This window comes from Cyanobium sp. WAJ14-Wanaka, from assembly GCF_024345375.1.
GTDB lineage: Bacteria > Cyanobacteriota > Cyanobacteriia > PCC-6307 > Cyanobiaceae > Cyanobium_A.
Genome location: NZ_JAGQAZ010000001.1, coordinates 160,972 through 215,273, shown reverse-complemented (window position 1 = coordinate 215,273; position 54,302 = coordinate 160,972). Strand labels below are relative to the sequence as shown.

Here is a 54,302-nt window from a genome sequence, read left to right as displayed (position 1 = left end):
AAGATCCAAAACCCCCTCCTTCCAGCTGTGAATCGAGCGGGAGCGGTAACGGTCCTGGTCCAAAAGCCTTACGTGCTCAAGGATGTCGTATCCCCCATAGCGGGTCTCAAAGATCTGCTCATGCTCATCCACTTGGCGGATCTGGCTCGTATTTGAGGTGCAGTCGAGATAGCCGCTGCTGCGCTGCAACTGATGGCCGCAGAGGTAGGCCTCCATGCTGCCGTTGGGCACGAAGCGGGGCTTTTTATCAAAGAACTCCAAATCCTGCTCGGGCCACCAGCTGAATCGGTAGGCGGCATCGCCTTCCACGGGCTCGCTGAAGATCTCCACCCGCAGCATCATGTCGACGCGCAGGTCCTCGCCATCGGCAAAGAAATACAGCCGACGGGAACGCCAAAGGCCGAGGCTGCGGGCAAACCAGCGCTTCAAATTGGAATCCAACTGGATCCGGCTGCGTGGAGCGGCGGCCCCAACTACAGATGGGCCTCCAGCCGGGGCTCCAGAAGGAGGCTTGCGGTGGAAAAGATCGGTGGAAACTTCTTGGTTCGGGCCCATGGCATTGGCGCCCTTGGGCGATTTAGGTCAGTTCCCTTCTGTCATAGCGGGGCCAGGGAAAACCGCCCGAAATCCCATAAGGTGTCGAGGTGATCGCAAACACCACATCTGGCCCCGTAGGTCTTCCCGATCCAGAGCAGGAAGGGGAGCGCCAGGAGCTGCGTCTACTGCTGGTGGCCACCAGATATCACCTGGCCAGCCCAGATGTGCGCAACCTGCTCCACTTCCTCAAAACAGGCGATTGCGGTTTCACGGTCTCCCTGGAGATCGCCGATCCGGCCCAGCAACCGGAGTTACTCGAACTGCACCGGCTCGTGGCCACCCCGGCCCTGGTGAAGCTCGAGCCCCAGCCCAAACATGTGTTTGCGGGCAATGCCCTCACCCAAAAATTGCGCAGCTGGCTGCCGCGCTGGCAACAGGTTGAGGCCGTAACGGGCCTGGGCATGAGCCTGAGGCCCCCTGAAATCGATGGCAGCCGCACCCAAAGGGAGGTTCAACTGGAAGATCAGCTGCTGGTGCTCCGCCAGGAGAACGAAACCCTGATCGAGCGGCTAGGGGGCCAGGAAAGGCTGCTGCGGATGGTGGCCCACGAACTGCGCACGCCGCTCACCGCCGCAAAGTTGGCCCTGCAAAGCCACCAACTGGGCCAAATCGATGCGGCCCGCTTCAGCGATGTAGTCAACCGGCGCTTCGACGACATGGAGGCCCTCTCCAAGGATTTATTGGAGGTGGGCACCACCCGCTGGGAAACCCTCTTCAACCCCCAAAGGCTGCACCTGGGCAGGGTGGCGGCTGAGGCAATCCTCGAGATTGAAAAGCTCTGGGTGGGCCGCGATCTGGCCATGGTCACGGACATCCCAGCCGATCTCCCGGATGTGTTTGGGGACCAACGCCGCCTGCGCCAGGTACTACTCAACCTGCTTGAGAACGCCCTCAAATTCACCCCGGAGGGGGGGCAGGTGAAGTTGACGATGCTGCACCGCACCGATCAATGGGTCCAGGTGAGCATTTGCGACACGGGGCCTGGCATCCCCAAAAACGAACACGACAGGATTTTCCTAGACCGGGTTCGGCTGCCGCAAACCTCAAGCACCACCTCGGGATTTGGGGTGGGGCTGTCGGTTTGCCGCCGCATTGCCAAGGTCCACGGTGGCCGCATTTGGGTCGACTCGGAAATGGGCAAGGGAGCCTGTTTCCACTTCACCGTGCCGGTTTGGAATGGCCAGGTATCGCCCAGTCCGGAGGGGCGCGCCTTGACGAAGGGTGCCGCGGACCCGTAGCGTTCAACACATCAACGCCCGTGAGAGCCAGGCCAAAAGCCCGGTACCCACTTGGTTGTTGTGGCCTCGCCCCCATCGTCTAGAGGCCTAGGACACCTCCCTTTCACGGAGGCGACAGGGGTTCGAATCCCCTTGGGGGTATTGATTTGAGCTGGTCCAGTTTCTCGAAACTGGCTATCGAGCCTTGAGGGCCCGACGCTGGGCTTCCTTTTGAACGGCCCGCAGGTTGCTGGCCAGGTCTTCGCGCAGTTGTTGCTCAATGATGCCGATCGGCATGCCAGGACGGCCCTGCACCGTCAGTTCATAAACCAGGCTGCTGAGCTGGCTGTCCCCCTGGGGTAGGGCACTGATCTGCCAACTGCCTTCGAAACGGCGAAAATCACCCTGGCGCATGCTGAAACGCAGCAGACCAGCCTCCCGATCCTCCTCAAGCTCCAGCTCCACCTTGGCGCTGAAGCGCAGGCCACAAAATTTCTGGGTGCCCACCTGCTCCAGGCCCACCCTGTTGCCGCGGCGCCAAAGCTGGCGAGAGGAGGCCAGGTTGGGGATGTAACGGCTCAAATTGGCGTAATCGGTCAGCACCCCCCAGATCCATTTGGGATCGAGGGCCAAGCGCAACTGAACGGCCAGGCGACGAGTGCCCTGGGGCAGGCGCTCCATCTCCTGCTGGATGGTGTCGCAACCACAGGCAGCCAGATCCGAAGCCTCAGCTGCCGCCAGGGGGATTTCAGGTTGGCTCAACAGTTGTACCAGTGGAAATCACCCTGGGTGATCTGCATCACAAACTTAGCCGGGGTGGCCTGGAAACCGCCCATAAAACTGGTTCCCTATGATCAACCGGCTTTTTAAGGTCTGATCCAGCATGCGCGTAACCACGGGTCGAGCCACTCAACTGGACAGCCGCATGTTCACTGTGGTGGTTGAAGCCTTCGGCCTAGGCACGCAGCGCCGGGCTGAGCGCCGCCTCAGCGTGGCCTTCGCCCAACTGCAGAGCACGATGCAAGCCGTTGCCCAGCGGGGTGGGCGCATTACCGCTGTCTATGCCGCTGGGGCCGAGCTGCCACCTGCCCCAGCCACTGCCACTGCCCCAGCTATTGCCCCAGCCAATAGCCCAGCAGAAACCTCCACCGTTCCTCCGAAACCAGCCGCCGTGTCCCACGCCAACGTTCCTGTCAATCTCTACAAGCCAAAGGATCCCTTCCTAGGCACCGTGACCGAGAACTACAGCCTGCTGGCGGAAGGGGCCATTGGCCGGGTCAATCACATCACTTTTGACCTCAGCGGTGGCGACCCCCAGCTGCACTACCTGGAGGGCCAATCAATCGGCATCATTCCCGATGGCGAAGACGCCAACGGCAAGCCCAACAAGCTGCGTCTCTACTCAATCGCCAGCACAAGGCATGGCGACAACATGGCCGGCCACACGGTTTCCCTCTGCGTGCGCCAGCTGCAATACGAGAAGGACGGCGAAACCGTAAATGGCGTTTGCTCCACCTTCCTCTGCGACATCGAACCGGGTTCCAAGGTAAAAATCACCGGTCCGGTGGGCAAGGAAATGCTCCTTCCCGACGACGAGGAGGCCAACGTGATCATGTTTGCCACGGGCACCGGCATTGCGCCGATGCGCACCTATCTGCGCCGGATGTTCGAATCCACCGAGCGGGAGAAAAACGGCTGGAAATTCCGCGGCAAGGCCTGGCTGTTCATGGGCTCACCCACCACGGCAAACCTCCTCTACGACGACGACTTCAACCAATACGTCGAGGAGTATCCCGACAATTTCCGCTACACCAAGGCCATCAGCCGTGAGCAGCAAAACACCAGTGGCGGCCGGATGTACATCCAGGACCGGGTCAGCGAAAACGCCGATGAAATCTTCGCCTTAATCGAAGATCCCAAAACCCACGCCTACATGTGTGGACTGAGGGGCATGGAGCCCGGCATCGACGAGGCGATGACCACCGCCGCCGCCGCCAAGGGCCTGAACTGGGCAGAACTGCGGCCAGCCCTTAAAAAAGCCGACCGCTGGCACGTGGAAACCTATTGATTTAGCGAGGCTTTTCAGCCCAGCAAATCCCCGGCCCGCCCCCAAGGCGGGCTTTTTTGTTGGCAATTGCCTACACAGCCCCAAAGAAACCTGGGAAACCGTCACAAACATGGACGAACCAGGTAGTTGGGGCCAGCCTCCACATATCAGTAGGCAATAGCCGCAGAACCACCCATGTCGGCGGTCTTGACCAATCCACTCCGGATCGGCCTTCGGCAGGAGCGGGTGATTTCACCCCAGTGCCTGGTGATTTTTGGCGCCAGTGGTGACCTGACCCACCGCAAGCTGATCCCCGCCCTGTTTGAACTGTTTCGACAGCGGCGCCTGCCCAGTGAATTTGCGGTGTTGGGCTGTGCCCGCCGGCCCTGGAGCGACGAGGAATTTCGCAGTCGCATGGGCGAAGCCCTCGCCGCCGAGGTGGCCGAGCACCCCGTGGCCTGGGAACAATTCGCCGCAGGGCTGTTTTACGAACCGGTGGACCTGGAGGATCCGCCCTCGGTGGTGCGCCTAGGTCAACGGCTCGAAGTGATCGATCGGCAGCGGGCCACCAGGGGCAACCGCACTTTTTACCTTTCGGTATCGCCGAATTTCTACGGCAGCGGCTGCCGTTCCCTCGCCGCCGCCGGGCTCCTGAGCGACCCGAGCCGCAGCCGGGTGGTGATCGAAAAACCCTTCGGCCGCGACTACGGCAGCGCCCAGGAGCTCAACCGGGTGGTGCAGGCCAGCGCCCAGGAAAACCAGATCTTCCGGATCGACCATTACCTCGGCAAGGAAACGGTCCAGAACATCCTGGTGATGCGTTTTGCCAACACCATTTTTGAGCCGATCTGGAATCGCAACTACATCTCCAGCGTGCAGATCACTGCCGCCGAAACGGTGGGGGTGGAGGAGCGGGCCGGCTACTACGAATCCAGTGGCGCCCTGCGGGACATGGTCCAAAACCACCTCACCCAGATGTTGGCCCTGATCACGATGGAGGCCCCCGGCCGCTTTGATCCCGAATCAATGCGCAACGAGAAGGCCAAGGTGCTGCAGGCGGCCCGGCTGGCCAATGAGGCTGAACCCTGGAAATGTTGCGTGCGCGGCCAGTACGGCCCCGGTGGCTCCAAGAGCCAACCAATCGCCGGCTACCGCCAGGAACCCGGCGTCAATCCGGAGAGCACCACCGAGACCTACCTGGCGATGAAGCTGTTCATCAACAATTGGCGCTGGCAGGGGGTGCCCTTCTACCTGCGCACCGGAAAAATGCTGCCAAAACGGCTCAGTGAGGTGGTGCTCACCTTCCGGGAGGCGCCGGTCCACCTGTTTGATGCCGCCGGTGGAGCCCCCATCTCCAACCAGTTGATCCTGAGGATCCAGCCCGATGAGGGCGCGGAGTTCAAATTTGAGGTGAAGGCCCCCGGCTCGGGCATGCGCAGCCGGCCGGTGGACATGTCCTTCTCCTACGACGAGAGCTTTGGCGAGCCCTCGGATGAGGGCTATGTGCGCCTACTGGCCGACGCCATGTTGGGCGATCCCACCCTCTACACCCGCAACGACGAGGTGGAAGCCGCTTGGCGGCTCTATACGCCCCTGCTGGAGCTAATCGAAGACTCGCCAGCCCAGCTGCCCGTTTACCCCTACGAAGCCCGCACCTGGGGACCCGCCGCCGCCGACAACCTGCTGGCCGAAGACGGCCTGGCCTGGCGACGTCCCTAGGTCTCCCTAATTCAGTCCCAATTCCGTCCTAGCCAGCATGTCGACCCAGCTAACCCTCCAGCCCCCCCTGGCCCTGCCCCCGGCCGAGGTCTCCAGCTACCTGGAGAGCCTTTGGAGCAAGGACCTGGACAGTTCCCCAGGCGCCGCCACCTTCACCCTGGTGGTGTGGGAGGGGGCTTGGCTGGAGCAGCAGCTGGTGCGCTGCGGACGCCTGGATGGGCCGATCACAGGACTGCTCAACGAACCGGTACTGGAGGCTGCCCGGGCGGCGGCGGGCGCCTGCAACCTGCCCCTCAGCACCGCGCCTATGGATCCCCAGCTGGCCTGGGCGATCGGCAACCTCGCTGGCAATCACCGCGCAGAGGATCTGCGGGGTCAGTTTGTGGAGGGAGCCATCAGCGCCCAAATGCCCCGGCGGTTAATCACCCTGGCCCCCACCCTGGATGGCAACAAGCCCCTAGAAACCCTGGTGGCGGCCTATTGCCCGCTCCCCGATGAGGGCTCGGGCGGGTCCGCCTGCGGCGATGTGGTGGTGCTGCGGGGCGGCAGCGGCACCCTCAGCCAAAGCCTGGATCTAGTGCAACCCCTAATCGCTGCAGACCTGCCCTGCTGGGTGTGGTGGAACAGCAGCCTCGACGAGGCCCCCGAGGTGATGGCAGCCCTGGCTACGGGCCAGCGGCGCCTGGTGGTGGATTCCTCCCTAGGTGATCCGCGGAGCTGCCTCGACCTGCTGGTGGCCCGGATCAATGCGGGCCAGCCGATCAACGACCTCAACTGGCTCCGGCTGCGCAGTTGGCGGGAATCGCTGGCGATGGTGTTTGACCCACCCTCCAGGCGTGACGCCCTCAACCATGTGGTGCAGCTCGACCTAGACGTGGAGGGCACCAACCCCGTCAAGGGGCTGCTGCTGGCGGCCTGGCTAGCCGACCGACTGGGTTGGCACCTGGTGTCGAGCTACGAAGTGGATTGCGATGGCCCAGGCCAGGGCATCGGCGCCGAATTTGAACGCAGCGACGGCCAGACCGTGCGCTTCCGCCAAATGACTGTGCCCGTAGGCGTGCCCAAAACCCATCCGGGGGCCATGGTGGGCCTGCGGCTGATCTGCCAGAGCAGCCAGGGTTCCCCCCTCTGCGTGATCCTCTGTTCCGAATCGGGCGGCTGCATGCGCCTGGAATCGGGGGGCATGGCCAGCATGCAATTGGCGGAGGAAGTAGTGCCCCTGCCCAACGAGAGCGAGGAAATGGAAATGGCCAGGCTGCTCTCAGGCAGCCACGACTCCACCAGCCCATTGCTGGCGGCAGCAGCTCCCCTAGCCGCCAAGCTGCTGCCCCACTGAGCAGCCCATGGCCTGCCTGATCGCCGCTCCCAGCAGTGGTAGCGGCAAAACCCTATTGAGCCTGAGCCTGGCGGCCCTCTGCCGGAAAAGGGGCTTGGGGCTGCAAACATTCAAGGTGGGTCCCGACTATCTCGACCCCCAGCTCCTCAGCCAGGTCAGCGGTCGGCCCTGCCGCAATCTCGACACCCTGCTGTGTCCCGAGGAATGGGTGCAACGCAGCTTCCACTGGCACAGCAGCCAGGCCGACCTCACCCTGGTTGAAGGGGTAATGGGTCTGTTTGATGGCCGCGGCCCCAGCAGTGAGGGCAGTTCTGCGGCGATTGCCGACCTACTGCAACTGCCCGTGGTGCTGGTGGTGGAGGCCTCCAGGCAAGCGGGCTCCCTGGCCGCCCTGGTGCGGGGCTTTCGGGACCATGGTCCGCCCCAGGTGGCCCTGGCCGGCGTGGTGCTCAATCGGGTCGGCAGCGAGCGCCACCAGGCCCTGCTCAGCGAAGCGCTCCAAGCCATTGAAGTGCCCCTGTTGGGGGTCTTGCCCCACCACCTGTCCCTGGCCCTGCCATCGCGCCACCTGGGCCTGCTGCCACCGGGGGAGTTGGCCGATCTGGCCGAGCGCCAGGAGCAATGGGCCTCGTTGGCGGAACAACATCTCGATTTAGAAGCCCTGCTGCCCCTAATGGCGCCAGCCGCCGCCCGGCATCCAGAGCACCCAATTAGCTGGTGCCTTTCGGGCCTCCAACCGGACCCAACCCTGTCCACGGGATCGCCCACGCAATCGACCCTGGCGATTGCCAGCGATTCGGCCTTCCATTTTCGCTATCCAGAAGCTGGCGAATTGTTGGAAGCCCTGGGGGTCGAGCCCATTGCCTGGAGCCCCTTGGCCGATGAACCCCTGCCCCCTGGCTGCCAGGGGGTGCTGCTGCCAGGGGGCTACCCCGAACTCCACGCCCCCCAGCTGGCGGCCAGCCGGCGCAGCCTCAAGGATCTGGCAAGGGCCGTCCGCATGGGCCTGCCGGTGCTTGCCGAATGCGGGGGCTTACTACTGCTGGGCCAGGGCCTGGAAGATCCCGACGGAACTCTTCACCCGATGGCAGGGGTGCTGCCCTTTCAGGCAAAAAAGGGGGCCCTGAGCCTGGGCTATCGGCAGGCCAGCGCCGATGCCGATGGCCTAGTGGTGCGCCGCGGCGAGCAATTTGTGGGCCATGAATTTCACCGCTGGCAGCTAGCCCCTGTAGCCAAACCTATCGATGCCGTGGCCAATTTTGAAGAGCTATGGCAGCTTGAAGGATGGGGATGCTCGCCAAGGAGGGAAGGATGGACAGCGCCGAACGTGCACGCCAGCTGGCTGCATCTCCACTGGGCTGGATGCCCGGTGATTCCGTCGAGGCTGGCCGCCGCCTCAAGGCGCTGCGCGACGCTGCCAACGAACGGCGCTTCCTAGCCCCCCACCAAAGCAAGCCAATCGTTGTCAAAGAGCGCTGGCGGCTACTCGTGCAGGGGCAGGTGCAGGGGGTCGGCTATCGGGCCTGCTGCCTAACCCGCAGCAAGGACCTGGGCCTGAGCGGCTGGGTGAAAAACTTGGCCGATGGCTCGGTGGAAGTGGAAGCAGAAGGGTTGGTTCAAGACCTCACCGAACTGCGTATCTGGTGCGAAACCGGTCCGGCCGCAGCGGTTGTTAGCGGTGTTTCTGTCAGCCAGATCAGTCCCTCCGGCTCCGATTGGTTTGAGGTGCGCTCTTGAACACAAGTCTTGAGCTGTGGTTAGTGCGCCATGGCGCCACGGCCTGGGCCCTGAACGGTCGCCATACCGGCCGCACCGATTTGCCCTTGCTACCCGAAGGAGAGGAGGAGGCCAGGCGCCTGGCCCCCGTCCTTGCCAAGCAGCGCTTCGCCGCGGTGTTGGTCAGTCCACTGCAACGGGCCCAGCGCACCGCTGAGCTGGCTGGCCTGGGCCCGCTCGCCCAGGTCTGCCCGGATCTCCAGGAATGGGACTACGGAACCTATGAAGGCATAACCACCGCAACCATCCGCCAATCAGTGCCTGATTGGACAATCTGGAGCCACGGCTGCCCCGGGGGAGAAACCATGGCAGCCGTTGCGGAGCGCTGCCAGCGGGTAATTGACCTGGCCCAAGCCATCGCCAATGCCGACGCCAACGCAGCAGGGGCTGCAGACCAGGCAAGCCACCAGCCCACCAAGGTGGCCCTAGTGGCCCACGGCCATATCCTGCGCAGCCTGGCCGGCACCTGGCTGGGCCTGGGGGTGCCAGGTGGTGCCCTGCTCACCCTGGCCACCGCCACCCTGAGTGTGGTGGGATATGAGCGGCAACAGCCGGCGATTCTTCGCTGGAATGCACCGATTCAGTCAAGTATCTAATGGGAGATCCACAAACCGCCGCCAGCGGGCTTGCCGCCCTGCTGGCTGAGCTTTCGGCCTTCGGCGTTGCCATTGGCTTTTCCCCCATTCACATCGGCGTGTTGCTGCTGCTGCTGCTGGGCCCCAAGCCCCTGCAACGGGGGGGCTGGTTTGTGCTGGGTTGGCTAGCCACCGCTGTCCTGGCCGTGACCCTGCTGCTCAGCCTTGGCCATGGCCTGCTGCTCACCATGGATAAGGGCAGCAGCCACCGCACCGGCCTGGATCTTCTTGCGGCAGGCGCCCTGTTGGGGCTAGGCCTTAAGGAGCTGCTCAACACCAAGGAGGAAACGGGCCCGCCGGGATGGACCAGCAAGCTCGAAAAATTTTGTGCCATGCCCCTGCCGCTGTTAATCGGCCTCAGCGGCCTGCTGGAGGTGGCCAGCCCAGACGACCTATTCCTATTTGCAAAAAGTGCCGGCAGCCTGCTCTCGGCCAACCTCGGCAAGGGCCAGGAACTGCTGGCCACTGGCCTTTTCAGCCTGGTGAGCGGTTCGCTCCTGATCACCCCCCTACTGGTACTGGTGGTGCTTGGCAAGGACCGCTGCCAGCCCCTACTTGAGAAGGCCAAAAGCTGGCTGTTTGCCAAGGGGGATCTGCTGGTGGGGCTGGTCAGTGTGGCCCTGGCCGGCTACCTGGGCTGGCAGGGCATAGGGGGGTTACAGATCTAGGTATCAACCCGCATCCACTCCTGCCAAATTTGGCGATCGGCCGGGGCCCCAGCCGCCATCAGGGTCACGGCCTGGCTGGCACGGCTCACCGCCACGTAGACCAATTGGCGACGCAGCACCAAATCGGCGGGCCAAAACACATCGCCATCCACAAACACTTCGCCAAAGGTGCTGCCCTGGCTTCGATGCACGGTGAGCACCGCCGCCGGCCCGAGCGAGGCAAAGGCATCACGCACCAGGAAAAAGCGGCGCCAGATGGGCTTGCCATCCTGTTTGCCCGCCTCCTTGGCCAGCTGGCGTAGGCGGGCCAACACCGCATCCAGGGCCTGGCGGGCCTGGGAGCCCAATGGGGGAAGCAGGCGCAGGGTGAGCTGGGCATCGCCAGCCTCCACCGAGACGTTGAGCGTCTCGATAACGGGCACCCCAATCCCGGGCAAGGCGGCCAAGCCAAAGTCGGCCAGATCGCAGCTCTCGGGCGCCACATCCCTGACCACCAGCTCCCGGTTGGAGCCCAACAACATGTCTGGTTCTTCGCCGGCATCCTCCCCCTCACGGCAAGCGGGCGCCATCACGGCCGTGCGGGTAATCAATACTTCCCCGGGCAACACGGCCAACTGATCGGCCATTTCGCCGTGCAGGGCCCGCCGGGCAATCGGCACGAGCTGGTCCAGGGAACGGTTGGTGTAGCAAAGAATGCGCACCAGATCAGGGTTGTCGGTCTCGGCGCTGCGGCGCAGGGCCGCCTGGGCCGCCGATAGCCAGGCGGAGCGATCAAGCAGGGCCACCATCCCCTCCCCGGTGCTAACCGGCGCCATGGTCGGGGGACGGCGGCAGGGCAGGGCCCCCTGCCTAAGCCCCGTGGCCAACCGCAACACCGGGCCCTGGTGACGCACCACCTGGGTGAGCTGGACCTGCTGGGCACGGCCGAGGCCAAACACCGGGCTATGGGGTTCCCCCACGGGCGGCAATTGGGCCGGATCCCCCACAAAAACCAGCCGGGCCCGAAAGAAGTGGGCACAGCGCAGCACAATCTCCAACAGGGCGCTATCGACCATCGAGGCCTCATCAATCAGCACCAGCCCCAGGTGCTCAAGGGCCATGGCCGTTTGCTCGGTTTCCTCGCAGCGCTCCAGATCGCCCTGGCGTTTGAGCTTGAGCCGCAGCAGCCGATGGATGGTGGAGGGAAACCAGGTGGCCTTGAGCCCCGCCATGGACAGGTGTTGGCGCAGCACCCCCACGGCCTTATGGGTGGGGGCCACCACGGTCCAACAGAGTCCGGCAGCCTCCACCTGGGCCAAGAAGCGCATCGACAGGAAGGTTTTTCCCGTGCCGGCATAGCCGCTCAGCACAAAGGGCATGCCATCAGGCGGCAGGGCCAACCAGGCCTGAAAAGCTTGAACGGCCGCCTCCTGATCGGTGGTGAGCTGGGGGTCGCTCCCGATCACGCCACCGGGGCAAACAGGGCCCGGACCAAATGCAGGGGCGAGCCAAGCAATACCAAGCCCGGCAGGGCCACCAGGGGGCCGATCAGGCTGCCCACCAGCACTTCCAGGCGGGTGTGGCCAAGGTTTTCCTTGAGGGGCTTCTCCTCTGGCTCCCCAGGCGGATTCGCCTCGCCACCACTGCCGCCATCCCCGCGCAAATTGGCCTGCAGCAAATTGACCCGAGCTGCGGTAAGGCCTGCTGCCCGGCGCACGCCGCTGGCGTCGTAGAGCACCACAAAACACATGGTGGCCGCCAGGGCAAAAAGGGGATCGTCGAAACCCACCTGCCAGCCCAAACCCGCGGCGGTGCCCGTAAGCAGGGCCGAGTGGCTCGAGGGCATGCCACCGGTTTCCACCAGCACCTCCGGTCGCCAGCGCCGATGCACCACCAACTCAATCAACAATTTGGAGAACTGAGCCAGGCCGCAGGCCGCCAAACCCCAGGCCAGCACACCATTGTCTAAAACCGCAACCAAACCATGGCCATCCACTGAAACGCTCATCGATCGCGACTCGTTATGTAGTCAGCTAGGGCTAGCAGGGGTGCTGCTGTCTCCCGCCATGGCTCCAGGGCCGCCTTGGCCCCAGCGACTAAATCATCGGCCCGCTGGCGGGAAGCCTCCAGGCCCAACAGCTTGGGATAGGTGGTTTTATCGGCGGTGAGATCCTTGCCGGCGGTTTTCCCGAGCACATCACTGCTGGCGGTGACATCCAAAATGTCGTCGATGATCTGGAAGGCGAGCCCAATCCCCTTGGCGTAGGTGCCCAGGGCAGCCAGCAGCTCCTCGGAAGCGCCCGCAATGATCGCCCCGCAAAGCACGCAGGCCCTCAATAGGGCACCTGTTTTGTGGAGGTGGATGTATTCCAGGGTCTCGAGGTCGACCTCCTTACCCTCCGATTCCAAATCCACCACCTGGCCGCCCACCAGGCCAGGGGCGCCGGAGGCGAGGCTCAACTCGCCAACCACCGCCAGTAACCGTTCGCTGGGCACGCCGGGGCTGCGCAGGGCCACCATCTCAAAGGCCCGGGTCAGCAGGGCATCACCGGCCAAAATGGCATTGGCCTCGCCGAAAACCTTGTGGTTGGTGGGCATCCCCCGGCGTAGATCGTCGTTGTCCATGGCCGGCAGATCGTCGTGGATCAGCGACATCGTGTGGACCATCTCCAGGGCCAGCGCCGTGGGAAGGGCCTGCTCCCTGCTGCCACCCGCCAGCTCACAGGCCGCCAGGCAAAGAATTGGCCGCAACCTCTTGCCGCCCGCCAGCAGGGAATAACGCATTGATTCCCGCAGGCTCTCGGGCCGCTCCGGCCCGAGGGATGCGTCCAGGGCCGCCTCCACCTGGAGCCGCGCCGCCTCGAGGTAGGCGGCGAAATCGAACGGGGTAGTCACCGCCGCGGTCATGGGAGCCGGAGATCTGGCGCGATTCTCTCAGGCGCTAGCCCCATCAAGGCAATAGGTCTGCCAAAGGGTTATCCAGGCCGTTGTGGGCACACCAGCTGGCAAAGGTATTCACGAGCAACATCGTCACGGTCATCGGGCCCACACCTCCGGGCACCGGGGTGATGCCGCTGGCGATCGGCTCCACCTCCGTAAAACGCACATCCCCGCAGAGGCCCGCTGCGGTGCGGTGAATGCCCACATCCACCACCGCAGCCCCTGGCTTGACATGCTCGGCTCCCACCATCTGGGGCCGGCCGGCCGCCACCACCAGCACATCCGCCTGACGGGTAAGACCCGCCAAATCGGTGGTGCGGGAATGGGCCACGCTGACTGTGGCCCCAGCGGCTTGCAGCATTAGGGCCATGGGTTGGCCCACCAAAATGCTGCGCCCCACCACCACGGCCCGCTTGCCAGCCAGCCCAATTCCGTAGCGGGCCAAAAGGGCCATTACGCCTGCGGGGGTGCAGCTGCGCGGACCCGGTTCCCCCTTGAGCAGGTGGCCCAAATTCAAGGTGTGGAGACCATCTGCATCCTTGGCTGGATCGATGGCGGCCAACAGGGGGCCCTGGTCGAGGCCCGCGGGCAGGGGCAACTGCAACAAAATCCCGTCGACCAAGGGGTCCAGGTTGAGCCTCTCAACCGTGGCCAACAGCTCGGCCGCCGGTGTGGAGGCGGGCAGATGGGCGCCATGGTTGGTGATACCAATGCGCAGGCAAGCCTTCTCCTTATTCGCCACATAGACCCCGCTGGCCGGATCGTCCCCCACCCGCAAAACCGCCAGACCTGGCGGTCTGCCTGCCTGGCCGAGGCGTTTGGCGATGGCGAGCTGGAGGCGGCCTTCAATTTCGGCAGCCAGCTGGCGGCCGTCAAATCGGATGGCCATGGCGATGGGGCGTATCTATCTCTCTGCCAGCTTGCCGCCCCGGGCCAGCTAGCGTTTAGCCATGCGCGTGCGGCCACTCCAAACCCTGTGGCGCCAACTGCTCCGGCTAGAGCGACCCAGGCAAACCCCTGGCCTCTGGCGTAGCCGAGAAATTGCGGCGGTGGTGCTGGCTTGCGCCCTGGTGGCCCTGCTGGCCAGCTGGCCCTGGCTGGTGGAGCCCAGCCTGCAGGCAGGCATGGCAGCCCCATTTACGGCAAGGGCCCCCAAGGATGCCCGGGTTATCGACAGCACGGCCCTGGAGGAGCGCCGGGACCAAATGCTGCATCGCACCACTGTCCAAGTGGTGGATCAGGAGGCCAGCAGTGCCCTAATGCGCCAACTCCAGGCCAAGTTGCAGTTAGTGGAGCGCCAGGCCAATAGCCAGGGGGCCGAGGTCCAGGCAATTGCCCTGAGCCCCCAGGAACAACAGTGGCTGGAGAAGCTCAATGGCGCCCAGCTGGGGCAATGGCAAAGGGATGTGTTGCAGGCCCAATTGCGGATGTTGAGCCAGGGGCTTTCAGCCAGCGTGGCCGAAGGCCAGCTACTCGAGGCCGCCAATCTGCAGCTCGAGAGCCAATCGCCCCCGGGCCGCTCCCTGGGGGCCCGGCTGCTGGTGAGTTCCCTGGCGGGCCATGCAAACCTCCGCAACGACCCAACCCTGAGCCAGCGGCGGATCGAGGCGTTGATCACCCAACAGGGCATCCCCACCATTGCGGTGAAAGCGGGTGACCTAATCACCCGCCAAGGCCAGCCGATCACAGCCCAGGCCTTTGACGTGCTCGATTACTTCGGCCTGGTGAACCGGCGCCCCCGGCCCCTGATCTGGCTTGCCCATTTCGGCGAATCGCTGGCCGTTTGTGGGGTAATGCTGCTGGCGATGAGGCGCTGGCGCCCCTCCCTCGAGCCGCGGCAGGCCCTGCTGGGCCTGGTGGGTCTGTTGGTGGTGGTGGGCTTCAGCCTCTGGCTCGGGCCCCTGGCTAGCCCCCTGGTGCTCTTGGTGCCGCCCACCCTGCTGCTGGCCCAGGGACTGGGCACCAGCTGCGGGCTGGCCTGGCTGGCGGCCGCCAGCCTGCTTTGGCCCGTGCCCCTGGCTGGGGTGGTGGGCACCAGGTTGCTGGTGGCCTCAGGATTCGCTGCACTGGCTGCACTTGCAGCAGGCCGCCAGCGCAACCGGGCCGAGCTGCTGCAGCTGGCGGTGCTACTGCCCAGTGGTGCCCTGCTGGTGCAGTGGCTATTACTCACCCGCAGCCCCGTGGCCCAGGTCGACCTGCCCAGCGAAGCCCTGCTGTTGGGGGCACTGCTGATGGGAGGTCTATTGATCGCGCCACTGGTGGAGACATTTTTTGGCCTGCTCACCCGGGCCAGGCTGCTGGAGCTGGCCGATTTACAACGGCCCCTTCTACGGCGCCTTTCCTGCGAGGCCCCAGGCACCTTTGAGCACACCCTGATGATTGCCGGCCTGGCGGAGGAGGGGGCCCGGGCGATAGGGGCCGATGTTGACCTGGTGCGCACTGGAGCCATGTATCACGACGTGGGCAAATTGCATGGCCCCCAATGGTTCATCGAAAACCAAGGCCAGGAAGCAAATCCCCACGACAGCCTCGACGATCCCTTCGCCAGCGCCGCCATCCTCCAGGCCCACGTGGATGAGGGCCTGAAACTCGCCAAACGCTATCGACTGCCCAAGCCCCTGGCTGACTTCATCCCCGAGCACCAGGGCACCTTGAAGATGGGCTATTTCCTGCACCAGGCCCGTGAAAAAAATCCCGCGGTGCCGGAGAGCCGTTTTCGCTATCGGGGTCCCACCCCCAACAGCTGCGAGACGGCAATCTTGATGCTTGCCGATGGCTGCGAAGCCGCCCTGCGCTCCCTGCCGCCAGGCACCAGCGAGGCCGAGGCCAGGGCGATGGTGCGCAGGCTCATTGGGGCCAGACTGGATGATGGCCAACTCGCCTCCAGCGGCATGGGACGCGCCGAATTGGAGCTGCTGATTCGGGCCTTTGTGCAGGTCTGGAAACGGATGAGGCACCGCCGCATCCCCTATCCCATCCCAGCCCGCAAGGCCTTCAGCGCCTAATGCGCACCAAGCCGTAGGCCAGCGCCAGAACCAGCAAACCCAAGGCCAGGTTCAAGGAAAGTTCCCCCGCCGCCGTGGCCCAGTGCCGATGGGCCATGGCCTTGGTCACCCCAAGGATCCAGGAGCTGAAGGTGGTGAGCGAACCGCAAAAACCCACGCCCGCCGCCAGAAATAGCCTTTGCCGAGTGGTAGGCAAAGCGATCAAGGCGCCGATCACCGCACAGCCAAAAAGGTTTGCCGCCAAGGTGCCAGCGGAGCTTCCCAATATCAATACCAATTGCCAACGCAACAGCGCCCCTGGGATAGCCCCGCAAGACACCAGGGTCAATTCCTTGAGCTCGGCGGCAAGGAGCTGGCGACTCATCAATCTCCCCCCACCGCAAAGCCCAGGGCCGTGGCCACCACCCCCACCAGGATCGAGACCAGCAATAGCAAGAAAGCCTCCAGCCATTGGCGTTGCTTGAGCGCCACAAACAGCTCCGCCATGAAGGTGGAAAAGGTGCTGAAACTGCCCAAAAAGCCAGTGGAAAGAACCAACAGGATGCGTTGGCTGCCCGGACCACAACTTTCCTCAAGCCCCACCAGCAAACCCAATACGAAACAGGCCGCCACATTCACCCCCAGGGTGCCCCAGTGCTTGCGGGGCACCATCGGCTCCAGGTGGTTGACCACCCGAAATCTCAACCAGGCACCCGGCACCGCGCCGATGGCCACCAGCAGGGCGTCATCAGCCACGGCGCTGGGCCCTCCAGGCTTGGAATCGCCGCTCTAAAACCACACCGGCGGGCACAATCGTGACCAGGTTGGCCAGAATCAAAGGGCCATCCTGGGTGCATAGGCCGTAGATCCCCCAGAGAGCGATGCCGGCGGTAAAGAGCCCATACATCCGCAGCGAAATACCCGAGGTGTCCCCACTGCGCAGGGTCTTGATGGCCTGGGGGAAAAAGCTGATGGTGGTGAGACTTGCGGCGAAATACCCCAAGAGTCGCACTTCCGGACTGACCAAGGCAACGGCCATGGAGGCATGAGCTTTAGGAATCCAGCTTGCACTGCGCAACGGCCCGTGGCAAAACCCTAGAGACGCCGCCAGGATCGGAGGGACTATTGCCCTTACCCCCTGCCATGGCGCCCGCCCCAAAACGCCCCAATGCCAGCTTGGAGATGCCCGACTGGGCTCCCTGGGTGCAAGCCGGCTTCAGCGCCATGTTGGCCGTTTTGTTTTTGGTGCTCGTAGGCAAGATGCGCGAACAGGGCAGCCAGATCCGCACCCTGCAAGAAAGGGTGCAGGGGCTCGAGAACAGCAGGGCCCTGGCACAGAACAGCGGCCTTGAGGAGCAGCTGCGCTCAGCCGTGGAGCGGCTGCAGGTGGTGGAGCGCAACAGCGCCCAGGTTCGAAACCTCCTGGGCCAAAACCAGGCCCTTAAGGAGCAAGTGCGCCAGCTCAAGGCGGCTGGAAATCCCAATTTGGATGGCAATTTGCCGGAACTGCCGCCAATCAAGCCCTAGCCCTTGACCGCATCACCACTGGCACTGGGCAGGATGTAGCGCTGCAGGGCCACAAACACCACCAGCACCGGCAGGATCGAAACCACCGAGCCTGCCGCCACCAAACGCCAATCCAGGGCAAAGCTGCTGGCCAACTGCTGGAGCCCCAGGGGCAAGGTGTAGAGCTTTGGGTCGTCGAGAATCACCAGGGGCCAGAGGAAATCACTCCAGGTGCCGATAAATACGAACATGGCCAGGGTGATCAGATCCGCCCTGGCCGCAGGAAGCATCACGTTCCACCACTCCCCAAGGGGGGAGCAGCCATCGCTTTTGGCCGCCTCCTCCAATTCCACGGGCACTGCCAGGAAACTTTGCCGCAATAGAAAAATACCAAAGGCGGTGGCGGCCTGGGGAATGATCAAGGCCCAAAGCGTGTTGCGCAGGCCGATCTGAACCATCAGCAGGTAGAGCGGAATCATCACCACCTGGAAGGGGATCAAAATGGTGGCCACCACTAGGGCAAGCACCAGGCCGCGGCCGGCAAAGCGCATCCGGGCCAGGGGATAGGCCGCCAGGGAGCAAAACAGCAGGTTGCAGATCACTGCCAAACCACTTACGACCGTGCTGTTGAGCAGGTAGGTACCCATGGGATTGTTGGCAAACAGGCGCCCATAGGCCTCAAAACTGGGATGGCTCGGCAATAGGGCTGGAGGGCTGGTGAAGATGTCCTCCATGGGCCCCTTTAGGGAGGTGCTCACCAGCCAGAGCAGGGGGACCAGCATCGCTAGGGCCAGCACCAGCAAAGCCACCAACTGCAGCGCCTTGCCCCTCACAGGCTTGGCCGCTCCAGGCCAACCAGATCTCCCGCCTCTGGCAGGGGAGCCTTCTGGGGGTGGAGTGGTTGGCTGGCGCCTGCGGAGAAGAGCCGGTTGAGGGCGTTGACAAAGGCCTGGGCCGCCGCCACCACGATGTCCGTATCGGCGGCGTGGCCGGAGTAGAGCACCCCTTGGTGGCGCAGGCGAATCGTCACCTCGCCCATGGCATCAATGCCCTCAGTGACTGACTTCACCGAAAATTCCACCAACTCATTGGGCACCTGGGCCAGGTGGTTTAGGGCCTGACAAACCGCATCGACTGGGCCCGTACCAATCGCCGCCTCGCTGATCTCGGCACCATCGGCGGTGGTCAGGCTGACGGTGGCGGTGGGCAGCAGGTTGGTGCCGCAGCTGACCTGGACACTCCTCAGGATGAAGTTCGCCTGGTCCTGCTGCTGGACCTGTTCACTGACGATTGCCTCCAAATCGCGGTCGGAGATCTCCCGTTTGCGGTCGGCCAGTTCCTTAAAACGGGCAAAGGCATCATCGAGGTCGTCGCGCTCGAGGGTGTAACCCAACTCCTCAAGGCGGGCCCGGAAGGCACTGCGGCCCGAAAGCTTGCCGAGGGAGATGCGGTTGTCGGCAAGGCCAACGGTGCGGGCATCAATGATTTCGTAGGTGAGGCGATTTTTAAGAACGCCGTCCTGGTGGATACCCGATTCGTGGGCGAAGGCATTTGCACCAACAATTGCCTTGTTGGGCTGCACCGCCATCCCGGTGAGGTTGGACACCAAGCGGGATGTCTTGGTAATTTCTTCGGTGCGCACCCCGGTGAGGGGCGTGCTGCTCTCGGGGGGGCGCCCCAGGAAGGGGTTGAAATACTGGCGGCGCACGTGCAGCGCCATCACCAACTCCTCAAGGGAGGCATTGCCGGCCCGCTCGCCAATGCCGTTGATCGTGCACTCGAGCTGGCGAGCTCCGTTTTTGACGGCCTCAAGGAAGTTGGCCACGGCCAGGCCCAGGTCGTTGTGGCCATGGACCGAAATCACGGCTTGATCAATGTTGGGCACCTGGGCATTAATCCCAGCAATCAGGTCCCCAAATTCAGCCGGCGTGGCATAGCCCACCGTGTCGGGGATATTGATAGTTGTGGCCCCGGCCTTGATCGCAGCTTCGATCACCTGGTGCATGAACTCCGGATCACTGCGGCCGGCGTCCTCGCAGGAAAACTCGACGTCTTCAACCAAGGAACGGGCATAGGCCACCATTTCGGCCGTGATCTCGAGCACCTCCTGGCGGCTTTTGCGCAGCTTGTGCTCCAGGTGAATGTCACTGGTGGCAATGAAGGTGTGGATGCGCCGGCGGGCCGCGGGAGCCACCGCATCGGCACAGGCCTTGATATCGCCCTGGGCCGCCCGGGCCAGGCCACAGATCACCGGCCCATCGGGGCTGCCGACGGTGGCCGCAATCCGCTGAACGGCATTGAAATCGCCAGAGCTGGCAAAGGGGAAACCAGCCTCAATGATGTCGACACCGAGCCGGGCCAACTGCTGGGCGATCGCCAGCTTTTCTTCGAGATTGAGGCTCGCCCCAGGCGATTGCTCACCATCGCGAAGCGTGGTGTCAAAGATCAGTACCCGGCCGGGGTCGCGGGCCATGTCGGCGCCTCTATGCGGAATGACTATGAGTTAGACCCATCCTAGGGGCCAGGCCCCTTATAAATGCCAGCCTAGGAGTTGGTCGTAGACTTGCCCCACCACGAGATCTCCATGGCCGCAGGCGATCTGGCCACGGAAGCTATCCCCGCCAGCGCCCAAAATGCGGGCCAGCTGGCGATTGTTTTGCATGCGCACCTGCCCTACGTGCGCAGCAGCGAACCCGGATCCCTTGAGGAGGACTGGTATTTCCAAGCCCTCCAGGAGTGCTATCTGCCGCTCTTGGCCGTGCTTGAAGCGGCGGCGGCCGACCCCAACCAGCGCGCCCGGCTGACCCTCGGGCTCTCTCCAACCCTGCTGTCTCTTTTGAGCGACGGGGGCCTCAATGGCCGTTTCCAGGATTGGCTTGAACTGCGCCTAGGCCTGCTCAAGCAGGCCCCAGCCGAGCTGGAAGCGGCGGCGAGCCACCTGGCCCAGCAGCTCGAGGCCACCATCGAGCAATGGAACTCCTATCAAGGCCGGCTAATTCCCCGCTTCCGCCGCCTGCAGCAGCTGGGGGTGCTGGATCTGATCACCTGCGCCGCCACCCATGGCTACCTGCCCCTGCTGCGTCAGGTGCCGGAGGCAGTGCGGGCCCAACTGCGCACCGCGACCAGGGAACACGAGCGCCTGCTCGGGGAAAGGCCCCTGGGGATTTGGCTGCCCGAATGTGCCTATTTCGAAGGGCTGGATCAGGAGTTGCTGCATTGCGGGCTCCGCTACTCGATTCTTGATGGCCACGGCCTGCTTCATGCCTTACCCCGGCCCCGCTACGGGGTCTATGCCCCGATCTGCTCCCCTGGCGGCGTTGCCTTCTTTGGCCGTGACAGCCGCTCCACCCTGCCGGTCTGGAGTGCCCGCGAGGGCTACCCAGGCGATGGGGTCTACAGGGAATTCCACCGTGATTTGGGCTGGGATCTACCGGAAGCCCAACTAGAGGAACTGGGAATCGCCTGCCGCAGGCCCCTGGGCCTCAAGCTGCACCGGGTCAGCGGCCAGGACTGCCCCCTCGAGCACAAGCAGCCCTACGAACCCGCCGCCGCCGCCGCCAAGGCCGAGGTCCATGCCGCCGATTACCTTGCCGGCCGCCGCCGGGAATTGACCGAGCTGGGCAGTTCGATGGAGCGCAGCCCCCTGCTGGTCGCGCCCTTTGATGCCGAACTCTTCGGCCACTGGTGGTTTGAAGGGCCCCAATTCCTGGCGGCCCTATTCCGCCAAGGGGCAGGCGAAGGGATTGAGCTGGTCACCCTGCGGGAGGCCCTGGGATCCGGCGGCGGGCTGCAGGTCTGTCGCCCCTCGCCCAGTAGCTGGGGCCAGGGGGGTTACCACAACTACTGGCTCAACGAAACCAATGCCTGGGTGGTGGCCGAATGGCAACGGGCCTCAACGGCAATGGTGCGGCGCGTGAACACGGGCGTGGGCAGTGCCCAGCAACTGCAACTGCTCAACCAGGCCGGCCGCGAATTGCTATTGGCCCAAAGTTCCGACTGGAGCTTCATCCTGCGGGCCGGCACCACCACCGAGCTGGCGAGGGAACGGATCAACCGCCACCTGGATCGCTTTTGGCGACTTCTAGATGCGATCGAAACCGACACTGAACTTGGCGAGGAATGGCTTGAGGCCGTCTGCGATGAGGACGGACTATTCCCCACACTTAACGCGGCCGACTGGCTCAGCCTGCCTTCATAATTGGCTATGCCTAATAACTGGCTATGCCTAATAATTGGCAGAAAACTTAAATATCTATCCGCAAACAACCGCGATTATTTGCCTGTTGCCCAGTGGGCTCCAAGATGTCGCCATGGGGATCGGCGATCACCTCAACGCCATGACTGCCAGCCCCTAAATCCAGGGGCAATTTAAAGTTTTCAGCCTCGCCGGCCGCAAGCCAAGGAATTCTTAGGTAGCGATGGGAGTTGTAGTGGTCGTCGACAACCACCGCCACGCCCACATCACTGACATCCAATTGGCCACGATTATGTAATTCGAACTCCAGCAGGCCAGGAGCTCTACCGCCTGAATTGGCCGGGGTCCAACCCAGGGATTCGATGGCCAAATCACTGGCTAGATAGCTAATCGAGTGAAATGGATAAATCACCAAGCTATCTAGACCGAGCAAAATGCTCCCCACGTGTTCATGGTGCAGATGGCCGCCATGGCGCAGGTCCTGGCTACAGCCATGGAGGTGGAGATGTTCACCAGCAACTGGCACGGTCAGCCGGCCTGATTCTGGCTCGGAATCCCAAAAGCCACAGCAATCCCAGCCCGGGCTTGCCCCCAAATTGCTGATCCCGGCAGCCTGATCCCAATTTGCATCCCCCACTCGAAAATGCTTAAGGGCGGCATAAATACTGCGCCCATCTTCAGCGGTTGGCTGGGAATTGGCGATGGTGAATGCCCGATTGCGCCGTCGCTCGCCCATGCAGAGCTTGGATGCCACCGTATAAACCAAGCTGCTCCAGCGCGACACCAACCGCAGCCCATAGACGGGCGCCGGCTCGAGTCTTTGTTCGGCGATCAACAGGGAAATGGCCCTGCCGACCACTGCCATTAGGGGCTCCCCTGGCTGGACCTGCAGTTCTGCCAAGTCAGCCGAGCTGAGGGGATGGCGCAGGTCAGTTGCATCGGCACTGAAACAGGCGTAGGGGAAGTGGTGCAGTCCCTCTCCAGGCAGCAGGCGTTCCACGCCGCCCCCCTCCGGTTTGGCCTTAAAAACCTGGGATTGGTTCTGATCAGAGTCATAGAGAAAGGCCAATTCACCGTTGTCGTAACTGGTGGTGGTACCCATCCCGAGCACATCGCCCTGCAGGGGAATCCGCTCTAAAGGCAGGTGCTCGCGCACATCACCCTCGATCAAATCGCTGATGGTGTTGGCAATCCAGAGATCGGTCATGGGGGCAATCCTGGGTATGTCAGGGGCTGAGCAAGCGGGTAAGCAGGGCCCACTCCCTGCCCTGTTGTTGCATCAGGCCCCAACGCACGCTCCAGGGAGCCGCTAGGAACAAACGCAGCATGGCGGCCACCAGTTCAGGCAGGCTGAGGGTGTTGGTTAAAAAGCCATACCACTGCTCCTGCGGCAACTGGAAAAAACTGTCGAAAAACTGGCGCAGCTGGGCCTCCGGGTAACGCATCAACTTCTCCAAACCAAAGCAGTAGAGGGCGTGCTTACGCCGCAACTCCAGTGGCCAGAGGGCTTGCCAAGCGCTAGCCGCCACCTCGGCCCCATCCAGCAGGGAATCGCCACCCGCCGGATTACGCAGGGCCGTGGCAATCGCATCGGCCAGGCCCGGTGCTCGGCGCAACAAAGCCCCAACCATGTAGCCAGAGGCAGGGTGCACCATGCTTGCCGCCCCCCCAAAGCCCACAACCCTCTGGTTCAAATCGGGCAGCGGCAGATTCATCGGGAATAGGCAAAATTCCTCGTGGCAAACAGTTTCGATGGCGATCCCGCCGTGGGCCAAGCGCCGCTGCAACCGTTCCTTCAACACCTCAAACGGCACTGGTGGAGCCAAGGCGAGGGAGGTTTCCTCCACAAAAAACAGCCCTTCCCCCATATCCATCGCATACAAAAAGGTCGGAGGGCCGCAGCGTTGTTCAGCGGCGCTGAGGTGGTCGCTGCGGTAGTCCATCAACACAAACTCCCCGGCCCTAACCGGTGGAGCAGAGAAGCTGCCCACCACTCCGTAGGCCCCCTGGGCTGCCACTGCTCCCCCATCTGGACGTTGCACAAAGGCGGCCCGATGGCCGCTGGCATCCACCACCAAACGGGCCTTGAGCTCCACTCCCCTGTCGGTAGTCACCGTGGAATGGCTGGGGGAATGGTCGATCGTCGCTGCCAGGCCCCGATGCCAGGCCATGGCCCCATGGCTGCAGCGCCCCAACCAAAAGGCCTGCAATCGCTGCTTGTCAAAGAGGCCGTAGTCCACCTGGTGCAGCAGGGGCTCAACCGAACTGGCGAAATAGCTGCGCGTATCGCTCCAGCGGTGGCCCAGCAGCCCCCCCAGGCCAAGGCGATCAACCTCTGGGCCCCAGATCCCGTAGGTATTGGGCCAGGGTTCAGCTGGATCAACTGGGGAAAGGCCCTCCACCACTAGGCCACGATCAACCAATTCACTGGCGATGGCCAGGGCCGCAGGCCCTGAACCAATCACCAACACATCCACCTTCACGCCTCCGGCGCGACCGTGGCTTCAACCTCGACAACGGGCTCCTCCTCCTGCGCCGGCGGCACCAGGACCACCTCCGAGAGCCGGTCGCCCGCATCCAGCTTCTGCAGCCTGACGCCCGTGGCGGCCCGGGACTGCTGGGGAATCGCATCGGCCTGGGTGCGCACGATCACCCCCTTTTCACTTACCAGCAGCAGTTCCTCACCAGCACCCAGGACCTTGAGGCCCACCAGCACATCCCCGTCGCGGCGGAACTTCATGCAGCGCAGGCCCATACCGGCCCGCTTTTGCAGCCGGAATTGATCAACGGGCACCCGCTTGCCCAGGCCACTGGCTGAAGCCACCAGCACCCAGGGACCATCGGCGCTAACCGCTTCTTCGACCTCGTCGTCGGGCCCATCGAGCGCCGAAGCTTCGTCGTCGCCGGAGGCATTGGCGACCCGATCAGCCAGCTCGGCCGGCAACACATCCATGCTGACCAGCTGGTCACCGTTGCGCAGATTCATGGCCCGCACCCCGCGGGCTGTGCGCCCCAGGGGCCTTAGCTCGCTGTCGTTGAGGCGGAAATGGATCGTCATCCCCTTCAGGGAACCGATCAGCACGCTGTCACCGGGCAGGGCCAACCGCACCCAGGTGAGGGCATCACCCTCCTCCAGGGAAATGGCAATCAGGCCATTGGCACGAATGTTGGCGAAGGCAGAGAGGCGGGTGCGCTTCACATAGCCGCCGCTGGTGAGCATCAACAACACCCCGTCCTCTTCGAAGGCACTTACGGCCAGCAGCGAGGTGATCTGCTCTTCCCGGGGAATCGGTAGCAGCTGCACGATGGGAGTGCCCTTGGCAGCCCTGCTACACATCGGCACCCGATAGGCAGGCACTGAATAGACAACACCCCGATCACTAAAGAGGAGCAGTGAATCGTGGTCGTTGCAGCTGATAAACAACCTGACAGCCTCCTCCCCCTGGCTCTTGGTGCCGGCCTTGCCCCGGGTGCCCCGGCTAGTCGCCTCAAACTCATTCACCGGCATCCGCTTGAGGTAACCGGTTTCGGTAAGCAGTACCACCGAGCGCTCGTTGGCGATCAGGTCGATATCCTCCAAGCCACCCTCGAGGTCGAGGATTTCGGTGCGGCGGGGCGACAGATACTTGGCCCTAATCGCCTGGAGCTCATCGATGATGATTCCCAGCACCCGTTCCCTACGGCCAAGAATGTCCTTGTAGTCGGCAATCTTGGCAACCAGATCCTCGTGTTCCAGGCGAATCTTGTCGGCCTCCAGAGCCGTCAGACGCCGCAGCTGCATCTGCAAAATTGCATCCGCCTGGACATCGCTCAGGCCATGGCGCTCCTGTAGCTGCAGGCGGGCCGTGGCAGCATCTGGGGCAGCCCTGATCAGGGCGATGATCGGATCGAGCTGATCGAGTGCCAGCAACAGGCCCAAGAGGATGTGGTCGCGCTCTTCCGCCTTACGCAACAGATAGCGGGTGCGCCGCTCGATGGTCTCGACCCGGAAGTCGAGGAAGACCCTCAACATTTTGGCCAGGGTGAGCAGCACGGGCTCACCCTTAACCAGGGCCAGCATGTAGGCGCTGAAGTTATTTTGGAGGGGGGTGAGCTTGAAGAGATTGTTTAGAACAACTTGGGGATAGGCATCGCGGCGCAGTTCAATCACGATGCGCATGCCATCGCGATCACTCTCATCGCGAATGTCGGCAATACCCTCCAGCTTTTTATCGTTGACCAGTTCAGCAATACGCTCTATTAGGGAGGCTTTATTGGTTTGGTAGGGCAATTCGGTGATGATCACCGCATCCCGATCTGGCCGTCCCTTCGCCTCCACCGTTTCGATCGAGGCGACACCCCGCATTGTCACCGAGCCGCGGCCGGTGGTGTAGGTCTCGCGAATACCCCGACGACCCAGAATTTGCCCACCGGTGGGAAAATCAGGGCCCGGAATAATTGCCATCAATTGCTGATCATCAATCTCAGGATTGGCGATCAGCGCCAACATCCCGTCGATCAACTCGGTGAGGTTGTGGGGCGGAATGTTGGTGGCCATCCCCACCGCAATGCCAGAGGAGCCATTCAGCAAGAGCTGGGGGATGCGGGCCGGCATCACGGTGGGCTCCTGCTGGGAGCCGTCAAAGTTGTCGGCGTAGTCGACGGTTTCGGCTTCGATGTCCTCCAGGAGGGCATCGGTGGTGAGGGCCTGCAACCGCGATTCGGTGTACCGCATCGCCGCGGGGGGATCGTTATCCACCGAACCGAAATTGCCATGCCCATCGATTAGGGGCATGCGCATGGAGAAGTCCTGGGCCATCCGCACCAGGGCGTCGTAGACAGCCGTATCGCCGTGGGGGTGATACTTACCAAGCACCTCCCCCACCACACGGGCACATTTGCGGTAGGGGCGATCGCTGGTAAGACCCAGCTCATACATCGCGTAGAGGATCCGGCGGTGCACCGGCTTGAGGCCATCGCGGGCATCGGGCAGGGCCCTTCCCACGATCACACTCATCGCATACTCCAAATAGGAGCGCGACATTTCATTGCGCAGGTCGGTCTGGATGATCCGTTCGTCGGAGTCACCGGGATTCCGTTCGCCGGGACCGGTTGGATCCGCCATGTATCACCGCCTTATGCAATGGATAGTTTATCGAAAACCCCTTAGCCTGCCGAAATCAGCCCAGCCGTGAGCTTTCCCGTACGCACTGAGGCGCAACTGCGCCAAAAGCAGGAGCGCGGTGTGCTCTCGGTTTGCTCCGCCGCAGAATTTCGCAAACTGGTGGCCCAGCACGGCATGGCCCCCGCCTACGCCGCCACAGACGTGGTGGTGGCAGCCGATGCCTGCTTCACCGACCAGGCCAGCCTGCACCTGGGCCTGGGGGCCAGCGAGCCCCCAATTCGCTTTCGCCAAGCCCTGGTTGGCGGGGTAAGTGCGGCCACGGGCCACGGCAGCAGCGAACTGGTCTTGGCCATCGGCGGTGGCCTGGGGGAACCGAAACGCCTCGGCGGAGCCCAGGTCTTAGCAGCCCTAATCGGGGGCCAGCAGGTGAGCATCGATGCCAGTGGCGAGGCAACTGCCCTCCACCCCCGCCGCGAACTGCACAGCCAGATCCAGCTCGAACAACTTGCCACCGGTCGGCTGCTGTTGCACCGCGCCATCGCCGAAAACGGAGTGGTGGCGGTCAGCAGCGCCGAAGGTCTCACGGCCAGCCCCTATGGCCCCCTGCTGGGCCCCTTTGCCAATGCCCTCTACAGCTGTGCCGGGGCGGGCAGCATTGGCCTGACCATGCCAGGTCTGGCGCTCTTGGGCCCTGGCTCCCCCGTGCTGGTGGGCGGCGCCATCGGTTGGGTGGTGGGCAGCGGCAGCGGCCACCAGCCCAAACCCAAGCGCCAAGCCAGTGGCCATGCCCTGAGCCCCGGCTGCAGCGCGGCGGTGGCGGTGGATCTCCATCCCCTGCGGAGCCCATGGGTGCGGGCCTGTTTTTTTGAGGGCCATGGCAGCGCCCTACTGATCGCCACGGCAGTGCCCGTGCCCCTGATCAATAGGAAAGTTGCCGAACAGGCCGCAGCAGACAACGCCAGTCTGCAGGCACCAGTGCTCGATCTAGCCCTGCCCAGGCGGCTCAAACCAAACCTGGGCCTGGCCAGCTACGACCATCTGCTGGGCGGCCAACTGGAGCTAAACGGGCAGCGGCTCAGCTGCGCGCCTGCCCATAGCCCGAGGTTGGCGGAGGCCCATGGCGAGGAATTGGCCCGCCAACTGCGCGATGGCCGCTTCCCCTTACGGCTGCCCCCAATCCCCCTGGGCCAGCGCCCTTCCCTACTGGCTCTCGATGACTAAGCCCCCAGCCGCTGAAAGACCCAGCTCTCTGCTCAAGTTGATAGGTTGGCCCGAATACGGAATATTCAGGTGGACATTCAGCTCGGTCGCTCCCGCACTGTTCGTCGCGCCTACGGCATTGACGAAATTGCCCTGGTGCCAGGCGGCCGCACCGTGGATCCAGCAGTCACTGACAGCAGTTGGAGCCTGGGGGGACTGCAACTGGAGATCCCGATCATCGCCAGCGCCATGGATGGGGTGGTGGATGTGGGCATGTGCGTTGAGCTGACCAAGCTGGGCGCCCTGGGCGTATTGAACATTGAGGGTGTGCAATGTCGCTACGACGACCCCAACCCCGTGCTGGACAGGATTGTCGCCGTGGGTAAAGAGGAGTTTGTGCCCCTAATGCAGGAGCTCTACAGCCAGCCTGTTCGCGAAGATCTGATCCGCCAAAGAATTGCAGAAATCAAACAGGGGGGAGGAATTGCGGCCGTCAGCGCCACCCCCGTGGCAGCGATCAAATTTGGCAAGGCCATTGCCGAGGCCGGCGCCTCCCTGTTCTTTGTGCAGGCAACGGTGGTCAGCACCGAACACATCGGTCCGGCCGGCCAGGAGAGCCTTGATCTCGAGGCCCTCTGCCGCGACTTCGGTGTGCCGGTGATCATCGGCAATTGCGTCACCTACGACGTGGCCATCAAATTGATGCGAGCCGGCGCCGCAGGCGTAATGGTGGGCATTGGCCCGGGTGCCGCCTGCACCTCCCGCGGCGTTTTGGGCGTTGGCATCCCCCAGGCCACCTCCGTGGCCGACTGTGCCGCAGCTCGCCAGGATTACTTCGAGGAAAGTGGTCGCTACGTGCCGATCGTGGCCGATGGCGGCATCGTCACCGGCGGCGACATCTGTAAATGCTTGGCCTGCGGGGCCGATGCTGTGATGATTGGCTCACCTATTGCCCGCGCCCAGGAGGCCCCAGGCCGGGGATTCCACTGGGGCATGGCCACACCTAGCCCCGTGCTGCCCCGCGGCACCCGCATCAAAGTGGGCACCACCGGCAGCCTGAAAACAATCCTGCGGGGCCCAGCTGGACTCGACGATGGCACCCAAAACCTGCTGGGTTGCATCAAAACCTCGATGGGAACCCTCGGTGCCCGCACCATTAAGGAGATGCAAAAAGTGGAGGTGGTGGTGGCCCCATCCCTGCTCACGGAGGGCAAGGTGTATCAAAAAGCCCAGCAGCTAGGGATGGGCAAGTAAGGCCTATCTTTAGTTTGTGGGGGCTTCGGCCCACACACTCCTCACACCCTCCGGCCCGGCGCGTCCGGGCTTTTTGTCTTCTTCCAGCTGCAGCTGCCCCTGAACTGGCTTGCAACTGGCTGCAAATGCAACGCTTGAAGAGAAGCGCTGGTAGGCGCAAGGCAACGTTGCTAGATTCCAATAACCCGTATCAACGCAAGGATGTCGAGCGCCGCTGCAGTTACCGACGCTTCCTTTGAGCAGGACGTGCTCAAAAGTGATGTGCCCGTATTGGTTGATTTCTGGGCGCCTTGGTGCGGTCCTTGCCGCATGGTGGCTCCAATCGTTGACGAAATTGCCAAGGAGTTTGAGGGCAAGATTAAGGTCTTCAAGCTCAATACCGACGAAAGCCCCAACGTGGCCAGCCAGTACGGCATTCGCAGTATCCCCACCCTGATGATCTTCAAGGGAGGCCAGAAGGTGGATACGGTTGTGGGTGCCGTGCCCAAGACCACCCTCTCCAGCACGATTAGCAAGTACCTCTAGAAAACCTGCCCTGGGCGCCCTAGGGCCCCGAAGCCAGAGCAGCAATCCTGATGCGCCCCATCGGCCTAATCGATTACGGCATGGGCAATCTGCACTCCGTGAAGCGGGCCTTTGAGCGCTTGGGGGCAGAGGTGGTGCCAATCCGGGCCGGCGCCGCAATGGAAGGATGCGCCGGCCTGGTATTGCCAGGGGTGGGCGCCTTTGATCCAGCCATGGAGAGACTTGATCAAAGTGGTCTGGCCACCGCCATTCACCAGTGGTGCGGGGCAGGCAAGCCGCTTTTGGGCATCTGCCTTGGCCTGCAGTTGTTGTTTGAAGGCAGTGATGAGGGTTCAAGGGAGGGTCTGGGGCTGCTCAAGGGAAAGGTCGTGGCCCTACCCCGCAAAAGTGGCCACCCCATTCCCCACATGGGCTGGGAGCCCCTAATCCCAGCCCAGCCCAGCCCACTTGTGCCCAGCGGCTGCGAAGAAAGCTGGATGTATTTCGTGCACTCCTATGCCACCGTGCCTGCGGAGCCAAGCTGCACGACGGCCAATGTGGCTTTTGCCGGCCAAACCGTCACCGCAGCGGTCTGGCAAGACGCGATTGGTGCCTGCCAATTCCACCCGGAAAAATCCGCCGAGGCGGGCGAAGCCCTGCTGATGCGCTGGCTGGACTGGCTCAACAGATGACACTGCCCCACCCATGACCCTCCGCCAGCCATGACCCTGCGCCTCAGTGGCGGCCGCAAACTGCTCAGTCCACCAGGGCAGACCGCCAGACCCACCACCTCCAGGGTGCGCCTGGCGGCGATGAACCTGCTGGCCCACGACATCCCAGGGTGTGGCTGGCTTGATCTCTGCTGCGGCAGTGGGCTGATGGCATGTGAAGCCCTACAGCGGGGCGCCCAAAGGGTCGTAGCCATTGAGCAAGACCGCCAGGTTGCCCGCATTGCCAAGGCCAACCTGGAAACCGTGGCCCAGGGCCTGGGCCATGGTCCCAAGCTGCAGGTTGTGCAGGCCGAAGTGCTCAGCTGGCTAGGGAAGGGCAAGGCTGCCGAGGGTTGCCAATTTCAGTTGATCTATGCCGATCCCCCATATCAAGCGGAGCTGTACGGGCAGATCGGGTCAGCTGTGCTGAAGGGAGAGTGGCTCAGCCCGGGCGGTTTGATGGTTTGGGAGTGCTCCAGCCGGGCCCTGCCGGCAGTGCCCGAAGGATGGCTGCTCGAGGATCAGCGCAGCTATGGCACCACTAGCTTGATGCTGCTTAAAAGAGCGAATTAAGGGAGACAGCCCCCCCAAACGCGGGATCTAGGCCGAATCTATTTCCCCGAAAATTCAGCTATCGAGCAGGGTGCCCCGGCGGTACTGGTTCCAGGCCGCTACAAATAGGCCCAACATGGTCACGGGAATCAAACCGAGCACGATGCCGCATAGCAGGGGTTCGATCATGGAAAAACAAGGGGCTTGCTCAGAACACAATTCTTCCACGCCCCACACCCAAAACGCGAGAGAACGCCACCAACTGTGACCGCAGATTCGACCCTCAAGGATGGTTCCTCCGGGCGCAACAGCCTGATCACCGGGCTGGTGGTTGCTGCTGCCGTGGCCTGCATCGTGGTGCTGGCCGTGGTCATCTCGGCCACCCGAACCGACCCCTACACCCGCCAAACCCTGGAACTGCACGGGTCAACCGAAAATGGCAACACCCTCTTTTTAATCAATTGCGCTGGCTGCCATGGCATTGCCGGCCAGGGGGTGGTAGGGCCCAATCTGCATGGGGTATCAGCCCGTAAGAACCAACGCCAGCTGATCCAGCAGGTTGTCAGTGGTCGCACCCCCCCGATGCCCCGCTTCCAACCAGAACCCCAGGCCATGGCTGACCTGCTGGCCTACCTAAATGGACTGGTCTGATTCCGTTCCACGGGCCCCAAAAACCGTAGTGGTAGTGCTGGTGGAGCCGGCGGGGCCCCTGAATGTGGGCAGCGTGGCCAGGCTCTGCGCCAATTTCGCCATGGCTGAGCTCAGGCTGGTGAATCCCCGCTGTAACCACCTGGGCGAAGAGGCTCGCTTGATGGCGGTCCATGGCCGCGGCCTGCTGGAGCAGGCCCGCTGTTTTGACCAGTTGGCGGATGCCCTGGCCGATTGCCGCAGGGTGGTGGCAACCAGTGGCCGCTGCGATGGCGAACCCCTGCCCCTGCTCTGCCCCGACCAAGCCCTCGACTGGTTGCTGGGATCGAGCCAGTCAAGCCAGGCGAGCCAGGCAAGCGGTTCCTCAGAGGGCGCACCTTTGGCCCTGGTATTTGGCCGGGAAGATCGGGGCCTCAGCAATGCGGAATTGCTCCAGGCGGGCTGCCTGCTGACCCTGGGCACGGGCCCCGCCTACAGCTCCCTAAACCTTTCCCACGCCGTGGCCGTGGTGTTGCACAGCCTCCATCAAAAACTGGAGGCCCCTGGCCCATCGGCCCTACCGGGGCTGGATCCCTGCCTACGGGAAGAATTTGAGGCCCTGCTCCTCGATGCCGAATCCCTGCTGATGGCTGTGGGCTTTCTCTATCCCCACACCGCCCACGCCAGGTTGGCCAAGGTGCGTCAGATCCTGCAAAGGGCCCAGATCAGCAGCGGGGAAGTTGCCCTGGTTCGCGGCATGGTGCGCCAGTTGCGCTGGGCCAGCCAGCGGAACGGCATCGGCCAGACCCCTTAGCTTCGGTCGGAATAACTTCTCTGACCTGTGACGGCAAGCCGTTCACCACGCAATCCCAAAAACCGCTGGGGCCAACCCCTGCAATTGGTGCTGCGGCTGGCCGTCATGGGCATTGGCCTGGGCGTGATTGCGGGCACCAGCTTGAAACTGCTGGCGCCCCACCTGGCCAAGGGGGGCATCAAAACCCCCAAGGTGGAAGCGGCAAATCCGGTGGTGGCCATAGGCAACCAGGGGCTCAGCAGCGGCCGTTTTGAACCTCGCCAAGAGCTGACGGCCCTCAGTAATCGCTGGGCCGAGCTGGCAGCAACCCAGCCAGATCTGGCTGCCAGTGGTTATTTGTTGGTGCTCGACGACGGTCGCTTCGCCCAACTGCAGCCAGACAAGCCCCTGCCAGCTGCCAGCTCGATTAAGACCCCGATCCTCCTCTTGGGATTGCTGCAGCTGGACTCCGGCTCCCTGCGCTGGAACGAACCTTTGCCCCTCACCAAAGAGGTGATAGGTGGCGGCGCGGGCTGGATGGCGAGCCGCCCCTTGGGCACCCGCTTTCCCTTTTTCGAAGCCGCCACCGAGATGATTCGGGTGAGTGACAACAGCGCCACCAATCTCCTAATCAAGAGGCTTGGCGGCAAAAAAATTGCCAATGGCCAGTTTGCGGCGCTTGGGCTGCCCGCCACGGTTTTGCGCAACTGGCTGCCCGACCTAAATGGCACCAACACCACCAGTGCCAAGGATCTGGCCAAGGCGATCGCCCTGGTCGACACCGGCCAAAAGCTGAGCCCGAGGGCCCGGGACCTTTTTCGCGAAATCATGGGCACATCGCGCACCAACACCTTGATTCCGCTGGGATTACTGCTGGGCCTGGGCCGTGATGCGCCCGATCCCGATGCCGCCTTAAAAGAATTTGGCATCACCGTTCTCAATAAAACCGGTGACATCGGCATCGCCTATGCAGATGGGGCTCTAATTGAGTTGCCTACGGGGCAAAGGGCCGTGGCCGCATTCATGGTGAAGGGTCCGTTCAACGATCCCCGTTCCACCGATCTGATTCGTGCCATGGCAGGGGAAGTGGCCAAAACCCTGGTGGGCCGCAAATGAATTTCATCCCATGGGGAAAGGCCGCTCTGCCGCTGTTGCTGGCATTCCTAACCAGCCCAGCCCTGGCCGACCCAGCAGCCCTGCAGGGCAACCAAAAGTTGCTGCGTAGGCAAACCGTTGCCCCCTTGCCCGGCGGCCTCGACCAGATTCTGGTGGTCAACGACAACAACCCAGAGCTGATTTCAGGCCCGGGGATCCTGCTCTCCACCTTTCCCCGCCAGGGACGCACCAATCCAGGGGCCCACCTGGATGTGGCCCTAAACGGCCGCTTTGACCTGTTCAGTCACCACGTATTTGCGGGTAAAACCGACAGCCTTGATTCCACCCTTTGGCTTGGGGTGATCGCCGCCCCCCGGGGTCCAAAGCCGGTGAACCTGCGGCTTATCGCCGGCTCCACTGCCCTTTCGCAGTCGGTGGATGGCATCCAGCCGGGGGCGCCCTTCCTGCCCCTGCCGGCCCTGATGCGCCAAGAGAGCGTGCCGGTCTATTCCGGCCCGGGCAGCCGGGTTGCCACGGAATTGCTGATGCGCCAGAGCGGGGCCCCCTTGCCCGAGGGCTGGACCCTCCCCCCTGGCCAGCCCACCAGCCTGCTGATGCTGCCGATTCCGGTGCGGGGCCTTGATCCCCTCCTCAATGGCCGCAACCTGCAACTGCGCCTCGAGAGCAGTGGCCCGATCAGCCTGGCCACCCTGGCCGCCTTTGGCGAAAACAACACTCCGCCAGGCCCGGAGGTATGGCGTCAGCTGCTCGAAGGCGACCTAAGCCCCAAGGAGCACGCCCCTTCCCCCCGCGGCACAAAGGGGCCGATTGTCTATTCACGGGTCAGTGGCGTGCAGGTGGGCAGCACCTGGACTGGGCGCATCAGCGATCCAGGCAAGGCCTGGCTAAGCGCCAGCCGCGCCCCTATTTCCTGGCCAATTAGCAGCCTTGAGCGGGGCAGCCTGGGTACCGGCCAAGTTCAAACCGCCGAATTGAAAGCCGCCTATCCCGCCACCGCCTGGGCCGCCCACGGCAATTACGGCATCGAATACGACCTCAGCCTGCCGTTGCGCAACGACCTGGCCGTGCCCGTGGTGCTGGAACTAGCCCTGGAATCGCCCCTCAAAAGTGATGCTCCCCAAAACGGGCTGCGCTTCAACAGCCAGCCCAGCAAGGCGGTGATGTTCCGCGGCACGGTTGAGGTTTTAGGCCTCGACAATGGGGAAGGAAGGCCCAGCGGGCGGCAACGCTTCCACCTGGTGGAGCGGGCTGGCTCCCAGGGACCGGTGCTCGGCCAGATCAGCCTGGCCCCCAAGGCAGAGCGGCTGGTGCGCTTTCGACTGATCTATCCAGCCGACGCCACCCCCCCCCAGGTGCTCAGCCTCCTACCGGTTGTGAAACAATCCGAACTTTCACCAGCAGATCGCCCGTGACTCAAGCCCGCAAGCGCCGGGTCTTCCCGTTCACCTCGATCGTGGGACAGGAGGAGATGAAGCTGGCCCTGCTGCTCAATGTGATCGACCCCCGCATTGGCGGCGTGATGATCATGGGAGATCGGGGTACGGGTAAATCGACCACCATTCGGGCCCTGGCTGACCTCCTGCCGGAGATCGACGTGGTGGAGGGAGATCCCTACAACTCCTCCCCCACCGATCCCGACCTCCAGAGCAGTGAGGTGCGGGCCCGGGCCGAACAGGGTGTGACCTTGCCCGTGGAACCCCGCCAGGTGCCGATGGTCGACCTACCCCTAGGCGCTACGGAAGATCGCCTCTGCGGCACCATCGATATTGAAAAGGCTCTCAGTGAGGGCATTCGCGCCTTCGAGCCAGGCCTGCTGGCCAAGGCCAACCGGGGCCTGCTCTACGTGGATGAGGTGAACCTGCTCGACGACCACCTGGTCGACGTGCTGCTCGATTCGGCCGCCTCCGGCTGGAACACCGTGGAGCGCGAAGGGGTGAGCGTGCGCCACCCGGCCCGCTTTGTGCTGATTGGCTCGGGCAACCCTGAGGAGGGCGAACTGCGCCCCCAGCTCCTGGATCGCTTTGGCATGAGCGTGGAAGTTCGCACCGTTAGGGAACCAGAGCTGAGGGTGCAGGTGGTGGATCAACGCACCAGCTTCGACAACGACCCCGACACCTACAACGACGCCATGCAAGCCACCCAGGACGCCCTACAGGCGCGGGTGGTCGAAGCGCAAAACCGGCTTCCCCAGGTGCAGATCGACGCCGACCTACGCATCCGCATTTCGGCGGTGTGCGGTGAACTCGATGTGGACGGCCTGCGGGGTGACATCGTCACCAACCGGGCAGCCCGGGCCCTGGCCGCCTTTGAGGGCCGCAACGAAGTGGAAGTAGACGATGTGGCAAGGGTGGTGGCCTGCTGCCTGCGCCACCGCCTGCGCAAGGACCCCCTAGAGCAAATCGACTCCGGTGATCGGGTGGTAAAGATGTTCTGCAAGGTGTTTGAGCGGCCAGACAGCGGCGATCGCAGCGCCTTTGAGCTGGCCATAGCGACCTGATCCGTAGCGGCCTGGCTAGCCTGAGGTCAGGCGAAGCTGAGCAGGTGGAGGAGAGCAGCAAGAATCTCCGCTGGCGTCAGCGACTGGAGAGCCTGCAGCGGGCACTTAAGCAGCTGAAGGCGGCCCTTGCGGCTCTCGCCAACGACCCAAGCAACGACGTGATCGCGATCGCCGTGATCAAGGCGTTCGAGTTCAGCTTCGAGCTGAGCTGGAAAAGTCTCAAGGATCTGCTCCAACATGAGGGCATCGATGCGATGCTCCCGCGTGAGGTATTGCGCCAAGCCTTCGCCTACGGGCTACTGCCTGAGGGTCAAATCTGGATCGACATGCTCGAGCAACGCAACCTGATGGCTCACACCTACGACGAGCAACGAGCCCGGCAGGCGACGGCCATGATCCGTGAACGCTTCGCGCCGGCTCTGCTGGAGCTGGCTTCGGCACTGGAGGAGCGGCCGTGAACAGCAGCCACAAGCTGGGAGGTCTGCCCGTCAGCACCTGCGAACAGATTGGGGCTGTACTGCGACGCTTTCCCCAAATCCGCTGGGTAAAGCTTTATGGATCACGCGCCCTCGGCCGTGAACGCCCAGGCTCCGACATCGACCTAGCCTTCAGTGCTGCAGAGGATTGCAGCGCCGCCCTAGCCGGCGCCCTAGACGACTTGCCCATTCCCTACACGGTGGATGTGACCCACTGGGAAAGCCTCCACCACGCAGGCTTACGGCAGCACATCGCTGCCGCCGGGGTGCCCTGGCTGGGAGTGCAGCAGCCACTCAGCAAACCGGCTTCTTATTGAACCCATGCGGATCCTCGGCATCGATCCCGGCCTGGCCCGCGTGGGTTACGGCGTGATCGACGTGGCCGGGGATGGGGCCCAACGCCAGCAGAAGATGCTCGATTGCGGCATCATCCGCACCGACCCGGGCCGCAGCGAAGGGGTGCGAATGGTGGAAATCGCCCGGGATCTGCGCCAACTGATCCGCGCCTGGCGGCCGGAATTGGCCGTGGTCGAAAAGTTTTTCTTCTATCGCTCCAGTACCACCATCTCGGTGGTGCAAGCCCGGGGCGTGGTGATGATGACCCTGGCTCGTTTTGGCATTCCGGTGGCTGAATTTCCACCGATGCAAATCAAGCTGGCCCTCACCGGCTCCGGCCATGCCCAAAAAGACGAGGTCTTGGACGCGGTGATGCGCGAACTCGACCTCGAGCATCCACCCAGGCCCGACGATGCGGCAGACGCCCTCGCCGCGGCCCTAACTGGCTGGTACCAGCGGTGATCGCCCAAGCTGAGCCAGGCAAATCAGGGCTGCGCCGCTACTACCGCCAGAGACGCCAGGAGCTACTGCTCGAGCTTGAAACCAGAATTGGTGACGAGGTGGCAAAGGCGCTTCCCCGGATGCTCCCCTCGCTGCTGCCCTCGCTGACTCCCTCAGGAGATGGGGCTGGCCCTGAAGATCATTACCTGGGGGTTAGCTGGCCCCTGCCGGGGGAGGTGGATTTACGGGGATTGGCGGGCGTCAACTTGGAGGGCGGAGGCTTGGCGGGAGCTGGCTTGGCCCTACCCGTGATCACCCAGGGGATTGATCAAGGGCTGGTGATGGCCTACAGGTCCTGGAAGGTGGGCGATCCCCTGGCAAAGGATGGCTGCGGCATTCCGGCCCCACTGGGCCCCAACCTCGAGCCCGAATCGATTGGCTGCCTGCTGGTGCCTGCCCTCGCCCTGGATCCCCGGGGTATTCGCCTCGGTTACGGCGGCGGCTGGTTCGATCGCCTGCGGGCCGACAGCCGCTGGCGAAGGATTCCCGCCTATGGGGTGCTGCCCGGCGGCTGCATCCACCCCCAGCTGCCAAGGGATCCCTGGGATGTGCCCTTCAACGGCTGGATAGACGAGGTGGGGTTGCACCTTTGCCCCCAAACTTGACAAAACCTTTACAGGTCGCGCGCTAAGCCGCTCCATTTGGCAAGATCGATGGATTGCTCACTGCGCGCCGTTGGACCTTTCAGCCCCCCGTCCCATCGGAGCCGCCTCAGGACCGGAAAGGGTCCTGGCCTCGGAGCTGGAGGGGCGTAGCCTCAGCAACGACGCCCTCTCGATGATGGTGAGCTCGATGGTGCACATGGTTCAGGCTGGAAGAAGCAGCGATAGCCGTTGGCAAGCTTCCTGAGGGCAGGCCCCGTTGCGGGTGGTCCGGGTGCGATTAAACGCCAATGATCAGCACCGGCAGCCCAAATCTAGATCGAATGGTGGAGCGGCTTGCCGCATCCAGCGATCCCAAACGGCGCTACGAATACGTGCTTTGGCTGGCCAAAAAGTTGCAGCCCCTGCCCGATGAATTTCGCCACGAAGCCTTCATGGTCAAGGGCTGCGTTTCCCAGGTCTTTGTGGCTGGGCAGTTACTGGAAGGCAAACTGCACTGGCTAGGTGACTCCGATGCGGCGATCACCAAAGGGTTGCTGGCCCTACTGATTGAGGGGCTCGAGGGCCTAACCCCCGAGCAGGTGGCTGCCATCGACCCCAGCTTCATTGCCGCCACTGGCCTGCAGGCCAGCCTTACCCCCTCTCGCTCCAACGGCTTTTTAAACATCCTCAAGCTGATGCAGTCCCAGGCCAGGGGCCTGCAGGGCTGAACCGCCGGCCGATTTCTAGGATCCAGCGAACTTGTGGCGATAACCCATGACCATCGGCATTGGCCTGCTCGGTTTGGGCACCGTGGGCGCCGGGGTGGCCGGCATCCTGGCCAGCCCCGCCGGACGCCATCCGCTGGTTGCTGAGCTGGCCCTCAAACGGATAGCAGTTCGAGATTTGAACCGGCCGCGGCCCATCGACCTTCCGGCCGCCATCCTCAGCACCGATGCCGAGGCCGTGGTCGACGATCCCAGCGTCGACATCGTGGTGGAGGTAATGGGTGGCCTCGAGCCAGCCCGCAGCCTGATCCTGCGGGCAATTGCCGCTGGCAAGCCGGTGGTAACTGCCAACAAGGCCGTAATCGCCCGCTACGGCGAAGAAATTGCCGCCGCCGCCGCCGCCAAGGGGGTCTATGTGCTGATTGAGGCCGCCGTGGGCGGTGGCATTCCGATCATCGAACCCCTGAAGCAATCCCTGGGGGGTAACCGCATCACCAAAGTGAGCGGAATCATCAATGGCACCACCAATTACATCCTCAGCCGCATGGCCGATGAGGGTGCCGCCTACGGCGCCGTGCTGGCCGATGCCCAGGAGCTGGGCTACGCCGAAGCCGACCCCGCCGCAGATGTGGAAGGAGCTGACGCGGCCGACAAAATCGCAATCCTCACGGCCCTTGCCTTCGGGGGCAGTGTGCCGAGGTCGGCCATTCCCACGGAGGGAATCAACCGGCTCGACGCCCGCGACGTGGGTTACGCCGCCCAATTGGGCTATGTGGTGAAGCTCCTGGCCGTGGCCGAAAACCCAGGCGGTGCGGCCAATTCAGCCCAAAGCGCAGCCAGCCAGGCCCTGGACGTGAGGGTTCATCCCACCCTGCTACCTAAATCCCATCCCCTGGCCGGCGTAAATGGGGTCAACAACGCGATCCTGGTGGAGGGCGATCCCGTGGGCCAGGTGATGTTTTATGGCCCTGGCGCTGGAGCCGGGCCGACCGCCTCAGCGGTGGTGGCAGACATCCTGAACATCGCCGGCATCTGGGCAGTGGCAAGGCCGGGGGTGGCAGGGCCGGGGGTGGCAGGGCCGGGAGCTTCCGGGGCTGGAGCGGCCCTCGACCCCCTGCTGGCCGCCAGCCGCTGGAGGAAGTGCCATCTGATCGACAGCGCCCAAACCCGCCATCGCAACTACATAAGGCTGCGCACCAGTGATGAGGCTGGGGTCATCGGCAAGATCGGCAGCTGTTTCGGTGCGGCGGGGGTTTCGATTCAATCGATCATGCAATTTGAAGCCCAGGGGGAGCGGGCCGAGATCGTGGTGATTACCCACGAGGTGTTGGAGGCCAATTTCCGCCAGGCCCTGCTTGCCATTGAGGCCCTGGCCGATGTGCAAGCGGTTGAGGCCTGCCTGCGCACGCTCTGAATAATCTTCAAATCCTGGCCAACTGGCACGGGGGGCCCGTAGAGGTCCAGAATTGGTGTACAAATCTGAAAGATTCCTTAAGCCTCAACCGCAGACTTACCGGTCCCAAGGCGCAGCAGCAAGTTCCGATCCCCGCTGCACTCCCCAACCCATTAAGCCCCCTTTTTTTCTGCATGAGTTCCATTTCCTGCCCCAGCCAGATCAAGTCGCTCCACCAGGGCGCTTGCGTCACTGTTGATGCGGACGACCAGCTGTATCAAGTAATTGGCGTAGACGACAGCCACAACCGTTGCTGGTTGCGCCGCTGGCCCCTGACCCGCTCGGGTTCTGAGGTCTTTGAAATCTCCTTACAACGGGTCCAGCCCGAGCGTCCCCATCGCCCTTGAATAGGGGTTCTTCCCTGGGGTCCGCCCTGAAGCCGATAGCCCTGGGGCTTGCCTCCATGGTGGCGATCGCTGCCCAGCTGGCTGGCTGCCAAAGCCGCTGGAGCGATCCCAACCATCTGGTGGTGGCCAGCAAGAACCGGATTGACACCGTCGATCCTGCCGGCGCCTACACCTTTGGCGCCATGCAGCTACTCAGCGCCATCGGCGACCCCCTCTATTCGATTGAGGTCAACGGCCGCATCACCCCCCGTCTTGCTTCGGGCTTGCCGGTGGTCAGTGCTGACGGCCTCAAGGTGCGGGTACCGCTTCGCCAGGGAGTGCTCTTCCACGACGGCACCCGCTTCGATGCCGCCGCCATGGTCTTCAGCCTGGAGCGCTTTCTGGCTATCGGCAAACTCAACTACCTGCTGGGGGATCGGGTCAGCCGGGTGCGGGCCCTGGACCCGGGCACCGTCGAACTGACGCTAAAGCGGCCCTTTGGGGCCATCGCTGAATTGCTCAGTGCGGTCAACCTGACGCCCCTTTCCCCCAGCGCCTACCGCCAACACAGGGGCCGCCTGCTCAACGATCGCTTCGTGGGAACGGGCCCCTACCGCCTCAGTTTTTTCAGCACCCAGCAGCAAAGACTGGAGCCCTTTAAGCGCTACTGGGGGCGCCAACCCGCCAATGGCGGCATCGACCTGGTGGCCTTGAGCAACTCGACCGCCCTCTACGGAGCCCTGCGCAGCGGCGAGGTAGATGTTTTGCTTTCCACCAGCCTGGAGATTGACCAACAGGCAGCCCTGCACCAAGCCGCCCAGCGGGGGCAGCTCAAGGAGGGGGAGGGTCCGGCCCTAGAGATTGGCTACCTCACCTTGCTGAGCGACCAACCACCCCTGGACAAACCCTTGCTGCGCAGGGCAGTAGCCCTGAGCCTGGATCGCTCCACCATCAGCCGGCGGGTGAGCCTGGGCCTGCGCTCTCCCCTGCGGAATCTGGTGCCCCCCAGCCTGGCCGGCAGTGATCCAGAAGCCTGGCCCAGCTACAACCCCCAGCAGGCAAGGCGCCTGTACCGGCAAGCCGGTTTTTGCCAGGGCAAGCGTCTGCAGCTGCCGCTCACCTTCCGTTCAAACGTGCCCAGCGACCGACTTTTCGCCCTTACCTGGCAGGCCCAACTGCAGCAGGATCTCGGCGATTGTGTGGACCTTGAGGTCACGGGCATGGAGGCCACCACCGCCTACCGCCAACTGGGGGAAGGGGCATTTCCGATGATCCTGCTGGATTGGATGGGGGATTTCCCAGATGCGGACAACTATCTGGTGCCCCTGCTGGGGTGCGAAAAGGTGCAGGGCAACCGTTGTTTAGAAGGAGCTAGCGCAGCCAGTGGCAGTTTCTGGAGCCAACCGGGGCTAAGCCAGGAACTGGAGCGGAGCGCGGGGCTGCGGGGAAGGGCGAGGGTGGATCTACTCAGGTGGATCCAAGGTCAAACCGCAGCGGCATCGCCCTATTTGCCGGTGTGGCTGGTGGCGCCCAGGGCCTGGGCCCTGCCGCGGGTAAGCCGGCCCCGCTTTGACGGTTCCGGCAGGCTGCTGCTCCAGGAGCTGGACGCGCAAGGGGGCAAAAGATGAGCCGCCGCAGTGCCCTCTTGCGCTATCTGGCCTCCCGCATCGCCCTGGCCCCGGTGATGATGTGGCTGATTGCCAGCCTGGTTTTCCTGCTGCTGCGCCTTGCGCCCGGCGATCCAATTGACGCCCTGCTGGGAACCCGGGCTCCAGAGGCGGCCAGGGCCGCGCTTAGGGCCCAGTTGGGGCTGGACCAACCCCTATGGCAGCAATACGGCCACTTCCTCGGCCAGCTGCTTCATGGGCAGCTGGGCCAATCGCTGACCAACCAGGAGCCGGTTTTGGCGGTGATCCGCGACAGCCTGCCCGCCAGCCTGGAACTGGGGGTGGTGGCCCTGCTGCTGGCGGCATTGGTGGGTTTGGCCGTGGGCTTTTCCGGAGTGGCCCGTCCGGAGGGCAAATTGGATCTGGCGGGGCGCCTCTATGGCATTGGCACCTATGCCCTGCCGCCCTTTTGGGCCGCCATGGTTATCCAGCTGGTCTTTGCCGTCTGGTTGGGCTGGCTGCCGGTGGGTGGCCGCTTCCCCCCGACCCTGCTCCCGCCAGAAGGCAGCGGCTTTTATCTGCTCGACAGCCTGCAACTGGGCCTGGTTTCCGGGCAATGGCAAAACCTGCTGGGAAGCCTGCGCCATTTGCTTTTGCCAGCTTGCACCCTGGGACTGCTGCTCAGTGGCATTTTTGCCAATGCCCTCAGACTCAACCTGCGGCGGGCCCTGGATTCCGATTTCATCGAGGCGGCCCGCAGTCGCGGTTTAAGCGAAAGACGGGTGATCCTGCGCCACGCCCTGCCCAATGCCCTGCTGCCGGTTCTCACGATCACCGGCATCACCGTGGCCTCCCTGATTGGCGGGGCCCTGTTGATCGAGGTCACCTACTCCTGGCCTGGGATCGCCTTTCGACTCCAGGAGGCGATCGGCCAGCGCGACTACCCCCTGGTGCAGGGGATTGTGGTGGTGGTGGCAGCCCTGGTGGTGCTGGTGACCGTGGCTGTAGACCTACTGGTGGCGATCCTCGACCCCCGGGTGAGGTTTTAGAGGCCCCCAATTTTTAGAGGACCCCCATTTTTAGGGAGCACTCAGAAGGGCCAGGCTTGAAGCTTCCCCCGCCAGCGGCGGGCCATATTTTGATCGAGCACATAGGCACTAAGCCCGGCTTGAACGCGGCGCTGGGGGGAGAGCAAGAAGGGATATTCGAAACCCTGCAAAAACTCTGTGGTGACTCCCAACATCAAATCCTGAACCTTGAGGGGATCGCTGCCCACCCATTCGCTGCCCAGGCGAAACAGGGCCTTTTCAGGTTTGGCAACGCGCACGACGGAAAAGTGGCTGCCCCCCTCCACCAACACCAGACGGCTACGGGGGTGGCGGGCATTGATGAACAGGCCTAATTGCTCCTGCACCGGTGGGGTCACCAGGTCCATGCTGCCCCCGACCATCAGCACGGGCACCGTCAAATTACCGATCCCGCCTGAAGGCCAAAGCAGGCTGCCAAAGCCGTTAAAGGCCACCACGGCCACCACGGGCGCCTCCCCGACCGCGGCAGGGGCAGCAGTAGCGGGGCCGGGTGCCGAATCGCCGGTGATCGGTGGCAATTGGCATTGGAGCAGGCGCGAGAGATTTGCCAGGGGCAAATCACCCTTGGCAGAGCTACAGCGACTGCCCAGGCCTGCCTCAGGGACCAAACCACTTCCCATCAGGGCCGTAAGGGCGCCTAGGGAATGGCCCATCAGCACCACCCCCTGGCGGCCCGTGGGCTCTGGCCCCAGCGGCGGCAAAGAGCCTTCCCCCTGGGCCCGCAGTACGGCCTGCACATCAGCCAGGCGCTGGGGGAGGGCCTCTGCCCCGGGCGGTGGGATATACCCCAAAAGGGCATCTTCAACGGCCCGGTCGTCACTGCCGGGGTGCTCCAAAAGAACCACCGGCCAGCCCCGCTCCGCCAGGGATTGGGCCAGCCAACTGAGTTGGTCGCCACTGCCGCCCAGGCCGGGCATCAGCAAAATCCAAGGTCCAGGCCTTGACTGCAGAGCAGGCCAAATCCTCAAGGGCAAGGGGGTGGAGCGATGCACCACCGCCAACTCCACCTGCAGGGGCTGATCCTGGCTGCCGGCCTTGATGCCATAGGGCAGTGACTGCCGACGGGGCAGGGGCAGCTGGCGCAGCCGCTGCAAGGCCAGGCTCTGTTGATCCAACTGGAAACGCCATTGGCCCGCCAAAGCCACCAGGCCATCGAGATTGATGGTCAACCTTTCCAGGGGAAAGTTTTTAAGCAGGTCAATCGCCGTGACCGGCCGGTTCTGCTGCAGCATTTGCCGCAGGGTGGCCAGGAAAACAGGAGAGGTGCTCTGGCCACTGTCAGAGGTGATCAGGTCGTCGAGGGCAGCGATCAGCTGCTCCCCCGTGCGGCTGTTCAGCAACTGGTAGCCAAAGCTCTGCTCCCTCAGCAAAGGGGCCTGCAAAATCTTGGCCAGGGCCTGGCGATCCTGCCGATCCAACAGACTCAACCAAGCCTTCAGATCGCCATCACTGCGGTCTGGATGGAGGCTCCAATCCTCCAACTCTTGAAGATTGACCGGCAGGGTCAGCCCATCGAGACGCACCTGGATCTGCTGGGTTGCCAATCCAGGGGAAGCCAACAGCAGACTGGCTACCAGAGCTCCAATGAAGTGAAGGCGGTTTGACATCTCCTCAGGCAAAGACCCCTGCCAGGTCTTGGTGGAGCCAGTTTCCCGCGGCGTTGAGGGAAGTGGCCTGGATTCGCTTGGTGGCCTCGATGGGGGCCGGTGGGGTGATTTATCTGACACCCATCGTCTTTCACCATGCCTCCTTCAGCGCCAGGGCCGTCACCGAAGGCATTGGCCTGGCTGCTTTGGCTGGCACCTTCGGCAGATTGCTCAGTGGCCTGATGCTCGATCGGGGTTGCAGTTGCGCCCTACCGGTGCTCTTGGCCGCCATTGCCGCGATCGCCGGAGACATCAGGCTCCTATCTGCCAGCTCCTTTCCGGCATACCTGGGGGGGCAGATTCTGCTGGGGATTGCGGCTGGCTTCTATTGGCCCGCCATTGAGTTGGCCGTGCCCCTTAGCTGCAGTAGCGGAGCACGGCCGATTCCCTCGGCCCGGGGCTATGCCCTGGTGCGCAGTGCGGATGCGGCAGGAATCGCCGCTGGCGCCCTACTGGGGGCCCTGCTGGCGGGCCAGGGGAGCCTTAGGGGTATCTACGCCATCGATATCTTTTGCGCCCTGGCCGTGGTCCTTCTTCTGCTGCTGCGGCCGCTGCCGGTGCCGCAAAAAGCCGAAAGCCACAATCGCCTCAGTGCGGCTCGCCAATGGCTGCCGCCCCTGCTGCCGGTATTGGCAATCACCCTGCTGGCCACTGCCCTGCCTGCCCTAATGCAGAGCGCCCTGCCCCTGGATTTAGTGCGGGGCGGACTGGAGCGACCCGCCATGCAGGAAGGCCTGGGGGCCCTGTTGATTGGCCTGCAGCTGAGCATCTTGGTGTTGATCCAGTGGCCCCTAGGCCAGGCCCTGGCCAAGCGCCCAGTAGCCCAGGGACTGGGGCTAAGCCTGGTGGCCTTTGCCTGTGGCACTGCCCTCTTGGCCCTCTCGGCCCTCAGCCGTCAGGGCCTGGTTCTGGTGGTTGCGGCCCAGCTGCCCCTGGCGATCGGTGAAGCGGCCTTCCTGCCCATTGCCACAGAGGCGGTGATCGAGCTGACGCCCAGGGAGCACCAGGGATTGGCCATGGCCCTATTTTCCCAATGCTTTGCCATCAGCGCCCTGGCGGCACCCTTGGTGGCGGGCTGGGCCCTGGAGGGATTCGGCAACGGGCTGGCCCTATGGAGCGGCACAGCCATCCTTTGCTTGGCGGGCCTCAGTCTGGTGCGCTGGTTGAAGCCGAAGCCCCTGGCTTCTTAGGAACCCAGGCCTCATGGGGCAGGGGCTCGGTGCCGTACTCCCAGTCGTCGTAGTCGGGATCGTTGCGGATCTGGCGATGGAGCTCCTTTTGGGCATCGAAGTCGTGGGTCGTGGCACCGTCATCCCCGATGGGGGCGGCTGGTTCGGGCGCAGAGGGTGCAGTCATGACTCAACGGCTAGGTGTCATCCATTTTGGGGCCTGTTCCGGCTCACACGTTGAACAAAAACTCCATCACGTCGCCCTCCTGCACCACATACTCCTTGCCCTCAGCCCGCAACCAGCCCTTGGCCTTGGCTTCGACAAGGGAGCCCGCCTCCAAAAGTTGTTTGCAGCCGATGGTTTGGGCCCGGATAAAGCCCCGCTCGAAATCGGTGTGAATCACCCCAGCCGCCTGGGGGGCAGTCATGCCGGCCTTGATCGTCCAGGCGCGGGTTTCCTTCTCGCCGGTGGTGAAATAGGTGCGCAGGCCCAGAAGCTCATAGGTCGCCCTGATCAGGCTTTGCAGCCCCCCCTCACTCACCCCTAAACCGGCCAAAAACTCGCCCCGTTCCTCCAGCGGCAGTTCAATTAGTTCCGCCTCCACCTGGGCGGAAATGCGCACGGTTTTGGCACCCTCCTGGGCCGCCAGCTGCCGCACCTCCTCCACAAAGGCGTTGCCCTCGGCGAGGTCGTCTTCGCTCACATTGGTGGCGTAGATGATCGGCTTGGCCGTGAGCAGGCCCAGGGGCTTGACCATGGCGGCCACTTCTTCGCTGATCGGCACATTGCGGGCAGCGCCCCCCGCCTCCAGCTCCGCCTGGATCAGGGCCAGGGCTTCGTCTTCCACCTGGGCCTCCTTGCTGGTGCGGGCCTGCTTTTTGAGCCGCTCGCGCCGCTTTTCTATTTGGGCCAGATCCGCCAGGCCCAGCTCCAGGTTGATTATTTCGGCATCACGGGCAGGTCCTACGGAACCAGAAACGTGAATCACGTCGTCGTTTTCAAAGCAGCGCACCACGTGGACGATGGCGTCCACCTCCCGGATGTTGGCCAAAAACTTGTTGCCCAGGCCCTCCCCCTGGCTGGCGCCTTTGACCAGGCCAGCGATATCAACAAACTCCACCCTGGTGGCAATTAGCTCCTTCGAGCCCGATAGGGCCGAGAGCCGGGCAAGCCGGCCATCGGGCACCGAAACCACCCCTGAGTTGGGCTCGATCGTGCAGAAGGGATAGTTGGCTGCCTCGGCCTGGGCATTGGAGACCAGGGCATTGAAGAGGGTGGATTTGCCCACGTTGGGCAGCCCCACAATTCCGGCTTTAAGCATGGCTGAAATCTACGGGGCGCCCCGCAAAGGTCCGAGCCCCCCTCACCAAGCACCCGCACCAAGCCCCAATCACCAGCCAGAATTAGGCCAACGCCTTTTAAGCCCCATCACTAGCTTCCCTATTCCCAATTGGTTGCGGCGGCGACGCATCTGGCTAGGTGCGGGCGCTGGTGTGGTGCTGCTGGCAGGGGTGGCAATTTCCCAGCAGCGCCAGGGAGCAATTGGCCGCCAGCTGCCCAACTACACAGTGAGGGCTGAATCCGGCAGCCTGCCTGGGGTGGTCAGTGCCACGGGCGAATTGGCCGCCGAAAAAAGGGTAAATGTGAGCCCCAAACGCCAAGGAGTGATCGAAGCGCTCTACGTGGAGGAGGGTGATGCCGTAACCCAAGGGCAACCCCTGGCCCGCATGGACAGCGGCGACCTGGAAGACCGACTAAAAGAATTGGGTGCAAATCTGCGCTCAGCCCAGGCCCAGCTGGCCCGTAGTCGCAGCGAATTACAGCGCAATGGGGGGCTTTACCGCCAGCGGGCCATCAGTCGCAACGACTACGAGAAAGTGCGCAGCTCCTATCTGGTGGATCTGGAGGCCGCGGAGGCAGCCAAGCAACGGCTGGAAGCCCGTGGGGTGGAGCGCCAGGAATTGGTGGTACGGGCCCCCTTTGGCGGCGTGATCAGCCAACGCTTTGCCGATCCGGGCTCCTTCGTGACCCCTACCACCACAGCCTCGGCCACCGCAGGAGCCACCAGTTCATCGATCGTGGAATTGGCCCAAGGCCTGGAGGTGGTCGCCAAGGTGCCAGAGAGTGATATCGGCCGCATTCGCCTGGGCCAAAACGCCTCCGTGCGGGTGGACGCCTTCCCAGATAAGCGCTTTGCAGCCCAGGTCAAACGGATCACCCCCCGGGCCGTAAAACTGAACAACGTGACCTCCTTCGATGTGGTCCTGAACTTTGTGGAGCGCCCCACGGGCCTGCGCATCGGCATGACCGCGGACGTGGGCTTTCAGACCGGCAGGATTGAGGCCAAAACCCTGATCCCAACCGTGGCAGTGGTTACGGAAGACGGCCGGCCCGGGGTGCTGCTGGTGGGGCCGGACAACCAGCCCAAATTCCAGCCGGTGGAATTGGGCATCAGCAGTGGCAAAAGTACCCAAATCATCTCGGGCCTCAGCAGCGGAACCCAGGTATTCATTGACCTGCCCCCCTGGGCCAAGAAAAGGAAGTAGGGGCTAGGCCTGGGTTTATTCTCCTAGGGGAGGGCAGTTAAAAATTGGCGTGCTGCCTCCACGATCCGGCCACTGGCCTGGCCATCACCAAAGGGGTTATGGGCCCTGGCCATGGCCCCATAGGCCTCGGGATCCTCCAGCAGGCGGCTGGCCTCAGCCACGATGTCGGCGCAGTCGGTACCAATCAATTTGGCCGTGCCCGCATCTATGGCCTCTGGTCGCTCGGTGGTGCGGCGCAGCACTAAAACGGGCTTACCTAGGGCCGGCGCCTCCTCCTGCAGGCCACCGGAATCGCTCAACACCAAGCTGCAACTGCGCATTGCCGCCACCAGTTGGTCGTAATCGAGGGGCTCGACCAAAAAGGCCCGGGGATGGTCGCCCAGCAGGGCCTGCAGGGGCTCCCGCACCGTGGGGTTGCGATGCAGCGGCAGCAACAGGGCCGTATCCGGGAAGCGATCTAGTAGTTCCCGGAAACCCCGGCCAATTTCCTCGAGCCGATCCCCCCAGTTTTCACGCCGGTGCACCGTGGCCAGGATCAGCCGCTGATGCTCCAAATCCAGGCCAGGCAAAGCAAAGGGCGGGGCCTTCTCAGCCATCAACAGCAGGGCGTCGATAACCGTGTTGCCCGTGGTGATGATCTCGCCCACCACCCCGGAAGCCCGCAGATTCGCAGCGGAAACACCCGTGGGCGCGAAGTGGAGCAGGGCCACCTGGGAGATCAGGCGGCGATTGGCCTCTTCCGGAAAGGGATCAAAGATGTTGTCGGTGCGGAGCCCAGCCTCCACATGGCCCACCGGAATCTGCTCGTAGAAGGCCGCCAGGGCCGATGCAAAAGCCGTAGTGGTGTCGCCTTGCACCAGCACCAGATCGGGGGGATGGGCCCCAAATTCCTCCTTGAGCCCTGTAAGGGCTGCGCAGGTGATGTGGGTGAGGGTCTGCTTAGGCGCCATCAGCGCCAAATCGTGGTCGGCCTGGAGGCCAAACAGCTCCATCACCTGGCTCACCATCTCGCGGTGCTGGCCGGTGAGCACCACCCGGGTGCGGAAATCCCCAGCCCGCTGGAAGGCCAGGATCACCGGCGCCAACTTGATGGCTTCTGGCCGGGTACCCAGCACGATCGTGACAAGGGGCTTGGTCACCAAGGCGTTGCAGACAGGTGGATCCTACGAAGGTTGCTCAGTGGGAAGCCAGCCTGGCCAAAAGCAGCACAGACAGCCCTACCGATAGACCAATCATCGCCAGCCGGCCATTCCAGATCTCGGCCTGGGGTGTAATGCCTCGGCGCCAAGCATTCAGCTCAGTGGGGTTAACAGGCTCGCCTTTTGGATCGAGTTCGCCCATCGCGCTACTCCGATGCCGGACCCGGCAAGCCTAAGGGCATTAAAAGCAAGCTTGGGGTTCGTAGAGACGGTGGGCCTGCTCCAGGGGCAACCGGGGTGCCACCCCCAGGTCGCAAGGACTGGTTGCCCCGGCCCTAAAGCGTTCAGCAGCAGCCACCCCCACCATGGCGGCGTTATCGGTGCAGTAGGCCAGCGGTGCCACACGCCACTGGAGGCCATCTCGCCGGCACCTGAGCTCCAGCAGATCCCTCAAGCGCCGGTTAGCTGCCACCCCCCCCACCAGCACCAAGGTGCCCAGGCCCTGGTCGAGGGCACAGCGGCAACTGCGCTCCACCAGCACCTCGGCCACCACCCGTTCAAAGCTGGCCGCTAGGTCAGCTAGGGGCAGGGACGCGCCCCCACCATCCGCGCTGACCTCCAGGGCCCGCACCTGGCGCAGCATCGCCGTTTTGAGGCCACTGAAGCTGAAGTCGTAGGGATAAAAACCACCCTCTGGCCTGGAGACCCGGCCCTTGGGCAGGGCAAAACGGTTCGCATCTCCCGCCCGGGCTGCCAGCTCAATCGCAGGCCCCCCGGGGTAGCCCAGGCCCAGCAGTCGGGCCACCTTGTCGAAGGCCTCACCGGCGGCATCGTCGTGGCTGCGGCCCAGGCCGCGGTAGCGCCCAGGGGCATCAACCCGCACCAGCTCGGTGTGGCCGCCACTGACCAACAGGACCAAATATGGACCTGCCGGCAGGGGCTCGCCCAACTGCACCGAACAGAGGTGCCCCTCCAGGTGATGGACGCCCAAAAAGGGCTTGCCGTGCAAACGGGCCAGGGTGCGCCCGGTGACCGAGGCCACCAACAGGGCCCCCACCAAACCAGGGGCAGCCGTGGCCGCAATCGCATCGAGGTCGGCCATGGCCACGCCGCTCTCGACGCAGACCTGGTCGATCAGGGCCGGCAGGGCTTCCACGTGCCTGCGTGAGGCAATTTCGGGCACCACTCCGCCCCAAAGGGCGTGCTCCTCCACCTGGGAGGCCACCGCACTGGCGAGCACCGTTTGATCGCTCACAATCGCTGCCGCCGACTCGTCACAACTTGTTTCGAGGGCGAGAACGGTGGCCATTAGCTAGGGAGAGGGCTCGTACTGTCCGAGGGTGACATCTTGCCCCGCGGCATTGCGTCTGATGCAACGTCTACTTTCCCGTTTGTTCTCAGCACCACTCTTTGCAGTGCTGCTGTCGCTCTTCCTGTTGGTTGGCTTTGCACCCGTTGCTAACGCTGACGTGGCCGGCCTGACCCCCTGCACCGAAAGCGCCCGCTTCCAACAGCGTGCTGCCGGGGCCAAAACCGACCAAGCCAAGGCCCGTTTCGCCATGTACAGCCAGGCTGTCTGCGGTGCCGATGGCCTGCCCCACTTGATTGTTGATGGCCGCTGGAGCCATGCCGGTGACTTCGTGATCCCCGGCATCGCCTTCCTCTACATCGCCGGCTGCATTGGCTGGGCTGGTCGCAACTACCTGATTGCGATCCGCGGCGACAAGGACGCAACCATGAAAGAAATCCAGATAGACGTTCCGCTGGCCTTCAAGAGCACCCTGGCAGCGGCTAGGTGGCCCCTAGCAGCACTGCAAGAGCTGAAAAGCGGCAAGTTGCTGGAGTCCGACGAAAACGTGACTATCTCGCCCCGCTGAATTAATTAGCACTTTTCTTACTTTCCCTCTCCTCCACAGCCCCGAGCCATGAAGAAATTTATTACCACAGCTCCGGTTTTTGCAGCGATCTGGTTTTCAATTACCGCCGGTATCCTGATCGAATTCAACCGTTTTTTCCCAGACCTTTTGTTCCACCCGATGTGAGTCGGACCAGTAGTGATTGCTATCGCGGCCCCCAGGGGCCGCTTTTTTATTGCGCAACCGATTTATTGCCCAGCTGGCAGGCCGATCATCTGCTCCAGGGCCACGAGGGCCTCGCCTAAATCGCCATTGACCAGCACCCCATCAAATTCGGCCTCCGCCTGCAATTCGACCCGGGCCCGCTCCAATCGCTTGGCAATGGCCTCCTCGCCATCGGTGCCACGGCCGCGGATCCGGCGCTCTAGTTCCCCAAAGGATGGGGGCTTAATCAGCACCTGAAAGCCAGCCGGGAAGCTCTGGCGCACCTGGCGAGCCCCCTCCAGCTCGATCTCAAGCAACACCGGCCGACCCAGGGCCAGCATCTCCTCCACCGGCTGCCGGGGGGTGCCGTAGAGGTTGCCTGAAAATTCAGCCCATTCCAGAAAGCCAGCTGCGGCCACCTGCTGCTCGAAGTTTTCGCGGCTTAAGAAGAAGTAGTGCTCCCCCTCCACCTCCCTAGCCCGGGGGGCACGGGTGGTGGCTGAAACCGATAGCCAGATGTCCGGATGCCTGGCGAGCAGCTGGGCCACCAGGGTGCCCTTACCGACGCCGCTGGGGCCGGCGATCAGGGTGAGTCGACAGGACACGGCAGGCAAGGGCGCAGGATTGCAGAGTAGGGGCTTGATCTGATCGTCTACACCCCTGGCGCGCCTGCAACCCATGGACGTCACCAGCCTCAAGGCTGTGCTGGCTGAATGGCGCCCCACCCTGCTGCCAAGCCGCTTTGAGAAGGCCCAGCAGCCCAGCCGGGATTGCCTGCAAATAGGGCTGAGAACCCTCGAAGGGAGCCAATGGCTGGAAATCAGCTGGCAGGCCGATGCCGCCAGGATGCACATCATCACAGCTCCGCCCCGGGAAGGGGATGGCAGCACCCTGGCCCAGCAGCTTCAACACAGCCTGCGGGGCCTGGCCCTAACCAGCCTGGAGCAGCAGGGCTGGGAGCGGATCGTTGAGCTGGGCTTTTCAGAGCGGCCAGGGGAACCCATCGCCCGCTGGCTGGTGGTCGAGCTGATGGGACGCCACAGCAACCTCTTCCTGCTCGATGGGCAGCGCCAGGTGATTGCCTTGGCCAGGCAAGTAAAGACCCATCAATCGCGGCTGCGGCCGATCGGCACCGGGGATGCCTACCAAAGCCCCCCCGCCCTGATGGGTGAGCCCCCCAACCACCACGAGGGCCAAGAAAGCTGGCAGCGGCGACTCAGCCTCCTGCCCCTGCCCCTGGGCAAGGCCCTCGGCAACGCCTACCAGGGGATTAGTCCGGCCCTGATGCGCCAATTGGTCGGAGCAGAACTGCGGGAAAGGCCCGTTGGCGATCTGAAGGTGGAGCAATGGCTCCAACTCTGGCGCCAATGGCAACACTGGCTGACCTGCCTCTCCACAGGCAACTTTGTCTGGCAATGCGACGGCGACAGCTACCGCTGCTGGCCGCCTCTGGAGAAGCCCTGGGAGCAAGGCGCCACCAGCATCAACAGCGGCCTTGGTGCCTACTACGCAGCCCACCTGGAGCAACTAAAAGTGCTCCAAGCTCGCCAACAGCTGCAGCTGCGCCTTGAGCAGGCCGCCAACAGGGAGCGGCAACTGGCCGCCCAGCAGCAGGCCCTCCTGGCGGCGGTGCCGCAAAGCGATGGCCTGCAAGGCCAGGCAGACGCCCTGCTGAGCCAGCTAAGTCCAAGTCGCGCCTGCATCGCCTCAGCCCAAAAGCTCTACAACAGGGCCAGAAAGTTGCGCCGCTCGGTGGCCGCCATAACGCCGCGGCTAGAGCTGCATCACCAGCGCCTGGAATGGCTAGAGGCCAGCCTCACCTTTCTCGAAAATGCTTCCACCAGCCTCGAGCTGGCGGCCCTGGGGGCGGAATTGGAGGGCCCACTGGCGGGCAAGGGCAGCAGCTCCAGCCGGCGCCGCAGACCCAGCCCCAGCGGCCAGCCCGTGCCCCTGCTGCTCAGAAGCCCCAGCGGCATACCTGTGCAGGTGGGCCGCAACCACCGCCAAAACGAATGGATTGCCCTCAAGCAGGCCCGCCGCGGTGATCTCTGGTTCCATGCCCAGGAGTTGCCGGGCAGCCATGTGGTTCTCAAGGCATCGGAGGGCCTGGCCGGAGAAGCCGATCTGCAGGCAGCCGCCGACCTGGCCGCCCACTTCAGCCGCGGCCGCGGCAGCAGCCAGGTGCCCGTGGTGATGGTGCCCACCAGCGATCTCCAGCGCATTCCGGGAGCCGCCGAAGGCACGGTGAGGCACCGCCAGGGGGAAGTGCTCTGGGGGGAACCGGATAGGGCCCTTAGCCTCTTGGCAGCAGGACAACCATGAGCCCCACCCCGCTGCCGCCGCCAGCACCAATCCGAATCAACACTGCCGAGGTCAGCCATGACCCGCAGGGTCACGACTTCCCTGGCGAAGTGGAAATGACCCTGGTGGATCACCTCGAGGAGCTGCGCAACCGGGTGCTGCGCAGCCTGTTGGCGGTGGTAATTGGTGCCGCCGGCTGCCTGGTTTTTGTGAAACCCCTGGTCAAGCTCCTGGAGATGCCGGCGCCTGGCATTCGCTTTCTCCAGCTGGCCCCAGGCGAATTTCTGTTTGTGTCGATCAAGGTGGCTGGCTACGCGGGGCTGACGATTGCCCTGCCCTACGTGCTCTACGAAGTGCTGGCCTTTGTCCTGCCGGGGCTGACCAGTCG

At 63.5% G+C, this 54,302-nt stretch carries 59 protein-coding genes and 1 tRNA gene (2 of these 60 only partly in view); 38 read left to right on the top strand and 22 right to left on the bottom strand.

Translation table 11 applies throughout. The features are described from left to right. On the bottom strand, window positions 1-441 hold the 5' portion of the coding sequence (locus KBY49_RS01295; RefSeq protein ID WP_254932970.1) for a hypothetical protein. 54 nt of this gene lie to the left of the window's left edge; 441 of the gene's 495 nt are visible here — the first part of the coding sequence; the start codon lies at window positions 439-441; its stop codon lies beyond the left edge, outside the window. A 206-nt stretch (window positions 442-647) separates the two neighbouring features. Here KBY49_RS01295 and KBY49_RS01290 point away from each other — a divergent pair, with 206 nt between their 5' ends. After that, entirely contained in the window at window positions 648-1,835 is a 1,188-nt protein-coding gene (locus KBY49_RS01290) for a histidine kinase (RefSeq protein WP_254933968.1), read from the top strand. Window positions 1,836-1,903: 68 nt separating this feature from the next. Next, a tRNA-Glu gene (locus KBY49_RS01285) sits at window positions 1,904-1,976 on the top strand. A 33-nt stretch (window positions 1,977-2,009) separates the two neighbouring features. On the opposite strand, the gene KBY49_RS01280 is transcribed toward KBY49_RS01285, so the two are convergent. Further along, window positions 2,010-2,495, bottom strand: a complete 486-nt coding sequence (locus KBY49_RS01280) for an SRPBCC family protein (RefSeq protein ID WP_254933967.1) — start codon at window positions 2,493-2,495, stop codon at window positions 2,010-2,012. Window positions 2,496-2,697: 202 nt separating this feature from the next. Between KBY49_RS01280 and KBY49_RS01275 the strand changes: the two genes are divergently transcribed. The 7 genes from KBY49_RS01275 to KBY49_RS01245 all read left to right on the top strand — a co-directional run bounded on the left by KBY49_RS01275 (window position 2,698) and on the right by KBY49_RS01245 (window position 9,995). Further along, a complete protein-coding gene (locus tag KBY49_RS01275; RefSeq protein ID WP_254932969.1) occupies window positions 2,698-3,882 on the top strand; it encodes an FAD-binding oxidoreductase in 1,185 nt (394 codons plus the stop codon). A gap of 174 nt (window positions 3,883-4,056) precedes the next feature. Further along, a complete protein-coding gene (zwf, locus tag KBY49_RS01270) occupies window positions 4,057-5,580 on the top strand; it encodes a glucose-6-phosphate dehydrogenase (RefSeq protein ID WP_254932968.1) in 1,524 nt (507 codons plus the stop codon). A gap of 37 nt (window positions 5,581-5,617) precedes the next feature. Continuing rightward, entirely contained in the window at window positions 5,618-6,916 is a 1,299-nt protein-coding gene (locus tag KBY49_RS01265) for a glucose-6-phosphate dehydrogenase assembly protein OpcA (RefSeq protein WP_254932967.1), read from the top strand. Window positions 6,917-6,923: 7 nt separating this feature from the next. After that, a complete protein-coding gene (locus KBY49_RS01260) occupies window positions 6,924-8,354 on the top strand; it encodes a cobyrinate a,c-diamide synthase (RefSeq protein ID WP_254932966.1) in 1,431 nt (476 codons plus the stop codon). Beyond that, window positions 8,279-8,653 carry an acylphosphatase gene (locus KBY49_RS01255; RefSeq protein ID WP_254932965.1) on the top strand — a complete coding sequence of 125 codons (375 nt, stop codon included), beginning with the start codon at window positions 8,279-8,281 and terminating at the stop codon, window positions 8,651-8,653. The genes KBY49_RS01260 and KBY49_RS01255 overlap by 76 nt, the downstream gene beginning before the upstream one ends. Further along, complete coding sequence (locus tag KBY49_RS01250) at window positions 8,650-9,288, top strand: histidine phosphatase family protein (protein WP_254932964.1); 639 nt, start codon at window positions 8,650-8,652, stop codon at window positions 9,286-9,288. Before KBY49_RS01255 ends, KBY49_RS01250 begins: the two co-directional genes overlap by 4 nt. Beyond that, a complete protein-coding gene (locus KBY49_RS01245; protein ID WP_254932963.1) occupies window positions 9,288-9,995 on the top strand; it encodes a GAP family protein in 708 nt (235 codons plus the stop codon). The genes KBY49_RS01250 and KBY49_RS01245 overlap by 1 nt, the downstream gene beginning before the upstream one ends. Here the strand turns inward: KBY49_RS01245 and KBY49_RS01240 are convergent. The 4 genes from KBY49_RS01240 to folD are packed head-to-tail and all read right to left on the bottom strand — an operon-like array spanning window position 9,992 to window position 13,803. Next, the gene (locus KBY49_RS01240; RefSeq protein ID WP_396099524.1) at window positions 9,992-11,437 is read right to left on the bottom strand and encodes an ATP-dependent RecD-like DNA helicase; all 1,446 of its coding nucleotides are present in this window, start codon (window positions 11,435-11,437) and stop codon (window positions 9,992-9,994) included. The genes KBY49_RS01245 and KBY49_RS01240 overlap by 4 nt on opposite strands. Then, the gene (locus KBY49_RS01235) at window positions 11,437-11,982 is read right to left on the bottom strand and encodes a divergent PAP2 family protein (protein WP_254932961.1); all 546 of its coding nucleotides are present in this window, start codon (window positions 11,980-11,982) and stop codon (window positions 11,437-11,439) included. Before KBY49_RS01235 ends, KBY49_RS01240 begins: the two co-directional genes overlap by 1 nt. Beyond that, on the bottom strand, window positions 11,979-12,881 hold the full coding sequence (gene crtE, locus KBY49_RS01230) for a geranylgeranyl diphosphate synthase CrtE (protein ID WP_254932960.1): 903 nt from the start codon (window positions 12,879-12,881) through the stop codon (window positions 11,979-11,981). The genes KBY49_RS01235 and crtE overlap by 4 nt, the downstream gene beginning before the upstream one ends. A gap of 43 nt (window positions 12,882-12,924) precedes the next feature. Further along, on the bottom strand, window positions 12,925-13,803 hold the full coding sequence (gene folD, locus KBY49_RS01225) for a bifunctional methylenetetrahydrofolate dehydrogenase/methenyltetrahydrofolate cyclohydrolase FolD (protein WP_254932959.1): 879 nt from the start codon (window positions 13,801-13,803) through the stop codon (window positions 12,925-12,927). 61 nt (window positions 13,804-13,864) lie between these two features. On the opposite strand from folD, the gene KBY49_RS01220 reads away from it, so the two are divergent. Beyond that, the gene (locus KBY49_RS01220; RefSeq protein WP_254932958.1) at window positions 13,865-15,919 is read left to right on the top strand and encodes an HDIG domain-containing metalloprotein; all 2,055 of its coding nucleotides are present in this window, start codon (window positions 13,865-13,867) and stop codon (window positions 15,917-15,919) included. Here KBY49_RS01220 and KBY49_RS01215 read toward each other — a convergent pair. The 3 genes from KBY49_RS01215 to KBY49_RS01205 are packed head-to-tail and all read right to left on the bottom strand — an operon-like array spanning window position 15,909 to window position 16,937. Next, window positions 15,909-16,283 (bottom strand): CrcB family protein, encoded by a 375-nt coding sequence (locus tag KBY49_RS01215; protein WP_254932957.1) that lies wholly within the window; start codon window positions 16,281-16,283, stop codon window positions 15,909-15,911. The genes KBY49_RS01220 and KBY49_RS01215 overlap by 11 nt on opposite strands. Beyond that, entirely contained in the window at window positions 16,283-16,654 is a 372-nt protein-coding gene (locus tag KBY49_RS01210) for a CrcB family protein (protein WP_254932956.1), read from the bottom strand. The genes KBY49_RS01215 and KBY49_RS01210 overlap by 1 nt, the downstream gene beginning before the upstream one ends. Further along, on the bottom strand, window positions 16,647-16,937 hold the full coding sequence (locus tag KBY49_RS01205; RefSeq protein ID WP_254932955.1) for a SemiSWEET family sugar transporter: 291 nt from the start codon (window positions 16,935-16,937) through the stop codon (window positions 16,647-16,649). The genes KBY49_RS01210 and KBY49_RS01205 overlap by 8 nt, the downstream gene beginning before the upstream one ends. A gap of 104 nt (window positions 16,938-17,041) precedes the next feature. Here KBY49_RS01205 and KBY49_RS01200 point away from each other — a divergent pair, with 104 nt between their 5' ends. Next, complete coding sequence (locus tag KBY49_RS01200; protein ID WP_254932954.1) at window positions 17,042-17,425, top strand: hypothetical protein; 384 nt, start codon at window positions 17,042-17,044, stop codon at window positions 17,423-17,425. On the opposite strand, the gene KBY49_RS01195 is transcribed toward KBY49_RS01200, so the two are convergent. Next, window positions 17,422-18,186 carry a carbohydrate ABC transporter permease gene (locus KBY49_RS01195; RefSeq protein WP_254933966.1) on the bottom strand — a complete coding sequence of 255 codons (765 nt, stop codon included), beginning with the start codon at window positions 18,184-18,186 and terminating at the stop codon, window positions 17,422-17,424. The genes KBY49_RS01200 and KBY49_RS01195 overlap by 4 nt on opposite strands. A 47-nt stretch (window positions 18,187-18,233) precedes the next feature. Continuing rightward, window positions 18,234-19,877, bottom strand: coding sequence for a 2-isopropylmalate synthase (locus KBY49_RS01190; protein WP_254932953.1), 1,644 nt, complete (start codon window positions 19,875-19,877; stop codon window positions 18,234-18,236). 111 nt (window positions 19,878-19,988) lie between these two features. Here KBY49_RS01190 and KBY49_RS01185 point away from each other — a divergent pair, with 111 nt between their 5' ends. Continuing rightward, a complete protein-coding gene (locus tag KBY49_RS01185) occupies window positions 19,989-21,602 on the top strand; it encodes a 1,4-alpha-glucan branching protein domain-containing protein (RefSeq protein WP_254932952.1) in 1,614 nt (537 codons plus the stop codon). Window positions 21,603-21,648: 46 nt separating this feature from the next. Here the strand turns inward: KBY49_RS01185 and KBY49_RS01180 are convergent, their stop codons facing one another. From KBY49_RS01180 to gyrA, 3 genes are read right to left on the bottom strand one after another with little or no spacing between them, the layout of a single operon-like run. Further along, entirely contained in the window at window positions 21,649-22,806 is a 1,158-nt protein-coding gene (locus tag KBY49_RS01180) for a CARDB domain-containing protein (protein WP_254932951.1), read from the bottom strand. Between the two features lie 19 nt (window positions 22,807-22,825). Then, entirely contained in the window at window positions 22,826-24,082 is a 1,257-nt protein-coding gene (crtL, locus tag KBY49_RS01175) for a lycopene beta cyclase (RefSeq protein WP_254932950.1), read from the bottom strand. After that, a complete protein-coding gene (gyrA, locus tag KBY49_RS01170) occupies window positions 24,079-26,703 on the bottom strand; it encodes a DNA gyrase subunit A (protein WP_254932949.1) in 2,625 nt (874 codons plus the stop codon). Before gyrA ends, crtL begins: the two co-directional genes overlap by 4 nt. A 66-nt stretch (window positions 26,704-26,769) precedes the next feature. Between gyrA and KBY49_RS01165 the strand changes: the two genes are divergently transcribed. The 5 genes from KBY49_RS01165 (at window position 26,770) to rsmD (ending at window position 30,944) form a co-directional block, all read left to right on the top strand. Further along, on the top strand, window positions 26,770-27,924 hold the full coding sequence (locus KBY49_RS01165) for a homocysteine biosynthesis protein (RefSeq protein ID WP_254932948.1): 1,155 nt from the start codon (window positions 26,770-26,772) through the stop codon (window positions 27,922-27,924). Between the two features lie 69 nt (window positions 27,925-27,993). After that, window positions 27,994-29,157 carry a GuaB3 family IMP dehydrogenase-related protein gene (locus KBY49_RS01160; RefSeq protein ID WP_254932947.1) on the top strand — a complete coding sequence of 388 codons (1,164 nt, stop codon included), beginning with the start codon at window positions 27,994-27,996 and terminating at the stop codon, window positions 29,155-29,157. A gap of 201 nt (window positions 29,158-29,358) precedes the next feature. Next, window positions 29,359-29,682, top strand: a complete 324-nt coding sequence (gene trxA / locus KBY49_RS01155; RefSeq protein WP_254932946.1) for a thioredoxin — start codon at window positions 29,359-29,361, stop codon at window positions 29,680-29,682. Window positions 29,683-29,732: 50 nt separating this feature from the next. Next, a complete protein-coding gene (hisH, locus tag KBY49_RS01150; protein WP_254932945.1) occupies window positions 29,733-30,353 on the top strand; it encodes an imidazole glycerol phosphate synthase subunit HisH in 621 nt (206 codons plus the stop codon). Between the two features lie 30 nt (window positions 30,354-30,383). Beyond that, complete coding sequence (rsmD, locus tag KBY49_RS01145; RefSeq protein ID WP_254932944.1) at window positions 30,384-30,944, top strand: 16S rRNA (guanine(966)-N(2))-methyltransferase RsmD; 561 nt, start codon at window positions 30,384-30,386, stop codon at window positions 30,942-30,944. Window positions 30,945-30,998: 54 nt separating this feature from the next. On the opposite strand, the gene petG is transcribed toward rsmD, so the two are convergent. Continuing rightward, on the bottom strand, window positions 30,999-31,112 hold the full coding sequence (gene petG / locus KBY49_RS01140; RefSeq protein ID WP_254932943.1) for a cytochrome b6-f complex subunit V: 114 nt from the start codon (window positions 31,110-31,112) through the stop codon (window positions 30,999-31,001). Window positions 31,113-31,187: 75 nt separating this feature from the next. Here petG and KBY49_RS01135 point away from each other — a divergent pair, with 75 nt between their 5' ends. From KBY49_RS01135 to KBY49_RS01065, 15 genes are all read left to right on the top strand, one after another. Further along, window positions 31,188-31,574, top strand: a complete 387-nt coding sequence (locus KBY49_RS01135) for a cytochrome c (RefSeq protein WP_254932942.1) — start codon at window positions 31,188-31,190, stop codon at window positions 31,572-31,574. Further along, on the top strand, window positions 31,561-32,364 hold the full coding sequence (locus KBY49_RS01130) for an RNA methyltransferase (protein ID WP_254932941.1): 804 nt from the start codon (window positions 31,561-31,563) through the stop codon (window positions 32,362-32,364). Before KBY49_RS01135 ends, KBY49_RS01130 begins: the two co-directional genes overlap by 14 nt. Before the next feature lie 27 nt (window positions 32,365-32,391). Continuing rightward, a complete protein-coding gene (locus tag KBY49_RS01125; RefSeq protein ID WP_254932940.1) occupies window positions 32,392-33,459 on the top strand; it encodes a serine hydrolase in 1,068 nt (355 codons plus the stop codon). After that, on the top strand, window positions 33,456-34,871 hold the full coding sequence (locus tag KBY49_RS01120) for a DUF3370 domain-containing protein (protein ID WP_254932939.1): 1,416 nt from the start codon (window positions 33,456-33,458) through the stop codon (window positions 34,869-34,871). Before KBY49_RS01125 ends, KBY49_RS01120 begins: the two co-directional genes overlap by 4 nt. Then, entirely contained in the window at window positions 34,868-35,956 is a 1,089-nt protein-coding gene (bchI, locus tag KBY49_RS01115) for a magnesium chelatase ATPase subunit I (RefSeq protein WP_254932938.1), read from the top strand. The genes KBY49_RS01120 and bchI overlap by 4 nt, the downstream gene beginning before the upstream one ends. A 44-nt stretch (window positions 35,957-36,000) precedes the next feature. Then, window positions 36,001-36,414: an HI0074 family nucleotidyltransferase substrate-binding subunit gene (locus KBY49_RS01110; RefSeq protein ID WP_254932937.1), complete on the top strand. Its 414-nt coding sequence runs from the start codon at window positions 36,001-36,003 to the stop codon at window positions 36,412-36,414. Further along, on the top strand, window positions 36,411-36,749 hold the full coding sequence (locus KBY49_RS01105; RefSeq protein ID WP_254932936.1) for a nucleotidyltransferase family protein: 339 nt from the start codon (window positions 36,411-36,413) through the stop codon (window positions 36,747-36,749). The genes KBY49_RS01110 and KBY49_RS01105 overlap by 4 nt, the downstream gene beginning before the upstream one ends. Before the next feature lie 4 nt (window positions 36,750-36,753). After that, window positions 36,754-37,230 carry a crossover junction endodeoxyribonuclease RuvC gene (gene ruvC, locus KBY49_RS01100; RefSeq protein ID WP_254932935.1) on the top strand — a complete coding sequence of 159 codons (477 nt, stop codon included), beginning with the start codon at window positions 36,754-36,756 and terminating at the stop codon, window positions 37,228-37,230. Beyond that, window positions 37,227-37,874 carry a 5-formyltetrahydrofolate cyclo-ligase gene (locus KBY49_RS01095; RefSeq protein WP_254932934.1) on the top strand — a complete coding sequence of 216 codons (648 nt, stop codon included), beginning with the start codon at window positions 37,227-37,229 and terminating at the stop codon, window positions 37,872-37,874. The genes ruvC and KBY49_RS01095 overlap by 4 nt, the downstream gene beginning before the upstream one ends. Window positions 37,875-37,944: 70 nt before the next feature. Continuing rightward, entirely contained in the window at window positions 37,945-38,118 is a 174-nt protein-coding gene (locus KBY49_RS01090) for a hypothetical protein (protein WP_254932933.1), read from the top strand. Window positions 38,119-38,161: 43 nt separating this feature from the next. Continuing rightward, the gene (locus KBY49_RS01085) at window positions 38,162-38,581 is read left to right on the top strand and encodes a SufE family protein (protein WP_254932932.1); all 420 of its coding nucleotides are present in this window, start codon (window positions 38,162-38,164) and stop codon (window positions 38,579-38,581) included. Between the two features lie 46 nt (window positions 38,582-38,627). Continuing rightward, window positions 38,628-39,992, top strand: coding sequence for a homoserine dehydrogenase (locus KBY49_RS01080; RefSeq protein ID WP_254932931.1), 1,365 nt, complete (start codon window positions 38,628-38,630; stop codon window positions 39,990-39,992). A gap of 173 nt (window positions 39,993-40,165) precedes the next feature. Next, window positions 40,166-40,378 carry a hypothetical protein gene (locus KBY49_RS01075; protein WP_254932930.1) on the top strand — a complete coding sequence of 71 codons (213 nt, stop codon included), beginning with the start codon at window positions 40,166-40,168 and terminating at the stop codon, window positions 40,376-40,378. A 56-nt stretch (window positions 40,379-40,434) separates the two neighbouring features. Next, on the top strand, window positions 40,435-41,985 hold the full coding sequence (locus KBY49_RS01070; protein ID WP_254933965.1) for an ABC transporter substrate-binding protein: 1,551 nt from the start codon (window positions 40,435-40,437) through the stop codon (window positions 41,983-41,985). After that, window positions 41,982-43,013, top strand: coding sequence for an ABC transporter permease (locus KBY49_RS01065; RefSeq protein ID WP_254932929.1), 1,032 nt, complete (start codon window positions 41,982-41,984; stop codon window positions 43,011-43,013). The genes KBY49_RS01070 and KBY49_RS01065 overlap by 4 nt, the downstream gene beginning before the upstream one ends. 41 nt (window positions 43,014-43,054) lie before the next feature. Here KBY49_RS01065 and KBY49_RS01060 read toward each other — a convergent pair whose 3' ends face one another. Beyond that, window positions 43,055-44,659 carry an alpha/beta hydrolase gene (locus KBY49_RS01060; RefSeq protein WP_254932928.1) on the bottom strand — a complete coding sequence of 535 codons (1,605 nt, stop codon included), beginning with the start codon at window positions 44,657-44,659 and terminating at the stop codon, window positions 43,055-43,057. A gap of 62 nt (window positions 44,660-44,721) precedes the next feature. On the opposite strand from KBY49_RS01060, the gene KBY49_RS01055 reads away from it, so the two are divergent. After that, the gene (locus tag KBY49_RS01055; RefSeq protein WP_254932927.1) at window positions 44,722-45,888 is read left to right on the top strand and encodes an MFS transporter; all 1,167 of its coding nucleotides are present in this window, start codon (window positions 44,722-44,724) and stop codon (window positions 45,886-45,888) included. Here the strand turns inward: KBY49_RS01055 and KBY49_RS01050 are convergent. Continuing rightward, on the bottom strand, window positions 45,845-46,054 hold the full coding sequence (locus tag KBY49_RS01050) for a hypothetical protein (protein WP_254932926.1): 210 nt from the start codon (window positions 46,052-46,054) through the stop codon (window positions 45,845-45,847). The genes KBY49_RS01055 and KBY49_RS01050 overlap by 44 nt on opposite strands. A gap of 43 nt (window positions 46,055-46,097) precedes the next feature. Beyond that, on the bottom strand, window positions 46,098-47,189 hold the full coding sequence (ychF, locus tag KBY49_RS01045) for a redox-regulated ATPase YchF (RefSeq protein ID WP_254932925.1): 1,092 nt from the start codon (window positions 47,187-47,189) through the stop codon (window positions 46,098-46,100). On the opposite strand from ychF, the gene KBY49_RS01040 reads away from it, so the two are divergent. Beyond that, window positions 47,188-48,414, top strand: coding sequence for an efflux RND transporter periplasmic adaptor subunit (locus tag KBY49_RS01040; RefSeq protein ID WP_254932924.1), 1,227 nt, complete (start codon window positions 47,188-47,190; stop codon window positions 48,412-48,414). The genes ychF and KBY49_RS01040 overlap by 2 nt on opposite strands. Before the next feature lie 23 nt (window positions 48,415-48,437). Here the strand turns inward: KBY49_RS01040 and wecB are convergent, their stop codons facing one another. From wecB to tsaD, 3 genes are read right to left on the bottom strand one after another with little or no spacing between them, the layout of a single operon-like run. Then, a complete protein-coding gene (gene wecB, locus KBY49_RS01035; RefSeq protein WP_396099141.1) occupies window positions 48,438-49,553 on the bottom strand; it encodes a non-hydrolyzing UDP-N-acetylglucosamine 2-epimerase in 1,116 nt (371 codons plus the stop codon). A gap of 37 nt (window positions 49,554-49,590) precedes the next feature. Further along, window positions 49,591-49,755, bottom strand: coding sequence for a high light inducible protein (locus KBY49_RS01030; protein ID WP_254932922.1), 165 nt, complete (start codon window positions 49,753-49,755; stop codon window positions 49,591-49,593). A gap of 39 nt (window positions 49,756-49,794) precedes the next feature. Next, window positions 49,795-50,862, bottom strand: coding sequence for a tRNA (adenosine(37)-N6)-threonylcarbamoyltransferase complex transferase subunit TsaD (gene tsaD, locus KBY49_RS01025; protein WP_254932921.1), 1,068 nt, complete (start codon window positions 50,860-50,862; stop codon window positions 49,795-49,797). Between the two features lie 61 nt (window positions 50,863-50,923). On the opposite strand from tsaD, the gene KBY49_RS01020 reads away from it, so the two are divergent. Next, complete coding sequence (locus KBY49_RS01020; protein ID WP_254932920.1) at window positions 50,924-51,430, top strand: Photosystem I reaction center subunit III; 507 nt, start codon at window positions 50,924-50,926, stop codon at window positions 51,428-51,430. 48 nt (window positions 51,431-51,478) lie between these two features. Beyond that, a complete protein-coding gene (gene psaJ / locus KBY49_RS01015; RefSeq protein ID WP_254932919.1) occupies window positions 51,479-51,595 on the top strand; it encodes a photosystem I reaction center subunit IX in 117 nt (38 codons plus the stop codon). Between the two features lie 62 nt (window positions 51,596-51,657). Here psaJ and gmk read toward each other — a convergent pair whose 3' ends face one another. After that, window positions 51,658-52,227, bottom strand: coding sequence for a guanylate kinase (gene gmk, locus KBY49_RS01010; RefSeq protein ID WP_254932918.1), 570 nt, complete (start codon window positions 52,225-52,227; stop codon window positions 51,658-51,660). Window positions 52,228-52,291: 64 nt separating this feature from the next. Between gmk and KBY49_RS01005 the strand changes: the two genes are divergently transcribed. Then, the gene (locus KBY49_RS01005; RefSeq protein ID WP_254932917.1) at window positions 52,292-53,935 is read left to right on the top strand and encodes an NFACT family protein; all 1,644 of its coding nucleotides are present in this window, start codon (window positions 52,292-52,294) and stop codon (window positions 53,933-53,935) included. After that, window positions 53,932-54,302: the 5' portion of a twin-arginine translocase subunit TatC gene (tatC, locus tag KBY49_RS01000; RefSeq protein WP_396099137.1), read on the top strand. The gene runs 442 nt beyond the window's last position; only the first 371 of its 813 coding nucleotides appear in the window; its start codon is at window positions 53,932-53,934; the stop codon falls past the right edge of the window. The genes KBY49_RS01005 and tatC overlap by 4 nt, the downstream gene beginning before the upstream one ends.

Bases quoted from the DNA above. Each gene is read 5' to 3' on its own strand.
- KBY49_RS01280 (WP_254933967.1), bottom strand. From the start codon at position 2,495: ATGGAGCGCCTGCCCCAGGGCACTCGTCGCCTGGCCGTTCAGTTGCGC.
- KBY49_RS01275 (WP_254932969.1), top strand. From the start codon at position 2,698: ATGCGCGTAACCACGGGTCGAGCCACTCAACTGGACAGCCGCATGTTC.
- zwf (WP_254932968.1), top strand. From the start codon at position 4,057: ATGTCGGCGGTCTTGACCAATCCACTCCGGATCGGCCTTCGGCAGGAG.
- KBY49_RS01265 (WP_254932967.1), top strand. From the start codon at position 5,618: ATGTCGACCCAGCTAACCCTCCAGCCCCCCCTGGCCCTGCCCCCGGCC.
- KBY49_RS01260 (WP_254932966.1), top strand. From the start codon at position 6,924: ATGGCCTGCCTGATCGCCGCTCCCAGCAGTGGTAGCGGCAAAACCCTA.
- KBY49_RS01255 (WP_254932965.1), top strand. From the start codon at position 8,279: ATGCCCGGTGATTCCGTCGAGGCTGGCCGCCGCCTCAAGGCGCTGCGC.
- KBY49_RS01245 (WP_254932963.1), top strand. From the start codon at position 9,288: ATGGGAGATCCACAAACCGCCGCCAGCGGGCTTGCCGCCCTGCTGGCT.
- KBY49_RS01235 (WP_254932961.1), bottom strand. From the start codon at position 11,982: ATGAGCGTTTCAGTGGATGGCCATGGTTTGGTTGCGGTTTTAGACAAT.
- crtE (WP_254932960.1), bottom strand. From the start codon at position 12,881: ATGACCGCGGCGGTGACTACCCCGTTCGATTTCGCCGCCTACCTCGAG.
- folD (WP_254932959.1), bottom strand. From the start codon at position 13,803: ATGGCCATCCGATTTGACGGCCGCCAGCTGGCTGCCGAAATTGAAGGC.
- KBY49_RS01220 (WP_254932958.1), top strand. From the start codon at position 13,865: ATGCGCGTGCGGCCACTCCAAACCCTGTGGCGCCAACTGCTCCGGCTA.
- KBY49_RS01215 (WP_254932957.1), bottom strand. From the start codon at position 16,283: ATGAGTCGCCAGCTCCTTGCCGCCGAGCTCAAGGAATTGACCCTGGTG.
- KBY49_RS01205 (WP_254932955.1), bottom strand. From the start codon at position 16,937: ATGGCCGTTGCCTTGGTCAGTCCGGAAGTGCGACTCTTGGGGTATTTC.
- KBY49_RS01200 (WP_254932954.1), top strand. From the start codon at position 17,042: ATGGCGCCCGCCCCAAAACGCCCCAATGCCAGCTTGGAGATGCCCGAC.
- KBY49_RS01195 (WP_254933966.1), bottom strand. From the start codon at position 18,186: ATGCTGGTCCCCCTGCTCTGGCTGGTGAGCACCTCCCTAAAGGGGCCC.
- KBY49_RS01190 (WP_254932953.1), bottom strand. From the start codon at position 19,877: ATGGCCCGCGACCCCGGCCGGGTACTGATCTTTGACACCACGCTTCGC.
- KBY49_RS01185 (WP_254932952.1), top strand. From the start codon at position 19,989: ATGGCCGCAGGCGATCTGGCCACGGAAGCTATCCCCGCCAGCGCCCAA.
- KBY49_RS01180 (WP_254932951.1), bottom strand. From the start codon at position 22,806: ATGACCGATCTCTGGATTGCCAACACCATCAGCGATTTGATCGAGGGT.
- gyrA (WP_254932949.1), bottom strand. From the start codon at position 26,703: ATGGCGGATCCAACCGGTCCCGGCGAACGGAATCCCGGTGACTCCGAC.
- trxA (WP_254932946.1), top strand. From the start codon at position 29,359: ATGTCGAGCGCCGCTGCAGTTACCGACGCTTCCTTTGAGCAGGACGTG.
- hisH (WP_254932945.1), top strand. From the start codon at position 29,733: ATGCGCCCCATCGGCCTAATCGATTACGGCATGGGCAATCTGCACTCC.
- rsmD (WP_254932944.1), top strand. From the start codon at position 30,384: ATGACCCTGCGCCTCAGTGGCGGCCGCAAACTGCTCAGTCCACCAGGG.
- petG (WP_254932943.1), bottom strand. From the start codon at position 31,112: ATGATCGAACCCCTGCTATGCGGCATCGTGCTCGGTTTGATTCCCGTG.
- KBY49_RS01130 (WP_254932941.1), top strand. From the start codon at position 31,561: ATGGACTGGTCTGATTCCGTTCCACGGGCCCCAAAAACCGTAGTGGTA.
- KBY49_RS01120 (WP_254932939.1), top strand. From the start codon at position 33,456: ATGAATTTCATCCCATGGGGAAAGGCCGCTCTGCCGCTGTTGCTGGCA.
- ruvC (WP_254932935.1), top strand. From the start codon at position 36,754: ATGCGGATCCTCGGCATCGATCCCGGCCTGGCCCGCGTGGGTTACGGC.
- KBY49_RS01085 (WP_254932932.1), top strand. From the start codon at position 38,162: ATGATCAGCACCGGCAGCCCAAATCTAGATCGAATGGTGGAGCGGCTT.
- KBY49_RS01080 (WP_254932931.1), top strand. From the start codon at position 38,628: ATGACCATCGGCATTGGCCTGCTCGGTTTGGGCACCGTGGGCGCCGGG.
- KBY49_RS01075 (WP_254932930.1), top strand. From the start codon at position 40,166: ATGAGTTCCATTTCCTGCCCCAGCCAGATCAAGTCGCTCCACCAGGGC.
- KBY49_RS01070 (WP_254933965.1), top strand. From the start codon at position 40,435: ATGGTGGCGATCGCTGCCCAGCTGGCTGGCTGCCAAAGCCGCTGGAGC.
- KBY49_RS01065 (WP_254932929.1), top strand. From the start codon at position 41,982: ATGAGCCGCCGCAGTGCCCTCTTGCGCTATCTGGCCTCCCGCATCGCC.
- KBY49_RS01060 (WP_254932928.1), bottom strand. From the start codon at position 44,659: ATGTCAAACCGCCTTCACTTCATTGGAGCTCTGGTAGCCAGTCTGCTG.
- KBY49_RS01050 (WP_254932926.1), bottom strand. From the start codon at position 46,054: ATGACTGCACCCTCTGCGCCCGAACCAGCCGCCCCCATCGGGGATGAC.
- KBY49_RS01040 (WP_254932924.1), top strand. From the start codon at position 47,188: ATGGCTGAAATCTACGGGGCGCCCCGCAAAGGTCCGAGCCCCCCTCAC.
- ychF (WP_254932925.1), bottom strand. From the start codon at position 47,189: ATGCTTAAAGCCGGAATTGTGGGGCTGCCCAACGTGGGCAAATCCACC.
- KBY49_RS01030 (WP_254932922.1), bottom strand. From the start codon at position 49,755: ATGGGCGAACTCGATCCAAAAGGCGAGCCTGTTAACCCCACTGAGCTG.
- tsaD (WP_254932921.1), bottom strand. From the start codon at position 50,862: ATGGCCACCGTTCTCGCCCTCGAAACAAGTTGTGACGAGTCGGCGGCA.
- KBY49_RS01020 (WP_254932920.1), top strand. From the start codon at position 50,924: ATGCAACGTCTACTTTCCCGTTTGTTCTCAGCACCACTCTTTGCAGTG.
- psaJ (WP_254932919.1), top strand. From the start codon at position 51,479: ATGAAGAAATTTATTACCACAGCTCCGGTTTTTGCAGCGATCTGGTTT.
- KBY49_RS01005 (WP_254932917.1), top strand. From the start codon at position 52,292: ATGGACGTCACCAGCCTCAAGGCTGTGCTGGCTGAATGGCGCCCCACC.